Source organism: Thalassobellus citreus (genome assembly GCF_044385915.1).
GTDB classification, from domain to species: domain Bacteria; phylum Bacteroidota; class Bacteroidia; order Flavobacteriales; family Flavobacteriaceae; genus Thalassobellus; species Thalassobellus citreus.
On sequence record NZ_JBISCC010000125.1, the window covers coordinates 346,029 to 403,699 of the forward strand.

At 32.9% G+C, this 57,671-nt stretch carries 33 protein-coding genes (2 of these 33 cut by a window edge); 7 read left to right on the top strand and 26 right to left on the bottom strand.

Annotated elements, in window-relative coordinates:
• From ACH5TX_RS11900 to ACH5TX_RS12020, 25 genes are all read right to left on the bottom strand, one after another.
• Nucleotides 1-250: the 5' portion of an alpha/beta hydrolase family protein gene (locus ACH5TX_RS11900; RefSeq protein WP_439339721.1), read on the bottom strand. It extends 1,166 nt beyond the left edge of the window; only the first 250 of its 1,416 coding nucleotides appear in the window; its start codon is at nt 248-250; its stop codon lies beyond the left edge, outside the window.
• Between the two features lies 1 nt (nt 251).
• Complete coding sequence (locus tag ACH5TX_RS11905; RefSeq protein WP_439339722.1) at nt 252-2,114, bottom strand: exo-alpha-sialidase; 1,863 nt, start codon at nt 2,112-2,114, stop codon at nt 252-254.
• Nucleotides 2,114-3,034, bottom strand: a complete 921-nt coding sequence (locus tag ACH5TX_RS11910; protein ID WP_439339723.1) for a glycoside hydrolase family 43 protein — start codon at nt 3,032-3,034, stop codon at nt 2,114-2,116. Before ACH5TX_RS11910 ends, ACH5TX_RS11905 begins: the two co-directional genes overlap by 1 nt.
• A 15-nt stretch (nt 3,035-3,049) precedes the next feature.
• Nucleotides 3,050-4,624: a glycoside hydrolase family 28 protein gene (locus tag ACH5TX_RS11915; protein WP_439339724.1), complete on the bottom strand. Its 1,575-nt coding sequence runs from the start codon at nt 4,622-4,624 to the stop codon at nt 3,050-3,052.
• Between the two features lie 7 nt (nt 4,625-4,631).
• Nucleotides 4,632-6,047 carry a glycoside hydrolase family 140 protein gene (locus ACH5TX_RS11920; RefSeq protein ID WP_439339725.1) on the bottom strand — a complete coding sequence of 472 codons (1,416 nt, stop codon included), beginning with the start codon at nt 6,045-6,047 and terminating at the stop codon, nt 4,632-4,634.
• Between the two features lie 8 nt (nt 6,048-6,055).
• Nucleotides 6,056-9,220 carry a DUF6298 domain-containing protein gene (locus ACH5TX_RS11925; RefSeq protein WP_439339726.1) on the bottom strand — a complete coding sequence of 1,055 codons (3,165 nt, stop codon included), beginning with the start codon at nt 9,218-9,220 and terminating at the stop codon, nt 6,056-6,058.
• 30 nt (nt 9,221-9,250) lie between these two features.
• Nucleotides 9,251-10,936, bottom strand: coding sequence for a polysaccharide lyase (locus ACH5TX_RS11930; protein ID WP_439339727.1), 1,686 nt, complete (start codon nt 10,934-10,936; stop codon nt 9,251-9,253).
• A gap of 22 nt (nt 10,937-10,958) precedes the next feature.
• Complete coding sequence (locus ACH5TX_RS11935; protein ID WP_439339728.1) at nt 10,959-11,624, bottom strand: DUF3826 domain-containing protein; 666 nt, start codon at nt 11,622-11,624, stop codon at nt 10,959-10,961.
• A 23-nt stretch (nt 11,625-11,647) separates the two neighbouring features.
• Nucleotides 11,648-13,351, bottom strand: a complete 1,704-nt coding sequence (locus ACH5TX_RS11940) for a pectate lyase family protein (RefSeq protein ID WP_439339729.1) — start codon at nt 13,349-13,351, stop codon at nt 11,648-11,650.
• 191 nt (nt 13,352-13,542) lie between these two features.
• Nucleotides 13,543-15,534: a RagB/SusD family nutrient uptake outer membrane protein gene (locus tag ACH5TX_RS11945; RefSeq protein WP_439339730.1), complete on the bottom strand. Its 1,992-nt coding sequence runs from the start codon at nt 15,532-15,534 to the stop codon at nt 13,543-13,545.
• A 29-nt stretch (nt 15,535-15,563) separates the two neighbouring features.
• Nucleotides 15,564-18,932: a SusC/RagA family TonB-linked outer membrane protein gene (locus ACH5TX_RS11950; protein WP_439339731.1), complete on the bottom strand. Its 3,369-nt coding sequence runs from the start codon at nt 18,930-18,932 to the stop codon at nt 15,564-15,566.
• Nucleotides 18,933-19,127: 195 nt separating this feature from the next.
• Nucleotides 19,128-21,146, bottom strand: a complete 2,019-nt coding sequence (locus ACH5TX_RS11955; RefSeq protein ID WP_439339732.1) for an aceric acid hydrolase — start codon at nt 21,144-21,146, stop codon at nt 19,128-19,130.
• Nucleotides 21,147-21,150: 4 nt separating this feature from the next.
• A complete protein-coding gene (locus ACH5TX_RS11960) occupies nt 21,151-23,622 on the bottom strand; it encodes a pectate lyase family protein (protein ID WP_439339733.1) in 2,472 nt (823 codons plus the stop codon).
• Nucleotides 23,623-25,956: a DUF5703 domain-containing protein gene (locus tag ACH5TX_RS11965; protein ID WP_439339734.1), complete on the bottom strand. Its 2,334-nt coding sequence runs from the start codon at nt 25,954-25,956 to the stop codon at nt 23,623-23,625.
• Nucleotides 25,957-25,967: 11 nt separating this feature from the next.
• Complete coding sequence (locus ACH5TX_RS11970; protein WP_439339735.1) at nt 25,968-27,413, bottom strand: sialate O-acetylesterase; 1,446 nt, start codon at nt 27,411-27,413, stop codon at nt 25,968-25,970.
• Nucleotides 27,414-27,424: 11 nt separating this feature from the next.
• Complete coding sequence (locus ACH5TX_RS11975; RefSeq protein WP_439339736.1) at nt 27,425-30,718, bottom strand: glycoside hydrolase family 2 TIM barrel-domain containing protein; 3,294 nt, start codon at nt 30,716-30,718, stop codon at nt 27,425-27,427.
• 30 nt (nt 30,719-30,748) lie between these two features.
• A complete protein-coding gene (locus ACH5TX_RS11980; RefSeq protein WP_439339737.1) occupies nt 30,749-32,380 on the bottom strand; it encodes a hypothetical protein in 1,632 nt (543 codons plus the stop codon).
• Nucleotides 32,381-32,388: 8 nt separating this feature from the next.
• A complete protein-coding gene (locus ACH5TX_RS11985; RefSeq protein ID WP_439339738.1) occupies nt 32,389-34,518 on the bottom strand; it encodes an alpha-L-rhamnosidase-related protein in 2,130 nt (709 codons plus the stop codon).
• A 34-nt stretch (nt 34,519-34,552) separates the two neighbouring features.
• Entirely contained in the window at nt 34,553-35,926 is a 1,374-nt protein-coding gene (locus ACH5TX_RS11990) for an MFS transporter (protein WP_439339739.1), read from the bottom strand.
• A 168-nt stretch (nt 35,927-36,094) separates the two neighbouring features.
• Nucleotides 36,095-36,970, bottom strand: a complete 876-nt coding sequence (locus tag ACH5TX_RS11995) for a sugar phosphate isomerase/epimerase family protein (RefSeq protein ID WP_439339740.1) — start codon at nt 36,968-36,970, stop codon at nt 36,095-36,097.
• Nucleotides 36,971-36,983: 13 nt separating this feature from the next.
• The gene (locus tag ACH5TX_RS12000) at nt 36,984-38,576 is read right to left on the bottom strand and encodes a sodium:solute symporter (RefSeq protein ID WP_439339741.1); all 1,593 of its coding nucleotides are present in this window, start codon (nt 38,574-38,576) and stop codon (nt 36,984-36,986) included.
• 89 nt (nt 38,577-38,665) lie between these two features.
• Nucleotides 38,666-39,415 carry a phytanoyl-CoA dioxygenase family protein gene (locus ACH5TX_RS12005; protein ID WP_439339742.1) on the bottom strand — a complete coding sequence of 250 codons (750 nt, stop codon included), beginning with the start codon at nt 39,413-39,415 and terminating at the stop codon, nt 38,666-38,668.
• Nucleotides 39,416-39,454: 39 nt separating this feature from the next.
• Nucleotides 39,455-41,719 (bottom strand): glycoside hydrolase family 31 protein, encoded by a 2,265-nt coding sequence (locus ACH5TX_RS12010; RefSeq protein ID WP_439339743.1) that lies wholly within the window; start codon nt 41,717-41,719, stop codon nt 39,455-39,457.
• A 90-nt stretch (nt 41,720-41,809) separates the two neighbouring features.
• Entirely contained in the window at nt 41,810-44,314 is a 2,505-nt protein-coding gene (locus tag ACH5TX_RS12015) for an L-rhamnose mutarotase (protein ID WP_439339744.1), read from the bottom strand.
• Nucleotides 44,315-44,610: 296 nt separating this feature from the next.
• Nucleotides 44,611-45,675 carry a Gfo/Idh/MocA family protein gene (locus ACH5TX_RS12020; protein ID WP_439339745.1) on the bottom strand — a complete coding sequence of 355 codons (1,065 nt, stop codon included), beginning with the start codon at nt 45,673-45,675 and terminating at the stop codon, nt 44,611-44,613.
• 248 nt (nt 45,676-45,923) lie between these two features.
• On the opposite strand from ACH5TX_RS12020, the gene ACH5TX_RS12025 reads away from it, so the two are divergent.
• The 5 genes from ACH5TX_RS12025 to ACH5TX_RS12045 all read left to right on the top strand — a co-directional run bounded on the left by ACH5TX_RS12025 (nt 45,924) and on the right by ACH5TX_RS12045 (nt 54,086).
• Nucleotides 45,924-46,853 carry a helix-turn-helix domain-containing protein gene (locus ACH5TX_RS12025; protein ID WP_439339746.1) on the top strand — a complete coding sequence of 310 codons (930 nt, stop codon included), beginning with the start codon at nt 45,924-45,926 and terminating at the stop codon, nt 46,851-46,853.
• Between the two features lie 386 nt (nt 46,854-47,239).
• Nucleotides 47,240-50,053, top strand: coding sequence for a M16 family metallopeptidase (locus ACH5TX_RS12030; protein WP_439339747.1), 2,814 nt, complete (start codon nt 47,240-47,242; stop codon nt 50,051-50,053).
• A gap of 6 nt (nt 50,054-50,059) precedes the next feature.
• Nucleotides 50,060-50,506, top strand: coding sequence for a protein-disulfide reductase DsbD domain-containing protein (locus tag ACH5TX_RS12035; protein WP_439339748.1), 447 nt, complete (start codon nt 50,060-50,062; stop codon nt 50,504-50,506).
• 17 nt (nt 50,507-50,523) lie between these two features.
• Nucleotides 50,524-52,497 (top strand): protein-disulfide reductase DsbD family protein, encoded by a 1,974-nt coding sequence (locus tag ACH5TX_RS12040; RefSeq protein WP_439339749.1) that lies wholly within the window; start codon nt 50,524-50,526, stop codon nt 52,495-52,497.
• A 74-nt stretch (nt 52,498-52,571) separates the two neighbouring features.
• Nucleotides 52,572-54,086 (top strand): aminotransferase class V-fold PLP-dependent enzyme, encoded by a 1,515-nt coding sequence (locus tag ACH5TX_RS12045; protein ID WP_439339750.1) that lies wholly within the window; start codon nt 52,572-52,574, stop codon nt 54,084-54,086.
• Nucleotides 54,087-54,371: 285 nt separating this feature from the next.
• On the opposite strand, the gene ACH5TX_RS12050 is transcribed toward ACH5TX_RS12045, so the two are convergent.
• Complete coding sequence (locus tag ACH5TX_RS12050; protein WP_439339751.1) at nt 54,372-54,986, bottom strand: RNA polymerase sigma factor; 615 nt, start codon at nt 54,984-54,986, stop codon at nt 54,372-54,374.
• A gap of 35 nt (nt 54,987-55,021) precedes the next feature.
• Here ACH5TX_RS12050 and ACH5TX_RS12055 point away from each other — a divergent pair, with 35 nt between their 5' ends.
• Both ACH5TX_RS12055 and ACH5TX_RS12060 read left to right on the top strand, forming a co-directional pair.
• Complete coding sequence (locus ACH5TX_RS12055) at nt 55,022-56,173, top strand: FecR family protein (RefSeq protein WP_439339752.1); 1,152 nt, start codon at nt 55,022-55,024, stop codon at nt 56,171-56,173.
• A 170-nt stretch (nt 56,174-56,343) separates the two neighbouring features.
• Nucleotides 56,344-57,671 carry the beginning of a SusC/RagA family TonB-linked outer membrane protein gene (locus ACH5TX_RS12060; RefSeq protein WP_439339753.1) on the top strand. It continues 1,954 nt past the right edge of the window, so the window shows 1,328 of its 3,282 coding nt (coding positions 1-1,328); it begins with the start codon at nt 56,344-56,346; its stop codon lies beyond the right edge, outside the window.

Below are 57,671 nucleotides of genomic sequence, written 5' to 3' on the forward strand. Positions count from 1 at the left end.
AGTTAAAAGGCGCCAATACATTTGCTAACGATACTTCTAAATTCCCTTGTTCTATTCGCCAATCGGCATAATCTAAAACCTTATCATTTAATAGCCCTCTATCATCATTTATTCGAACATTAAAAATGGTTTCTATTTTTTTTATTGTTTCTGATATAGGTGATTTAAAATTAGTATCAGATGTTTGTGCACTAACCATTATGGCTAGACAAAAACTAATACTTAGTAATATGGATTTTAAAAATTTCAACTTACAACTTTTTTGTAATGAGTGATTTAATATTAAAAACAGCTTCAGGAACAGATGCTCCTGTAAAAGGCACATCGTCATAATCTGGTGTATCAACTGGCGTGTCTACAGTTGGGTAATGACGTTGTTCTCCTGTACGGAACATAACTCGAGATATGCCTTCAACAGGTTGAAAAAGTATGCCTCTTATGTCTTCACCTCCATTTACACTAAAGGTATAAGAACGCGATTTAGCATTTAATGACACCTTAATGGTATACGTTTTTCCAGCTTCATAACTCGTAATATTTCTTAATCTGTACCCTGCTTTATGTTTTAAATTGCCTTCCGAATCAAATATAAATCGGATAGTAGGCATGCCTTTTTCATTTTGAAATTCTACTTGTAGCATACCATGATTATTTTGTTCTGGAATCACTGTAAAACTAGCTTCCATCTTTTCTGCAAAAGGAATAACACGTTCTACACGAGGATAATCAAACGGATCCTGATCACGAAGTGTTAAATATTTATCGCCAGATTTTGTTTCAATTTTAGCTGAAGCCCATGATAAATCATAAGTATTCCACAGTTTTAATTCTTCGCCATTTGGAAGCGTATTAAAAACATCGTTAACATCGTCGTCAACCGTACTTGTTACAGGAACAGGAATTGAAGCCACCCACATGTCTTCTTTATTCATACTATAAGTCACCCATAGTTTTCCGTCTGGAGGCGTACCATTACCTTCTACAATACCACGTACATATTGTGGTCCGTGCGATTTATAAGCACCACCATAACGTATTCTAGATATTTCGCCATGTACTAAAAATAAGTTGTTATAATTTAAACCATCTTCACTTGTAGAAACCGCCAAAGGCCAACGGAATTCTGAAGGATTATAAACAGTTGCAAAACGACCATCAGACGTTTTTTGTCCCCAAATTTTAGCATTATTATTTACAAAACCTGGTGCGCGTAACGGCTTATAATCCCAGGTTAATCCATTATCTCTACTTATAGACGTTAAAGCATATTTCCATAAACCAACAACATTGCCATTTGGTAAATGGTAATAACTAAAGGCTTTGAATTGTTTTTTAAGCGGAATTAAAGGATCGTCTCTATCGGCTTCCTCAACCCATTGTTGCATCATTAAAGGTTTAGCTAGTAATTCTTTACATGCTTTTTTGAAACCTTTGTCTTTAGATTTAGTATAAAATGGATAGGCTGATTTTGAAGTATCCCATGTTTTATTATAACGAATAAAATAAATAGGTCCGAAACTACCATCTTTATAAATTTCTCTAATTACACGACCAACACCCATTCCATCATTTGGATGGTCTTTTAATTTCATAACAATACCGTAGTATGCCAAAGCAAAAAACCTATTATCCGAAGATGTGAAGAAACTCATACGTTGGTGCATAACAGCTGTTAAATTTTTGGCAACAGCATCAACACCTTCTTTTACATAACCATCTGGAATGTTATAAATAGGAAAAACAACCTCTGGAAACGTCCAGTTTTCTCCATTTGGTGATGTTTGCAAAAACGATTGACTTGGTGGAATATGTTCTCCCACAGGATCGCTTAAATATTGAACAAAAAAGGTATTATTCCAATATGCTATGTTTGGTGCATGGTTGTATGTCCAACCGAAACCATCCGATTTCTCAGGATGTTCTCTGCTTGCTCGCATAATTTGAGTGGCATGAACACCTACTGCTGGACTTAATTGTCCGTGATGATAATCTATATTAGAGAGTGTTTTTCCAACATACTTTAGAGTATCTTGTTGTGCGTTTATTGTAAAAAAAACAAAACACATTAAAACCCCTGATACTAAACACTTCTTTATACTTTGAAAATGATTCATTATTTCTCTTTACTTTTTTCTATTAATCCTTTTAAAATATCTTCTGAAATAGTTGATATTGTACCATGCTTATGTCCTTCTGGAAGTTTTATGTCGGCAGATATATCTTCAAATGTTTTAAAATCTGATGTACGTAACGCTTTATAATTCTTCTCACCATAATTATCATAATAAATGATGTATTTCCCATCCTGTTGTAACACGGTTGGACCTTCTGAAAGAAAACCAGAATAGGGTGCAGAAATATTTTCAAAGGGACCTAATGGTGTTTTACCAAAGGCAACTTTTAAATTTCTATTTGGTCTGGTATTATCTTTTATAATTAATGCGTAATCATTTTTAGCACGCTTAACAATAACACAATCAATAACACTAAACCCTGGATCTAAAAATAATTTGGTATCTGAAAAGGTTTTAAAATCTTTGGTTGTTACATAATACATGCGGTGATTATTCTTTTCGTCTTCTATTCCTTTTTCAAAACGGAATGGAATGGTTGAAGCCCAAATAATAATATATCTATCTGCTTCGTCATCATAAAAAATTTCGGGTGCCCAAATATTAACAACATCTGGTTCGTGAGCCATTACAGGAATATATTGTTGCTCAGACCAGTGTATTAAATCTTTAGAACTGGCATACCCAAAACCATTACCGCCTTTCCAGTCGGTTGTCCAAACCATATGATAGGTATCATCTTTCCCTCTAACAATAGAAGGATCTCTCATAATTTTACTAGCGCCAGCTTCAGGTTTTAAATAAGGGCCTTTAAGGTCTTTCCAATGGTAACCATCTTCACTATATGCTAAATACAACCCATCGGTTGCTGGCTCTCTAAAAGACGTAAAAATGTAAGCCTCTTTTTGGGACGCACAATTAAAAATGAAAGGGAATAGTATTAGTAACAGTAATTTCTTCATCTATACTGAGTAGTTTTAATCTATTTTAATTTCAGACTTCAAATCTTTTCCTTTTTTCAATACCGTTTTCACGTTTTCAAAAACGTTATTTTTTAAGAAAATGGATTCTGTTTCAGAACCATTCACTTCTAAGAAAACATCAGTTTCTTGCATTGGAAAATTATTATTAATCATCACATTAGACACATTACTTAGTTTTATAACAGGTGTTTTTTCTAAAGGTGATTTAGTAGCTGTATTATCTAAAACAATATTTTTAGAATTTTCAATTTTAAATGAAGCTCCTAAAGTTGTTGTAATATTAACATCATGAAACTCAATATCTTTTGCAGTACTTATTGAAAAGCCTTTTTTAGCTTCAATATTAATATCATTAAATGATATATTTTGAATAGGCATTTCTGGAATTCCTAAAATACGTCCCGCTACATTAACATTGCTTCCTGTAATATTACTCATATGAATGTTTCTAAAAATAGGCGTACGCTCTGAAACAGGTTCTACTGTTGTGTTTTTATCATAAAAAAGATTCATCATAAAAGCTTCTAATTTGATATTATTCATAACAATATTAGACACACGAATATCTTCTACAACTCCACCTCTACCACGTGCTGCTTTAATACGAATACCTCTATCGGTACCATCGAAAACACAGTTTGAAATAACTATTTTTTTAATACCTCCAGACATTTCGCTACCAATAACCACTCCGCCATGACCATCTAACATCGTACAGTTTGTAATGGTAACATTTTCAGTTGGTGTTGCCCATTTTCTACCATCGGCATCTCTACCAGATTTTATGGTAATACAATCATCACCAACACTAATATGGCAATTTGAAATATGCACATTTTTACATGATGTTGGATTAATACCGTCGGTATTTGGTGAATACGGGTTAAAAATAGTTACCCCATCAATTGTTACATTATCACAAAACGCTGGATTAATGGTCCAGAATGGAGAATTTTGAATAGTAACACCTTCAATTCTAACATTCTTACAATTATATGTTTGGAATAATGGAGGTCGATGAAATAAGTAACTTCTTGTTCTTTTATAGTAGTCTGATGTCACTAAACCAGCATTGGCTTCCTGAGCCATTTTTTGATACTTAGTAAGCTCCAACTTTTCTTTAGAAGATTCTATTCTCCAAATTTCTTTCCACCAAGCTTCTCCTTGTCCGTCAATTGTACCGCGACCTGTAATAGTCACATTCTCTAAATCTTTACCATAAATTAGAGGTGAAAAACTTTTCATGACTGTACCTTCCCAACGTAATTCTACAAATGGCAAATAATGATCGAAATTGGTAGAAAACTTTAAAACAGCTCCAGATTCTATATGAATTGTGATGTTGTTTTTTAATTTTATAGGTCCTGTTAAATAATTACCTGCCGGAAAATAAATAGTCCCACCACCATTATTTGAAGCTTTTTCAATAGCACCTTGAATCGCTTCGGTGCATAATTCGCCTTTATTATTTCCGCCTTCTTCTAAAATATTCAACCATCCATTAGTTGCATAAACAGATGAAAACGATACTATAAAAATTAATATTAAACTTGCTTTTTTTAAATTCAAAATACGCTTATTTAGATGTTAGTATTAATACCCAATCGTTGCCTTCTTCTTGTTCTCCAGAAGGGTCGAACTCTTGAATACCTTCATTTTTAAAAGTTCCTATCTTGCTAACCTCACCATTTTTAGGATTAAACCAAGAAGCAGCTACTTCTTTACCAGAAATTTTGCCCATATTAACCGATATGGTTCTACCATTATAAGTATAAATTAAAGCATAATTACCACCTTGTGTTGCTGCTAAATAATCGTATTTCTCTCCTTGATTGGCTATTAAACTTTCATCTGGAATACGCTCGAAATAAGGATACTCTAAAATTAAATTTTTAAGATGTTCCATTTGTCCTGCTCCAGGATCATTCAATGCTTCACCCCATAGTTTTTTATTTCCGTATGCCGGATTATCACCCGTTCTAAACATTTGCATGACTGCACTATGTCCATAAGTAAATCCTGCACCTCCAGCAAAAACAGACCAGTATGCATAACGACGTAAATCGTTATCATTCCATAAGGGTTGTAACGTATCGTGCAAACCTTGAGGAATACCTTCATAAGACGGTTCACCATCTAAAGTTGGTTTCGCTGGTTTCAATTTAAAATCAGGTTGTACGTACTTATAATTATCTTGTCCGTATGCACGTTCGGTATCATCCTGATCGTAACGTCTATGGCCTGATTGAAACATATTAAAATCTAACCAGCTTGCATTATGAAAATTATCAGAAGAATCTGTGCGACCAAAAGGATGAAAAGTTACTAAACACTCAGGGTTTTTAGCTTTTAAAATTTCGCCAATAGCATTCCATATTTCAACATTCTCATCACCTGGTGTATCACCTCCGTTTAGCCAAATAATATTTTTTCTACCTTTAAAACGATCTCCTAAAAACGTTGCATAGGCTTTTGCTTGCTCTAAATTTACTTTGCCTCCTTTAACAGATGTTCCCCAAATAGGCACCATTCCTACATACAAATCCTTTTCTTCTGCAACATCTAAAGCGTAATCTACATGATCCCAGAAGTCATATTCCTCAGGATTTTCAAAACTATGTCCTTCTGTTATTAAAGGTTTTGAGACATCTTTATTTACTACAGCCGAATCGCCATAAACATTAGACATTTCTTCAGAATGCATGGTCATGATTTGAATAACATTATACCCTTTTTCTTTTCTATCTTTAAAGTAGCTTACAATTTCTTCGCGTTTTAGCTTTTTAAACGCTAACCATCCTGTATCACCTAACCAAAAAAATGGTTTTCCATCCTCTGTTTGAAAATAATGTCCGTTTTTTGACACTTGAAGTTTTGACATTCCTAACGCTTCAGGTGTTGTATTTTCTTTTTTAGATTCTTTACAAGAAATCACTGCAGACATTATTAATAAGGCAGTGAAAACTTTAAAAAAATTAATATTCTTATTCATAACTAAATTTATTTTCTTTTGATATAAACTACTGTTTTGTTGTTTGTTGGCGATGTTAACATTTGCTTTTCTGAACATTTAAAAACGGTTTTAGACACTATATTTCCGTTTTCAGGATTTATCCAAAACACCTCATATTTCCCTTTATAATCAGATAAATCAATAGTGATTTCTCTTGTATTCTTCAGATAAAAAAGATAAGACTCCCCTTTGTTTTCTAACGACCAAGTATCGCTATTAAAAGTATCGTTAGCATGGACTGTCATTTGAGATAATGACTTATAAAAACCATCGATATTTACATGAGGGATATTAGCCATCGAGCCACCCGCCATTAAAACGGCCCAACCAAATTTTGAAGCTCTATTTGTTGAATACAACACAGATTTCTCTGGATATTTATCTCGATATTCTCTAACCGCTCTATAAACCTGTGCTTCGGCTTCTTTGCCTACTTTTATTTTACGAGCATGTTGTCGTGGCGCTAAGTTTTTACCACCTTCGGGCGCATAAACACTTCCATCTTCGCGGTAATGCCAATAGCGAATATCAATTAAATCAACTATTTTATTTCGTTTTGCATCATTTAAAATAGCATCTTGAACATCTTTTGTGGCACTCAAACCAATAATAGCAGACTTTCCTGTTTCTTTTTTCCACGCTTCAACTTCATCTATCCAAAATTGCATAAAATGAAGAGGTCCTGTATATTCGGCACTTGTAAGCTGAATAACATTCGAATTATTTTGAAAATTATTTAACGACTTCCGTATAAATTGTTGGTGTATTTTTTTTCTAGTAGGATTTAAAACATCATAAAATTGTTCCGCCATAAAAATACGCTTATCCCCAGCATATGGCACTGGCTCTGGAAACCCTGTATTGTTTATATTATTAGCAGAACGCCAAGGCGAACTAGACCAATGTGCACCAGCTTCTAAAATATTATGCTGAAAATATTGTTGATGTATTAATAACTGCCCTTCAGATTCTGCTAAACTAGCAAAACGCTGTAAACGGTTCCAATACCAATCGTTGTATTTTGTTAAATCGTATTTACTTAATTGATCCCATGCTATCCCTTGTCCGCTTCTAGCAAATGGCTGTTCGTAAAAAGGCGCCCAAACATCGGCATCAATTCTACGTGTGCGCTCATGGTCGTCCATTCTACGTTCGTACCATAAACCATAATTATGATCTACAGCTATTATATTTTCAGCTTTATTATAAGCAACAACTTCTTTTAAATTATCGGTAAACCCTGTCCCGTTTTTACCTGGAACAAATCGGGTAATATGTGGCGATGATTTTTTAACATCATAATCTCTAAGACTTCCTCGCCACCACATAACATTGGCTTTTTTACCAGTAAGAAGTGTTTCGTTAAAAGTAAGCTTCCCGTTTTTTGTTTCTACTTTAGAAATAGTATTCTTTTCGCTTTCGCGGAAAACTTTAAACTTTAAATCATCAATAGATTTAAGCTTTGATACATTTACAGGAATACTATTTAATGCTGAAACTTGCTTAATCCATTCTGGCAATGTTAGCAATTTGTTTTCAGCTTGTTTCGTCAACATTTCTGCTTGCTCTATAGTAGGACTTGATGTTTGTTCTGAACCTAAATCTTTAATATAAGGTTTTACAGGAAGCGTTGATAATCGATTGCCTAATTGTGCATAAAATAAACTTCTTGGTTTGATATGATTATTTACATCTTTCCAATGTCCATTTCCTGCCATAATTCCTCCCCAAACACCGAATGCCCAATTATGAGCTGTTGGCGGACTGTAACAATCTATTTTTGATGCAGATGATTCCCAAATTAAACTATTGGCAGCTGTCCATCCTGCACCTCTACCGTCTTGCTCTCTGTTATTAAAACTTAATGCATTACCATCAACATAAACGACATCAAATAAAACTCCTGTTGCCCAACTACCAATCGCGCCATTATTACTATATGGCATAAACGATTCGCATTGTACAAACGCATTTGGACCTGTGGTGCCATAACCACCTACTGCAAAATCATGATAACCATATTCGGAATAACAACGTTGAAAAAGTGTTTGCTGACCTTCAGTATAAAACGTATATCTTCTATATCCTGCTATTTCAGAAATTGGCTCGGTAGCCATACAATCTTCAACTGTTATTTGTTGTGCTGATTTTAATACTGAAACGGCTCCTCCTGCAAAATGTTTAAAATTGACTTGACGTACCCATGCATTTTTTACGTTTTCAAAACTAATGCCTAACCATCGGTGTAATTCATCTTTAGAATTAGACCCATCGAAGGTAGACTGCATAGTTAAATTCTCAATACCAACATGTTCTATTCTGCCTTTCCAAGTATATCGAATGGCTTTGGCTTTACCATACCCATCATCTAGAGTCATAGTTAAAGGCGCATTCAATGTAATCTCATCACCTTCAATATTAGTAACAACACGATTCCATGTAATATCCCAATCTCTAGTTTTCCATCCTATCCAACCTGTTTCGCCTCCAAAGTCAGACATATTCAACGCATCAATCCAATTATTGGTTAATGATTTTTGAATCACTACATCATCTGAAACCTTTAATTTAGAACTATTTTTAAGCTGTATTTTTCTAGCTCCAAGTGGTGAATAAGTGGTTTTAAAATCTAAAGTATCTAGATGTTTTCTATCATCAACGCCTAAAACACGAATTAAAGCTTCTCGTTTCAACCCAGTACCTAAAAGCTGTGTGTCGTTTTCATTATTTCCGCTTCCGCGCAACACAACACCTGATTTTTTAATATATAAAGTGCCGTTAATATTAAAAATACCTTTATCTAAAAGAATGACCCCTCTAATTCCATTTTTATCAGGTTTTAAATTACCAACGTAATCAATGGCTGTTTGTATTTTTTGAGTCGCATCTTCGGTTTGATTAGGCACAAAAATTTTAGCCTCAACATTAGGAATTGGCTTTTCGGAAGCCATATAACCTGCATATGAAAAATCAGGAATTTGATTTCCTAAAGTATCTGAAACCATTTCGATACTCCCGTTTTTATTTTTCTTTATATCAGGAAAAGTGGCTTGAGCGATACTGCTTAAAACAATGAAAAACAGAACGAAACATGACAAAATAAGTTTACCTTGTTTATATAAATTTCTCTTTTTTAAATTAATATCATTCATCTTTAAGCACGACTACAATTTAATTTATAATTATTGCAATAATCCCTTTGATAATTTGGCTAAAGTATCGGTGTTATTCTCTGGATTTGACCAATCCACTTTTTTAGTGGGATCAATTCCATTAATATATTTCTCGATATTGGTATAACCATCACCATTCATATCTTTATTAGCATCTGATGCATCATTTGGGTTTAACCCATATTTTTTCTCCCATTTATCAGATATTCCATCACCATCAGAATCTTTATAAGCTTTTCCTTTATAATCTGGATAACCACCTACTTGGCTAGGATGCGTTATAATACCTTGTTTATAAGAGTCAATAGGCAATCTTCTTTTTATAAACTCGCTTCCAATAGTATTTTCCTGTCCTTCTTCATATTCAATCTTGCCGGTTCTTACTTGTTTTATAATACGTTCATCAACAGCGTCTCTTTTAGGTAAGGTTGCACCAACATTGTTTAACACAAACTCATATGCTTCTTCTGCTTTCATAATAGGAAAAGCAGGCATGCTAAATGGTTTGTTTTGCTTTATATAAGCCAATTCTTTTTCGTCTACTTGTACACCACCATCCCAATTATTAGCAGTTACTTCAGGAGATCCAAACACATAATTCCCAGAAACATAAGCGCGTCCGTATGTTTTTGGTTTGTAATACCCTGTTTCTGGTTTTAATATTCTATAACGAATGGGTTTATCGGTAGGTGTGATTGGTCCTGGTTTAAAATAATTATTAATAATATTAAACATAGAACTTTGATCGCCTCCATCAATGGTACGATGCCACCAATTAAACACGACGTTATTGACAAAATTAAAATCGCCACTCATACCGTTTGAACAATTTCTCCCTGTATTATCTGCCCATAAATTTCTCATAAAAGTACTATTATGACCGCCTATGGTACTACCAAAAGAGTGGTTATACGTGTCTAAAGCTTCGGAAGAAATACTATTTTGAATGGTAACATTAGAAGCTGGTAATTTTTGACGTTTCGATTTTTCATTAGCTTTATACATGTGTCTGTACATCGACATGTTTTCATCTAATCCCCAACTTGTAGAACAATGATCTATAATAAGGTTTCCTATTAAATTACCCCCCAAAGCATCGTCTCTTCTCGTAACATCAGTTTCACCTCTACGAAAACGCATGTGTCTAATAATAACATCATGAGTATCTATACTTAAAGTTTCTCCAGCAATACAAACGCCATCACCTGGTGCTGTTTGTCCTGCAATAGTAACATACGGCGCTCGCATATTAAGCGGTTTTTTAAGTCGAATAACCCCTGAAACATTAAATACAATGGTTCTTGCTCCTACTGCTTCAATAGCTTCTCTGAAAGTTCCTTTTCCGCTATCCTCTAAACTTGTTACTACAAATATTTTTCCACCTCTACCGCCTTGGGTAAATGCACCGCCTCCTTCTGCTCCTGGAAACGCAGGAATATCAGCCTTAGAAAGTTCTTTAGGATAAGAAGCCCATGGTGTATATGGTCTTCCTAATAAAGCTTCTTCTTTTATAATATGATAATTTTTTGTCCAGATTTCTTGTAACCTAGCTTCTTCTAACATTAAAAGCGAATCTGTTTTAGCTTGAAGTTCGTGTGGAATTTCAGGATACTGAGCAAATATAGGTTGTACGAATCCAAAAAATAGCACAACTACCAATGCTTTTTTTATTAATTTGAATATTGAAATTTCCATATTTAAGACTTTTAAGAAAATTTTATTTGTTGTCTTTTGACTTTTTACGTTCCTCGATACGCTTATACCAACCCTCTCGCTCTTTTTCTAAATCATAGCCTTGTGCTGATAAATAGTTATTGATTCTACCTTTATATTTACCAAACCAAGCGTGCTTTTCTTTAGAAGAGCCACCATCAATAGCCTTTTCTCTAGCTTCTTTTAAATTACTATAAATATAATCTTTCTGCTCTTGATTTAAACTTGGAATCATATCTAAAAAAGCAGCATAGGTTTTAGGCAAAACACCATAAGTCATCCCATCTTTTACAGCATCAATTTTATCGTTAGTTAATTCTTTCGATAATTGTTTTAAATATGATTTATGAAGCCTCGATATACTCTTTTCAGCCTTCTTTTTTAACTTCTCAACTTTAACTTTATGCTTTTTTTTAGAAGAAGTTGTTTTTTTTAACGCTTCTATTTTAGCATCTCTTGCTTCTTGAATCTTACTTATATTTCTGTATTGCTGACCAATAATATTAGTAACTGCTTGTTCTTTTTTAGTATCTGACAATTCTAATTTTGAAACAATTTTAGCAGCTCTTTCATTGGTTACTTTTACATATTCTGAATCTAAATGCTGTTGTGCACTTAAAGTACAAAATGTGACTACTAAGAATATTATATTTATGCTATATTTTTTCATGGACATGACTAACTTTTAACAATTTATTTTAATAAGGGCTTAACTAAAGTCTCTTTATTATTTTTTAAATCTGACCAATCTTTACATTTCTTTTTAGGATTTACACCGTTGATATACTCTTCGATATTTGTATAACCATCCTTATTTAAATCGCCTTTTGCATCTGAAGCATCATTAGGGTTTAAACTATACTTTTCCTCCCAAAAATCCGGCATACCATCTTTGTCTGTATCAACATAAGGCGTTCCTTTATACTCAGGATACCCACCTACTTGAGCTATATCTGTTATAATACCTTTCTTATAAGAATCGACTGGTAAACGTCTGTGTTTAAATTGATAAAAAGAATCCATATCTAGTCCTTCAACATATTCTGGAATTCCTGTTTTAACCGTTCTTGCAATTCTAGTATCTACGGCATCTCTAATAGGTAATGTTGCCCCTGCGTTATTGATTACAAAATCGTAAGCATCATCTGCATCCATGATATTTCTAAACCAAGGCATAGGCATTGGCTTATCTGCTTTCATTTTTGGAAAATAGGTTTTAGCTTCTTCTAAACTCATTTCTATTCCTTTCTTGCTTTCCATTTGCACACCACCTTCCCAGTTGTTTTTAGAAACACGTTCATTGTTTTCAACAATATTTCCATCAATGTAAGCACGACCAAATTCTAAATAATCTAGTTTACTTCGTCCTGATTCTGGTTTTAAAATTCTATAACCTATTTGTTCATCTACCTTAGTTAAAGGCCCTGGTTTAAAATAATTATTAATGATGTTGTATTTAGCTGTATAATCGCCACCATCAATAGAACGGTGCACCCAATTAAACATAACATTATTAACAAAATTAAAAATACCATTCCATCCTATAGAAGGATTTCTACCAGCATTATTTGCCCACATATTTCTTATAAAAGCACAGTTTTCACCTCCTAGCGTACTTCCAAAAGCATGGTTATAAGTATCTAAAGCCTCACCAAACAAACTGTTTTGAATGGTAATATTTACCGTTGGAAATTTTTTATCTTTATAAGTGGCTCCAGGACTGTACATATGTCTGTAAATAGACATGTTTTCATCTAAGCCCCAAGTTGCTGAAATATGATCTAACATAATATTCCCAACAGGGTTTCCTCCGATAGCATCATCTCTACGACCAACAAAAGTTTCACCTCTACGAAAACGCATATGACGAATAATAACATCATGCGTATCTATCCAAACAGACTCTCCTGCAATACAAACCCCATCACCAGGTGCCGTTTGACCTGCAATAGTAATATATGGCGCTCTAATAATTAACGGTGTTTTAAGTTTAATAATTCCAGCTACATTAAAAACAATAATTCTTGCACCTCCTTTTTCACAGGCTTCTCTGAAACTTCCTGGACCATCATCCTCTAAACTTGTAACGGTATAAACATTACCGCCACGACCACCAAAAGTGTACATACCACCACCCTCTGCTCCAGGGAATGCTGGAATTCCTGCTTGTGGTAAATCGGTTGGTCTACCTGCCCAAGGAATATAGGGTTTACCTTCTCTGGCTTCTTTTTCTACTATTATTTTCGCTTTCTCCCAAGCTTCATCTGAATGCTTGTAAGCTTCTATTTTTATAGCTTCTTCTTGTGCTCTATCTTCACTTGTTAACTTTGGATATTGCGCATAAACATTTGTAATTCCTAGACATAGGATTACTAAAATAAAATTAAACTTAGTCATTTTTTGTATTAATTGTTTCGATGTCGTGGTTTACATCTATTATAAATTTTATAAATTTATTTTAGTTGGTAGAAATAGTTATTTTATTAGTGTAAATAAACAACCTGAATCTGAAAACAAGTTGGAATTATTTAAAAAAAATACCTGTATTTAAAACAAATACAGGTATTTTTTTTAAATATCTCTAGGTATTAATTTAAAGGATCAAATGAACCTCCCCAACCTTGAGTTTGTTCTAAATATGGCGCTGTATCTAATAAGTCTTGATGGATTCCAAAGAAATAATATTCGTTATACCATTTAAATGCTATCCAGTCATTATCTTCTACACCTTCATCTTTAACCATAACCTCAAAATGGTTATCGTATAAATAATCAACATATTCTTCATACGTAGTAACACCAGCAGGGTATGTTGTTGCATCCCTGTTAATTATAGGAGCACTACTACCTTTTAAAGGATCTGTCCCTCTACCATTTTCATATATAGTTGAGGCGTCAGATTTTACAAAAATATAATAACCTTGCCTTCTTGAACCATCTATTGGTGTCTGGTTTAATTTTGTACAATATCCAAAATCATCATTATACAACAACCAACGTCTTAAATCGTGGAAACGCTTATTTTCATAAGCAAATTCTACTTTTCTTTCATTAATTACGGCAGCAAAATGTTGATCTCTTGAACTTACACTAGACAATCCAAACTGTCCATCTAGATTCTTTATTCCAGCTCTTTCTCTAATATCTTCAATTAATCCTTTACCTTCTGCTAAGTTATTGATTCCAATAGCAGATTCAGCTAAGTTTAAAACAACCTCAGCAAAACGTATTTCCATATGATCATCACCATTATTTCTAAACGATTCTGTATTTGATGAATTATCGTTAGTGAATTTTTTCAAATATATGCTGGTATTACTTATTGCATTAGGTAAATTAGTTGGTAATTTAGGTTTACCAGGTTCTGAGGTTAATGGATACCAATAATAAGCCCAAACTTTATGTTGTGGATTTTCTTTATATGGCCAAATAGATCCATTATAAGCAAAAGTATTGTAAAAACGAGGATCTCTATTTCTATAAAAATGGTTTAAATTTCCAGTTGGATCATAGGCTGTACCATCTTCCATTGGGAAAGCATCCATAATGTTTTTTGTAGGAGATAAATCTCCAGCCCCATCCTGTTCAACAGGTCTTGATGCATATTCGGTATAATTATTCTTCGTACCGCCCGTCTCAACAGATTCATATTTATTAAATCCAAAAGCAAAAACAGACTCCATACCATTATCAGTAAACCACATATTTTTCCAATCAGGATCTAGTCCTTTACCTGCAGCTAAACAAACATTATAAGCATTTAAATTAGCATCATAAGCACGTTGCCATCTTGACTCTTCATCATTTCTATTAAACAACGGACTTGCCCAAGTTAGTAACACACGCCCTTTTAATGCAGCAGCTGCAGCAGCAGTAATTCTTCCCGCATCTACATCTCTATAAGGCCGAGCGTTCTCTAACAAAGTTTGAGCCATTTCTAAATCTGATACAATTTGATCTATCACTTCTCCTGAAGTACTTCTAGGAGTTTGATTACTTGGTGTATCTATAGTAGTGCCTTGAGCATCTAAAATAATAGGTACTCCACCGTATAGTCTTACTAATTCAAAATATTGCCATGCTCTCCAAAAATAAAGTTGTCCTTTAATTTGATTTTTAAAATCTTCTTCAAGTCCAGTATAATTATCAACATTATTTAGATACAAATTACTATACCTTATTCTATACCAAGCACTATTTGATGGGTTTGTAGATATTTTTCTACCTATTGATTTTAGACAATGGCTTTGTATAGGAGAAATTTGAGCCCATTCTTTATTAATATCTACTTCATCAGCAACTTCATCAGTAGCTTTTGCAAAAATAGTTGGATTACCCTTACCTTCAACATCAGCATTATCAACTCCTGCCATAGACCACATAGTCATATTTGATTCTCCTTTTGGTAATGATGCAGCATAGAGATAATCTACGTAGGCAGTTGCCAAAATTTCATCTTGATAAACAAGAATATTAACCTTTGAATAATCTGTTTTTTCTTCAAGAAAATCTGTGCTGCAACTATTAAAAAACACTATAATTAAAAGTGCTAACAGGTTATTTATTTTTATATGTTTCATATTAAACAATTTAAATATTTTAAATATAATTAAAACCCAATATTAAGTCCTAAAGAATAAGTTTTTAACCTAGGATAACTATCGTAAGACCCATAAGGAGACAAGCCATAATCTTTATAAGGATTAAACAAAACAAATGGATTAATTGCAACTAAATTAAGCTTAAAACGACTAATCCCCATTTTACTAGTTATTTTTTTAGGTAAAGAATAACTTAAATTTATATTTCGCATAACTAAGCTAAAACTACTAACCTGCCAAAATTTTGAACTTACGGTATTAATTCCCCCTTCTGTTCCTTCATCTCCTCCATTAACATCTTTAGATAGATTTGGTATAGTTCCGCTTGGGTTTAAAACAGGATCATACATATTTGCCCAAAAAGCAGGCCTGTTCTCTGAATTTGATATAATTTTATCTGAATCAAGACTAGACTTAGCACTACCAACTTCTCGATAACCTCCCCAACCAACATTTAAAACCGTGTTTAAACTAAATTGTTTATAGGCTAACCTAAAAGTAGAAGCAAAACCTTGAGGTCCTTTCGCTGGCTTTTTTAATTGTATTTGATCATATCTATCTACAATACCATCTTTAGGTGCAAAGGTTTTAGTTTCTGGATCCCAAGGCCCTCTTATATCTCTATAATACAACATACCTGGTCTTAATTCAGCAACCGTTTTACCAATAATTTGAGTAATACCAGTTTCGGCAATATAATTATCTATATCTGCTTGTGTTTTAAACATCCCAACATAATCATAGCCCCAAGTACCTATATCAGAAGACCCAGGTTGCTTGTCTTCCCATGGCAGCCAATTATCTGGATTAGTAAAATTCCCTTTAATCTTATTATTGTCATACCAACCCATATTAAAATTAACTCCATAGCTAAAATCCTTACCAACAGTATCAGTCCAACCAATAGAAATTTCTTTTCCCCAAGTATCTACCTCGGCAAAATTAGTAGATGTAGAAGCACCTCCAACCGTAAAAGGTACACCATCTCTAAAATTAACCAATAGCTTTGTCCCTATATTATAAAAGGATTCTATAGTTGTAGATAATCTGTTATTTAAAAATCTTGCCTCAATAGCAAAATTAGTCTTAAATTCTTTTCCCCATCTAATATCTGGGTTTGCTGGACCATTGGCTCGTAAACCAAGAAGCGGATCTCCATTACCACCAAAAACAGCACCCCCACTAGCTACAGCGTCAAAATTTTGTTGCCATTGCCAAGGTTTAGCATCATCTTTCCCTAACAGACCTATAGAACCTCTAAGTTTTAAAAAATCAATAGTATTTGAATTAAAGAAATCTTCCTTAGATATTATCCACCCACCAGAAAGGGTATAAAAATTACCCCAGTAATTTTTTGGAGCAAACTTTGTAGATGCATCCGATCTAAATAAAAATTCTGCAAAATATTTGCCATCATAATTATAGTTTAAACGACCAATATATCCTAAATCTCCTGCTGGTTTAAACCAATTATAAGTATTATCATCATAAACACCTTCAGGTAATTGCCATAACATACCTGTTGACCATTCTGGAACCTCTCCCAACTTAATAGTATTCACTTTGCTCCATTCAGTCTCTGATTTCTCAACAGCAAATAACGCTGATACAGTATGCAAACCAAAATCTCTATTATAAGCAGCCTGAAAGCGTGTTTGTTCTCGAGAGCTTTTAGTATTAGAAAGAAAAATCCTATTACCGTTAGATATCTCTCTTGATTCTCTAATTACATTTGTACCTAAAGGACCTGAACCATTTTCATACAAAATATATGTTTGTTCTGGAGTAGCCACAAATTGAGGCTCACCTAGAGCATTAAAGTTATCTGTAAGATCTGAATCAGCACCAAAAAATTCATAAAGATTGTAAGCTCCTCCTATTTGACTTCCACTACTATTCGATTCTTGTCGCGCATAATTAGCTTTCAATTTCAACCCTTTAATAAATGGTACATCATATTCTACATTAATATTAACAGACACATTATTATCTGAAGAATTATTTATGTTATTTAATCTTTGTATCTCCCCATAATGGTACCCAATGACATCATCATTACCACTTGATCCAATAAGCACTGTAGGCATACCATTAATATACATCGGCATAAATGGTGCTCTATTAATTAGCTGTCTGTAATCATTTTCCTCGTTTGAAGACCCAACACCACTAACGGTTTTACTTATATCGGTAAAATATCCAGACACTTGAAAATCGGCGTTAAATCCTTTAGCTAAACGAATATTAGACCCGGCTCTAAACGACCATTTATCATAATTCAAAGTACCTAAATTACCATCTTGAGTATAGTAAGATATCCCTCCAAAGTACGTAGCATCATCAGTTCCTCCTGTTAAATTAATATTATGCCTTTGGTTCCCTGAAGTTGTCCAATAATCATCTAAAACATTAAAATTCAAAGTTTTAAAATGTTCTAATTCTTTTTCCGAAAAGAAATATTGATTATTATCTGGATTTGATGTATCATATGTTCTTCCTAATCCATTAGGACCATTCATAATATTAAATGCTTTTCCATACTCGTAAGCATTTAGCATTTTAGTTCGATACGTTTCATCTGATATTGAAAAATTTCCTGAGTAAGAAAATTTAGCAGGCCCTTTTTTACCACGCTTGGTTGTAACTAAAACCACACCTTGCGCACCTCTTGAACCATAAATAGCTGCGGAAGCATCTTTTAAGAAAGAAATACTTTCAACTTCTGATGCATCTAAATTATTAAACATCGTAGGATCACTTCTACCATTATCAGGATTTATCTGAACAACTCCGTCAATTACGTATAATGGATCTGTTGATGAACCATCTTTTGCTGTTACATCAGTTCCAGTTATAGGATTACGAATTACAATTTGTGCTGAACCTCCTGGTCTAGACTCACCACCTGAAATACTAACTCCTAAAACACGACCAACTAATGCTGACGATAAATTCCCTACTGGTAAATCTTCAATCTCGTTCATTTTAACAGTAGCTACAGACCCTGTTACTTCTTCTCTTTTCTGTTTACCATAACCAACAACAACAACCTCATCAAGAGCCTCTGTATCTTCTTTTAAAGTGACATTTATTAAAGTTTGACCATCAACTGGTATTTCCTGAGTTTCCATACCTATAAAAGAAAACACAATTGTTCCGTTTGATTTTACAGAAAGGTTAAAGTTTCCGTCAAAGTCTGTGACTACTCCATTATTAGTACCTTTTTCTATAACATTTACACCCGGCACGGGTACTCCTGAAACATCTAGAACTGCACCTGAAACCTTTATTTTACTACTAGTATCTTGCCCAAAACTCGACAGAGTTACCAGACTGAAAAGCAATAAAATACATGCATTAGTAATTACGTTTTTCATACTTATTTGTTTAGTTTATTGTTTAGTATAATTTTATATTATGATTTATAGCCTGCAATATTGCGAAATTAATAATAATTCTATGTTATTTTCGAACGGCGACCAATTTTGTAAATATTGCTTTAAACTCAAAGATACCTCCTTTAAAAACAAAGCCTATCCTGAACTATACTGCCTTTCTTTTTTTTAATAAAATCAATACGACATCCAAACCGTCATATCACCTTTTGATCGATTTCCCCAAGAAAAATACGGCACTAAATTTATGTCGACTGTTTCTTTGTCTTTAGATATTGGCTTATATAATGCTTTACTCCAATCACCTTTTTCAACAAAAGCTTTCCCTTTTATTGCATGTACTTCTCTGTTAGCAATATTAATTTTATTAGTTGTGAATTGAGAATTAATATCTAATACAATATTATTAATATCTGTTTTTTTTGAAATATCTTCAGACTCTAAACAGTACACAATTGGTCCTCGCTTAACTGCTACTTGATTTTTTATTTCTTCAACCAACGGATTTCCTTGCATTAACTCTACAGGCATTGGGATATTAAGCTCTATAACATCTCCTTTTTTCCATTTTCTTGAAATACTTGAATAACTACCTGAAACAACATCTTCATTAATCATCTTATTATTAATAGCTATTGTTGATTCTTGACTCCATCCTGGAATTCTTAAAAACATTGTAAAATCCTTTTTAGGTGCTTTTATTACTCTTAATTGGATGTTTCCATCCCAAGGATAATTTGTTATTTGTTCTAATTCAATTTTATCACCTTCAATACTTTTAGTAATTAAATGATTACTCCCATAAAGATTAACATAAAGCCCTTCTTTTGAAACATTATAAGCATAATTACTAACCTGAGTCAACGTACGTGTTACATTAGGCGCACAGCAGTTTGACCATGCGATATAGCCTTCGCGTTCGCTTCCCCATCGTTGTTTGAAAGGCAAATTACTTGATACACTTAACGGGTTATTATAACAAAACTCAGTTCCCTTAAGGCTTATACCAGATAGCACGCTATTATAAAGTGCTAACTCCATAACATCTGTATATTTTGCATCGCCTGTTAATTGAAGCATTCTCCAATTCCATAATACATTTCCAATATTAGCACAGGTTTCTGTATGTGCCGTTGCATTTGGCAATTGATATGGACGACCATAAGCTTGATGAATTTTTTGTACCTCTGTAGGATCATAAGACGTTCCATCTGGCGACACTCCATCGTACAAAGAACCACAACCTCCCGTGATATACATTTTTCTATAAACCACATCATCCCAAATAGATTCTAAGTTTTCTAATAATTTAGCTTCGCCTGTTTCGGCATATAAATCTGCAATACCTGCATACAAATAATTTGCTCTTACGGCATGCCCCATAGCATTGGTTTGCTCTCTAAACGGAATTCTATCTTGATTATCGTCTGTACCATCATTCGTGGTTCCCCTAATATCTATTAAATTATTTGCTAACTCTAAATAGCGAGGATCTTTTACAGTACGATACATTTCGATAATACCCATATAATGTGACGGGCAAATAGCATTTCTAGCGAGTTCTGGTGATGCTTTTTTATAAAAATCATATAAAAATTCGGCAACACCTTTTGCTACTTCTAAAAAGTTAGTTTTTCCTGTTGCTCTGTAATGTACACATGCCGACGTCATTAAATGCCCCATGTTGTACTTTTCAAACCCTAATTGTTTTTTTAACTCTTCTGGACCTAAAGTGCCCCAACGTTCTTCAATTAAAACAGGTGTATTTATATAACCATCTGCTCTTTGAACTTTAGCAAACATGGTAATAGCTTCATCCATTTGCGCTTCTAACTCAGGATTTTTATTAATAGCATACGCCGATGCCATACCTTCCATAATTTTATAAAAATCGCCATCATGAAAAGAAGGACCTGCATGCTTCCCTTTTATTAATCCTGAAGCTATTTTAAAATTGGCATAAGCATGACTAACGGAATCATTATGATACAAATCCCACATGAAAGGAATTGTATTTTTAGTTTCTACATCAAATTGTTCTTTCCAAAAACCATCTGTCCACACCACATCTTGCAATGCGATACTTTGTAATTTTGTATGCGGACTATTTTCATTTGCTACTAAACCTTTTCCTTGCGAAAACACAAGTGTACTTAAACTAAGCAGACAGATTAATATAAATTTACTTTTCATCATGATTTTATTTAACAAATAAATTAATAATTCGACTCATAGAATCCCCATCGGCATCCTTCACTGTTATTTTAAAAGAAGCCAACCCTTTTTCAATTGCTTTAAATTGAATTGTTTTGTCTTCCAGCGAAATATTAGCATTCTTCACATTTGAAAAACTATAAACAGGATCTTTTTCATAGCCTTTAAAATAATTGTTTAAAGAAAACTCCTTGGTTTCATCTAAAGTCATAAAATAATGTGGTTGAGCCATCCAATGTAAATATTCTTCTAATTGTGTATACCCATTTTTATCGTCATCTGCATTTGAATCAGAAAAGTCATTTGATGTCGACTGCGTGTTTAAACCATGAATATCTTCCCACCAATTTGGTAATCCATCATGATCTGTATCCCAATCATCAGGTCGTGTTTCACTAACAAATTCTGGCCATCCGCCAGCATCATCTTGGGTGTCAATCATACCTGGGAATCCACTTTTACTTCCTTTAAAAGTATAACTTCCTTTAAGAGTTTCATCTACAATACGTGTATCATGATTATCGAAAAATGGTTGATTTGCGCCAACATCAGACAAAACATTTTTATACGCTGCACTGGCTGATTGTGTTTTTACAAAAGATTCGAAAAATGGCTTTTCTACAAAAGTTTCAAAATCTACAACCGCTCCTTTACTTAGGCGTATAGTTGCACCATCTTCTTGTGAGTTTTCATCAAAATGCCCAGGCATAACATTTCCTTTAAAAAAATACTGTTGCATACCCTTACCAAGTCCTTCATGTTGCACTTTTAAAGCATAAAAGAATTTAGTACTAGCTCCCGGTTTGTAATAATTATTTACAAAATTCACCTCACTAGCACCTCCATCAGTCGCTCTTTTTCCCCAATTATAAACTACATTATTTCTTATATCTAATTTTCCTGCATAATAGCCATCGCCATTTAAACCGCCACCTAAGCTCCAGTTTCTTCCATAATTATGCGCTAATAAATTATGATGAAAACTTCCAATATCACCACCAATAGTTGCTGCATAACCATGCATAGCGCCATTTCCATACTTATGATGGTCGGCTAAATTTAAAGCTTCAGAAATTAGGGTGCGCTGTAATGTAATATTATGTGCACTTCTTGAACTAAACGATTCATCAATTGTCCAACTTATAGAACAATGGTCGATAATACTGTTATTAGCACCTGTAAGCCCCATGCCATCAAAGGTTTTTCCTGATCCTATTCTCACTTTTAAAAATCGAACAATGCCATCATTTCCTGTAAGACCAATGGGCGCTCTAGTTATAGTAATACCTTCTCCTGGTGCAGTTTGACCTGCAATGGTTGTATAAGGTTGATTGACAACTAGTCTTGATTTTAATTCTATATTACCAGATACATTAAAAACAATGGTTCTAGGACCAATATCTTGATTTACAGCATCACGTAAACTTCCTGGTCCGTCATCATTTAAATTAGTAACTTCAACAACTTTTCCGCCTCGTCCACCAATTGCAAAACGCCCATACCCTTCGGCTTCTGGAAAGGCTAATTGTGCGGGTTTAAACGACCAAACGTTTCCTTGAGTTTCATTACCTTCTGCATCTACCTCATCAACACGCCAATAATAGGTATTCATGCTATATAAATCATTGACATTAAATTTATTTTCGGCTAATACACCTTTAAATTCTGAAGTGTTTTCATTAGCTTCTAATATTGCTTTTTCATCTTCACCAAAATATAATTTATGAGACACTGTGCCTTTTGGCGATTGCCATTGTAACTGTAAATCATCTTCAAAAACAACATGTTCATCTTTTGATTCTGGTAATGGCGTATGCGCTTGTTTTTTTAAATCTGGTGTATCAATTTCAAAGCCATTAATTATCATTTGCCATATATAAAATCTAGGACGCACCACTTCACCACCTAAATCCATTACAAATTTGATTAAAACGTCTTCATTTGTTTTAGCATTAAAAGTAACATAGCCTGTTCCGCATCCTATTTTCGAAAAAGCTCTATTTGATGGTTGTACTGTTTCAGTAAGTTTATCGTTTACATAAATTTTAATATCAGGAAATATTTTAGCTTCAATTTTATCGAATGTATTATGAAATGTAAGCAGTGAGTGTTTCCCTGCTTTTAATCCGCTAATCGACATTTCTAAAGTATCACCAGTAGCTAACCCATCACTTCCTAGTCTATTATAATGAGGCGCTTGAATACCAACCTTAAACCATTTAGAGCTAAAATCCCCTTTTAGTTTTACCGAAACATCTCCAAAGGTTTTTTTAGCTTCTTTTTGTTCTTCAATAACCCATGACTCATAATTAGGATCGGACACTTCTTTTAATTTTCTACCTGAAAAATCAAAATCTACTTTTACAATTTGTTTTTCTGTTTTTTCTTGGCATTGTACATTTAAAATTAGCACAATAACTAATACAAAATAACCTAACAGGCTTTTAAGTGTTTTCATTTAATTCAGATTCTTTTTTTCGTTTAAATTTAATTCTATCAGATTTATTATATCTTTTTCTCTTGATTCTGGTAAAACTTCTATAATATTTACCTCGCCATTTTTAAGCGCTACTTCTACTGTTGTATTGTTGGTAGCATGCAACTTAAAATGTACATTCCATTTTTTTGGCCATGCAGGAAATAAATAGATTTTACCATTTGCTTCTTGCATAAGCATGTCTTGCATACCAATCATTCCTGAACCTCCCCAGTTATGATCTGGAACCCAATCGAATCCTGGTCCCCAAAACGCAGGAAAGCGTCTTCCTGAATCGGCCATTTTTAAAAGGCTATATTTTGCTGCTTCATCAGTTAACCCTAAATGTGCTGCAAAAATATTATCCTGTTTCCAACCTACGTGACTTCTAAATTTTATAGCATCTTTATCGTATTTCCATGTGTTTTGCGCTACTTCTAAATCGGGTAATCCAATACCGTAAATCCCCCAAGGAAACACAGGGTATAATGCTGCAGGTTCGGTGTTATTTATACGTTCCCAAGATTTTGCTGGCGCTAATACTTTATAATGATTAATTTCTTCAAAATTTAAAGGCGGAATTCTGGTTTGAAATGCTTTTATATAATCAACATTTTCTTTACTTAAATCTTTAGCTGAAACTTTTAATAATTTTTCTGAAATAACTTTTAAAGCTGAAATAGTACTATTTGCATTGTATGCCATTTTATAAGTCTCGACTGCAGAACCTGGATATAACACTAAATACCCATTGGCATCCAACGCTTTTCGACCTCTTTTTTTAGCTAAATACTGATAGTGTTCATCAAAAAACCGCAGGCAACTTAAAATGAAATCATTGTATTTTTCAACATTAAGGTTAGCATATTCGTTTTGCTCTAACATCATTTTACAAAACTCGAAAACCGTGTCCCATTGATATTCTAACCAAGCATTGTATTGCATTCCTGGGTCGTAATCTACTGGTCGCTTCCAGCTGTATTCAGCAGGGTTTGGCAATCCGAAATTCTCTAATTGTTCGGTAAATGAAGCACCATCATGATTCCAATACACTTGCGTTCGTAACTCAGCATTCTTCTGCAAGGTTAAATAATAATCTAATTGCGATGTCATCATATCGAAATCACCACTTTTCAACATCGGAAAATATACTAAACGCTGATTTTGTTGTGTCATCGTGCCGCCTCCCCAATTTCTAAAATCTGGTGTAAAGTTTAAATCAGATTTTACATAAACAGGGTCATAAGTAAATAATCCGCCGTTAAACTTTGTTGGATATTTTCCATAGGCATTACACCCTAACATGTATCGGAATAACTGATAATTTTGACCTATTTGATAGACTGAATCTTTTTCTGTTGAATTACTTTTTTGTGTGTAAATAAAACTTCTATTCCAAAATTGATTCCACCATGCTATTGTGTTTTTTTCTGCTTTCTTTTCTTTTGATTTATATGATGATACTAAATCTTGCAATCCATCATTCCAAATAGCAATGTTTTTATCTTGATTGGTATGTAAATACAGTTTTAACTGATGCTTTTTACTTGGTTTTACACTTTCTAAACTAAAGCCTTTGAAATCGGTATCTTGATAAACATCTGTATACGTTCCAACTGGTTTCATGTTTTTACCAATCATAACACCACCAAATGTTCTGTTTTTTAAAGGATTCATCATTTGATCCTTAACTGATTCCATTTTTTGTTGCTTAACAGCTACATCAAAAACAGTCTGTTCTCGATTTTGGTGATAAAACTTAACCCCATTTTTTTCAAAACCAATAGAATCTTTATACGTTATAATCTCGCCTTGTGGTGCCCATTTATAAGAATTCGCATTATTCGCCTTCCCTTTTACTTGTCGGTTTTTATAACGCCATGATTCATAAGACGCTGTCATTTTTAAAGGGGTTTTACTCTCTAAATCTAAATAAATGACAGGATTAAAAACATCAACCCAAAGCTTTATTTTAGTATTTTTTTGACTGATTGAAATACAACCTTCTTTTAAATTTAATTCTTGCTTGAAACCTTCATTATCTTTAAACGGATTGGGGTCTAATTGAACTTTAACACGTCCTAACTTCAACAAGGTATTATGCTCATCGAATGTACCACTTCTTGACACATAAAAGTATACATCGCCTTTTTCAACCCACACATTTAAGCCAATATCGCCACCTCCTATGGGCATGGATTCTGACGAGTTCTCACTTTGGGTTGTCCAAATTTGGTTGTAACTATCAAGTACAGGAATTTGCGCTTCAACATAAAGCGTAAAAAACAAAAACAAACCTATTACTTGAAACTTCATGTCTCTAAAATTTATTCTTTATACCAGTTATCAGTTCTAAAAGAAGACATTGGCAATCCACCTGCACTATAAATTTCAGCTTTAGTAAAATCTTTAAACAAATAGCGAATCGCTACTGGTTTTTCTACTCTTGGAGAAGATAATAAAACTGATTTTCTTCTAACCACAGCTTGTGCTGGATAAAAGACTTTATTTTCGCCTGCTATCTCAAAACCTATAGATTCTTCACCAAACGTTGTAATACCATTAGGTATATTTTTAAAAGATACTGTTACCGTACTTCCTTTTACTTCCATAGCATCAAACTCTGGACTTTCAGACTCAAAACCTTCCATTCCATAAGTTTTAGCCAATGCTAAATAGGCTAATCGTTGTCCGCCCTTTTCTTTATCAACTGGGTGAATATTGTGTTTTTCGCCTACATCCATTAAAACAGCCATAGCTGAATTTGGAATTTCTTTGGATGCTTGTAATTGTGCTTCTCTTAAATAAGCTGAATTGTATTTTTCTAAATTGTCATTTGGATGATAAACACTATAATCAAATGGTGCAATTTGTGCAAAGTAAAACGGAAACTCGCCTTGACTCCATAAGTCTCTCCAACTGCTAACCATCTTTTTAAATAAGTCTTTATATTCAAACGGTCTATCGCGGTTCGATTCCCCTTGATACCAAATAGCACCTTTAATACCGTAACCAATTACTGGCGATAACATACCATTAAATAATGTTGTTGGTTTTCTGTTTGGCGCGCCTTTTAACTCTGTTTCATTTCTAGGAATTGGAAGTGTATTATCAAAATCTTTTAGCATTTCTTCATTCATCCAAGCTTCAACATTTGAACCTCCGTAAGACACTTCAACCATGCCAACAGGTACATTTAACACCTCCTGAAGTAATGAACCAAAATACCACGCCGTGGCACTAAAATTACCAGTAGTTTGTGGAGATGCTTCTTGCCAATGCCCATCAAAATCATTTTTAGGCTCTAGAACTGTAGATCTTGGAACCGTTATAAACCGAATTTGGTTATTTCTAGAATGTACAATGGCTTCATTGCCGCCTCTTACAGGTTGTCCTGTAAACCCTTTTAAAGGCATTTCCATGTTTGACTGCCCTGAACACAACCAAACTTCGCCAATTAACACATTTTTAATCGTTACAACTTCTGAAGCTTGTTTGATTTGAATGGTATAAGGTCCACCAAAAGCAGGTGTTTTTATTTTTGTTTTCCACGCTCCATGCTTATCAACTTTAACCTCATAGGTTTTAGAATCCCAAGATGTTGTAATAAAAAGCGTTTCTCCTTTAGTTGCCCATCCCCAAATTGGCGCTTCCATTTCCTGTTGAAGCATCATATTATCTGAAAACAAAGCAGGTAATTTTATCTGTGCATTCACATTTAAAACGCTTAACACACCTAACAATAGAAACAATAATGACTTATAATTTTTCATTGTATGAAATTTTAATATTTAAACTTTTCAAGACTTTTATTTAATCCATCTTTAGATAAATTAAATGGCATTAAATAAAAACTGTATTCATAATCCTTTGCAGGAATTTGATATTTATCTATAGGCGCAGAAACTGGTGACCAACTGTCATTCCCTCCAATACCCATTTGAAGTAAATCGATATTTACGGTTAAATACCCTGCATCAATTAAATCGAATGTATGCTTCGCTTCATTTAAATTTTCTTGGGTATACGGCCAAACGCTCATACTTAATGGTTGTTTTTCTTTAACCACCACAAGACCTTCATTCTTATTTTGTTCTGTAAATGCCATCCATCTTACATCTGTACGATTTCCGTTTTCTTGAGGCATTACGTAAGGTTCTGTAAATTTATCTAATGGCAATGAGTAATGTTCAATTGGGAATCCGAAACTACGATCAATGTAATTTTCCAATTCGCCTTTTCCATACCAAGACACTTGTTTAAACTCATTTTTAACGCCCATTTGCATGCCTATTTTCGGCATATTTGGTAAGTCTTTTGAAGCCTTTAATTTGTAATCTACTTTAATAGTGCCATCAGATTTAATACGACACGAAACAGAAACTTGAGCGCTATCTTTAATCACTTCATAATTAGAAATCACCAAAACATCATTTCCTGATTTTTTAGTTTTTACTGAAGTTAATTTTGGTGTCGCTTTATACCACTGTTTTAAAAGTTTATATGGTTTCCATCCTTTTTGATCGTTATCAGTTAACGGACGTTTGAAATTTGGTAATAAAGGCGCAAACACTTGTTCTTTTCCTTTAAAAACATACGAGCTTAAAGCACCTTTTTCTTTACTAAATTTAATATCGAAATTGAATCCTTTTATATTGAAATTCTGTTCTGTTTCAGATAATGAAATATCATTTTTATTATCTAAAACCTTATAATCAACTGTATCTTTCGCTTTTAAAAGGAATTGATCTTCTGCAACTACAAATCCTTTTTTAGCCCAAACTTCATCTTGAGTTAATTGAAACTGCAACTTCACAAAATATTCACGTTCTGTTTTCAATTTAGGCAGATACTTTTCTATATTGAAAACCTTTTTATCTCCTGCCTCTATATCAAAAACCTTTAAAGTTTCTTCCTTTATAAGCTTACCATTTTCAAAAAATTGTAAAACAGGACTGTACGCCGCTAAAGATTGTGTTGCTTGTCTGTTTTTAATAGTAAGCTGATTATTTTCTAAACTACAGGTAGCTGACTGATAAATCCATTTATTTTCAAACATAGCTGCTTTAGGTCGCCCATCGGAAGCTACAATGCCGTTTATATTAAAATTACCATGATGTCTTTCTTCTCCAAAATCGCCACCATAAGCATAAAATTCTTGTCCTGTGTTTTCGTCTATTTTTAATAAACCTTGGTCTTTAAAATCCCAGATACAACCACCTATCATTCTTGGTAATGTTCGAAATTCATCCCATAATTCTTTTAAATTCCCTGTTGAATTCCCCATAGAATGCGAATACTCCACAAATATAATTGGACGGATATCTGCTTTTAAATCGACTAAATATTTAGGTGTAAAAACCCCTGGATAAAAACGACTCACCATATCTACATAAGGCTCATCTTGCGGATTTTCAAAACGATGCGCATGATCTACCGTTTTTGGGTATTTAGGATCTCGCGGGTCGATATAACCATCTAAACGCGGGTTGCCTTGTGCTGGCTCGTAATGTAACGGTCTGGTAATATCAAAATCATGAACCCAACCTGCCATAGCTGCATGGTTTGGCCCTTTACCTGATTCATTTCCTAAACTCCAAAACACAACACTTGGATGGTTTTTATCACGCTCTACCATACGACTCATACGTTCTACATACGCATTAGTCCATTGCGGATTATTACTTAACAATCCACCTAAACCATGGGTTTCTAAATTGGCTTCATCCATAACCATAATACCATATTCATCACATAAATCGTAGAAATAAGGATCGTTAGGATAATGACTAGTTCTAATGGTATTAAAGTTGAATTGTTTTATGGTTTTTACGTCTTCTTCAAGGTCTTTGCGGGTTAATGCTTTGCCTCGAATATGATGATGATCGTGACGATTTACACCGTACACATAGGTTTCTTTTCCGTTAATTAAAAGTTTCCCGTTATCTTTAGAAAATTCAATAGACCGAAAACCAACTTTACACGATTTAACTTCTGAAATATTGCCGTTTTCATCTTTTAAAGTTAATAGTAATGTGTATAAATTCGGAACTTCAGAACTCCATTTCAAAGGGTTTTTTATGGTTTCTTCAAAAAAACCAAAACGCACATTATCTAATCTTGGATAGCTTTCATTTATAATATCGGCAGCTGATGTAGATATTGGTTTTTCGAACAAAGGCTCTTTCTTATTGTTATACAGTTGAAACTCGAAGGTTTGTTTTCGAATGGTATCACCTGTAAGATTCTCTAATTTGGGTCTTAATTGAAAAACGGCATCTTCATAAGATTTATCTAGTTTTGTTTGATAAAAGAAATCTTGAATACGCAACTTAGGCTCTGCCATAATAAACACTTCGCGCTGAATGCCACTCATGCGCCAATGGTCTTGATCTTCTAAATATGATGCATCACTATGACGTATTACTTGAACCGAAATAGTATTTTCTCCTGATTTTAAATAAGGTGTAATATTAAATTCTGAAGGCAAAAAACTATCTTCTCCATACCCTAAAAAATCGCCATTAAGCCACACTTGAAACGCAGAACTTACAGCTCCAAAATGAAGCGTAACTGTCATATCCTTTTGCCATTCTTTAGGCACTTTAAATTTTCGTTGATAAGACGCTATGCCATTAGTATCCTTAGGAACATATGGAGGATTTATAGGACGGAATGGATACATGGAACTCATATAAATAGGAATGCCATAGCCTTTTAATTCTATATTAGAAGGCACCTCTATTTTATCCCAACCTTGAACATCTTTTTTATAAAAATCTGTAGGAGCTTCTTTTAAATTTACACTGTATTTAAAATCCCACTCGCCATTCAACATTTTAAGACGACTCTTCGCTCTATTGCCTTCTAATGCATCTTCAATAGTTGCATACGAATATGATGTAGCTCGTGCAGGTTGTCTATTAATACTTGTAACCGTTGGATCTTCCCAAGGTGCATAACTATATTTTTGAGGTTGTTCTGGAATACCTGCAGGGTCACCAGAAACTGTTTGTGCTTGACCACCCCAAAAGCTACTTATGGCTAAAACAAATAATAAAATATTACTTTTTTTCATCTTCAAGTATTACAATTTAATGGCATTAAGCTACTTCATTCTTTCTTTTAAAGCCTCTCTGTTAAGCTTCACTTTAACCATACCCATTGGGTGGAATCTTTTCTTTAAATCGATAGCAGCGTACACAATAGTATACACATCATTTCCTTCTGGAATTAAGCATAATGGCGTGCGCATAATATCCCACCATTTATCAACTTTTGTTTCAATTGGTAAATACCTTGCTTCTTCCCAATTATAACCATCTTTAGACAATGAATACGCCATCATATTTGGTAAATGATGTCCCCAACCATCTGGTCCGCCATCAAAAACAGCGATATAAGTTCCATCTGGTAACTGACTAACAATAGGGTTTTCAACAAAAAAAGGATGCATAGAGGTTATAGGATTTACGCTTTTATCCATGCGTTTCCAAGGCCCTTCTAAACTATTCGATTCTGCTAAAGCTACAAACCAACCTTTTCCTGTTTTCTTTGGATAATCGTCCCATGATTTAAACGGATAAGCACCACTATAAAACCCTAACCATTTATCATCACCAACCTTATACGGAAAAAAGGAAGCCACACCTTGACGTCCTTCCCAAGGTTGAGAATTTAAACCTGGCTCAATAATAACGCCTATATCTTTGTATGGACCGCCAATGCCTTCAATACCATCAACAACCGATTGGCAACGCCAAATTCTACCAAAAGAATGATTAGGTTCTATTTCTTTATGAACGGTATAAGCTAAATAATAACCATACCATTTATTTGCTTCTTTATTAAATACGGGCATATAAGACCAAATAGCGCCACGCCTGTCGTTTAAAGGATTATCATCTTCGGTTACTGCATAATTACCACTTGCTTGATAAATAGTAGATTGACGCGTCCAATGAATAGCATCTTTACTAGTCCAATGCCCTATTTTAGTTTTAACGCGATCAAAATAAGCTTCTACCCCTATTTCGCCTGCTCTTTCTGTTGGAAACATATGATATGTATCGCCTACTTTCACACATCTACCGCCTTCAAAACCACCTTGTATGCCTTCGGTTCCAGACATACCTCCATCTATAGTTGGTGCATTTTCACCACCTAGTATTTCAAAAATAGGAGCTTCATCTGAAAAACCTTCAACAATAAAGGTTGGATTCCATAAATTTCCATCAGGAAACTCTGCATCACGAAATACTAATTCTTGATTACTTTTTACCACACCCAAAACAGTATACAAATCGGTGTAATTAGAATTGATTACATAAGTGCCTTTTTTATATGGTATCGCATAAACATCAACTGGTGGTAAACCTGTTATAGTCAGTGCATTTTTTAAAACAAGATTTGCATTTTCTATTGCGGTATTTCCTTGAAATACACCTACAAGTACTTTTACAGATTCTCTAAATTTTAACTTTAAAGGCTTCGCGTTCTGAAGTGGTAATTTAATCCCTGTTAAGCCTTCTAATTCTGGAGCTATTCGTACTATATTATGTTTACTTTCTGAAAACACATGTCCGTATTCCGTTGTTTCAAAGGTTTCATAAGTACAACCTACAAGTTTAAAAGATGCTGCTTCCCAAGCAACTTGTTTTACATCCTCTTGGTTTTGAGCAACAGAAACTAAACTTCCAAAAATTAAAAAGAAAACTACTATATATTTGAATTTATTCATCATCTAAATTATAATGCGTTGTATGCTATTTGATATGATATATTAGGCGCTATTATTAATTGATATTCATTTTCACCTAATGCTGTGATTTCTCCAGAATTGGTTTCTGGCTTACTTGTACTATTAATGATTAATCTACCTGTACCTTCTGAAGCTTTTACTTTAATTTCGTTTGTACTACAGTATAAATCTACAGAACCATTAGGTGTTGGCACTTTACCTTCTATCCATTTTAAACCACCTAAATTTGGCTTTACTTCATATGTTTTATATCCAGGTGAAGTTGGTTTTACACCAAAATAGTATTTTCCAAAAAGATAAATAGGACTTGCTCCCCAAGCATGACAAAGGCTTTTTCCATAAGGTCTGCCATACATTGCTAAATGCTCTTCACCTTTATCATTAGGGTTATATAATTCCCAAAAAGAGGTAGCTCCAAGTTTTAGCATGCCGCCCCAGTAATCACGGATTTCATTTAAAACAAATTCTTGTTCTCCCATGGCACAAAGCGCTTCCAACTCGTAAAAACGCATATAAGGTGTCGTGATTTTCTGAATATCATCATTTAATAACACCTTGTTTTTTACACTTTGCTTTTGTGCTTCATCAAAATAATCAAAAAAGATACCGAACATATTAGCATATTTGGTAACAGTGTCTTGCACCTCGCCATCTATATACTGATGTTTCATGACTTGCGCATCTTTATCCCAGAAGACATCAAACAATTTCTCTTTTAAATCATCGGCTAATTTTTGATATTGTTTTTGGTCTTCATTTTCTCCTGCTATTTCTGCACTAACTGCTATAGCTTCTAAACTTCTTACCAATAGCATTTGCTCAAAACTAACCTCGCCTGCTTTTGCTAATCCATCGGCCCAATCAATAAACACCCAATCGCCTTCTAAAGGCTCTAAGAAACCGTTTTTATTTCTTCTGCCTAAGCAAAATTCCATGAGTGTTTTTATGCGTGGATAAAATGTCTTTATAAAACTGGTATCACCCGTATATAAGTAATAATCATATAAGCCCATAAACCAATAGAGCGAATAATCCATAATGGTATTTACATGAGCAGTTACAGGCTCTTTTCCGCGAAGCGCTAAAAATGTGCGTTCTACAGAGGGCGAATCAAAAAACAAATAATAATTCATTAAATAACTTTGATAAGCGTCACCAGACCAAATCCAACGATCGCGCTTAATCCCATCTATAAAAAATTCGCGAGATGTTAAATGCATCGTATATGCTGATACATCCCAAATGTCATTCAATAAGCTATCAGATGATTTAAATTCGCCACGATATTCTAATGGTAAATATTCATAAAGCATCGAAATAGAATCATATTCTACTGTAGCGTCTGCTTGTACTTGAACATATCTGAATGCTTTAGATTTATCATGTGTGTATATTTCAGGATGATTACCATCAAAATGGATATAATCTAATGTTTCACATTTTTCAGAATCTAGCGCTTCCTCACGAGATTCTCCATAATACAGAGCTAATTTACCTTCTCCTTTTAAACCATGAATGCGGATATAACCAAAGGTTTCTTTTCCAAAATCAATCAACTCACCAGTTCCTACTTTTTCTGTTTTTTTTGCATTCCAAGGTTCTGTTGCTAAGCTAAATTTGGAAGGCTTATTTTTAGGTGAATTAAAATTCCAAGAACCAACAGGCACCCAAGGTGTTCCAGATTGTTGTGCTTTACCTGTCTCATCAATCCATAGTTTATCTTCGTTAGTTACTTTCCAACTGGCATTGGATTTAACGTACTTACCTTCAATATAAATAGCTGGTAATACTTCTTGATTATATACTTTAAAAGAAATTTTATGTTTTCCTGCTGGAATTATAATTGATTTGGGTACACCATAGATTTGAACATCGTCTACCAGTAATTGAAAAGAACCCTCTGAATATATTTTTACTTCATCCTGTTCTGGAATATCAACTTCTGTTTGAAAGGTAACCAAAGGGTCTGGGCTATAATATTTCCAAAGTGGAGGAAATACAGCTTCGCGTTCGGTACGTCTTACTTGCATTTTATTGCTCAACCAAACTTCAAAATCGCCTGGATACCATATCCAAGTTGCATTAGAATCACTATTTGGCAAAAAAGTTTTACCCATCTATTTTATTTTTTATGATAGTATAAATTCTGTGTTAGATATTGTCTCCGTATCTTTCTTTTGTTATTTCTTCCAATGTTTTACCACGCGTTTTTGGCGTCCAAATAGTTCCTATTATTAATGCGACAACAAGTAATCCCATCATAATTTTAGCCGCCATGTAAAAGCCTTCGCCGTTTTCGCCATATATGTAAACAAATCCAAAGCCCCATAATGCCGCTATACCTCTTACAACAAAAAACATAATACCCTGAGCTGCTGCACGGTATTGGGCTGGAAAGAGCTCTGAAGCCCAAAGCGCATAAAATGCTTGCACACTAATTCCTGCGTGAACTCCCCAAAGAATGGTGAACGTCCATAATGCAACATAGTTTTTAATTCCGATGAAAATAAGGATCCCCCAAGCAACAATGCCTATACCCGTTCCTATAAAATACAGCCAACGTTGATTTACTTTATCGACAAACATAGAGAACCCAAAATAAGTAACAGCAATAATTACGATCCATTGCACAGCTGAAATCATATTAGCATGTTCGTTAGAAAGTCCTCCTGCTGTTTCATAAATATGTTGCTGAAAAAAGCCCATTACAGAAGCCACCATATTCCATGTTACATAAATTCCTGCAAGAAAAAGCATGGTACGAATATTTACTTTTTTAGTAAAAAGTGATCCAAATGAAGCAAAAACACTTGGTTGCTTCTCCTTACTTTCCATTTGCTTTTGTTTAGCTTCTTCCCAGTCTTTTGACTCATTAAGTTTTCGTTGCAGATTCCATGCAAAAAATGCTACAATAAACAACGAACCAAAAATAATACGACTACTGAATACATTTACCGCTTCAACGCTCGCATCACTACCAATAAATAGTTCTGCTACTTTTTGTACATAACCAAACAAAACACCATCTGAAGCATTATCATTACCTGGAGCAAGCAACATTCCTAAAATTAAAATAATCATTGGACCTACTCCCCAAGCAACCTGAGAAATACCCATATTACGTCCTCGATTATTAACTTCAGAATTTTCAGAAATATAAGTCCAAGAAGCAGGAACACCAACGCCTACAGATATACCTGTAACCATAAAACCTGTTAATAACATTGGGAAATTTACCGTAAACATAATAATTGCAACCCCTAACATATACACAAGCATATTGTAGGTGTAAATTGTTTTTCTTCCGTATTTGTCGGCAAGAAAACCACCTATAATGGCTCCAATAGCAGCTCCAAAAGCATTTGCACTAAGTGCATTAAGCCAACCAAGATCTCCCTCAGCTAGTCCGAGATAATTTTGCCAAAGCGTTAATCCGCTTGCTCCAGCTACAATCGCGCCTGCATCAAGATAATTAGTAAGCGATACAGCTATCGTACTTTTTAAGCTTCCTTTTTTATGTTCCATGTTTTATTTATTTAAAATTTAGTTGTAGATGCTAATAATGAACTTATTTAAACTCTTCTATTTTTAGTAAATATGTGAATACTTTTTACTATTTCCATCCTGTTCTTTCCTGTAAAAACAAATAAAAGAAAAGAAAAGAAAATAAAAGAAAATTTTGTTTTAAATATTCTACTTAGAATAAAATTCTTTATTGGCATTATCCCAACATTCCTGAATGATTTTTTTGTACAATAATGCTTGTTGCCAACGATCGCCTTCTTCTTGCTCACCTTCATCAGTAGGAATTGTTCTTGCATAAAAAATATCAGCTTTCAACAATTCAACCGTAAAACAAATATAATCTCCAGGTTTAGCTGAATTTAAAAACCCAAGAAAAGAACGCTTCCACATCTCTTTGAAATGATTCACATACTCTAAATTTTTATCGTCTTTAACATCAACTTGAATACATCCAGGATTTCCTATACGACCATGTATAAAGCGAACACGATCCAAAACGGGTTGAATAAAATCCCATTTATTTTCGATACCTCCATAAACCATTTCTTGTCCTGTGTACCAATGTGAAAAATCACCATTAAAACGAACTTCAGGAAAACGTTTTGTTAATTCAACAGTTCTGAATAAATCTTGTGTTATAGTTGCCCGATGTGTTTCAATATAAATAGGAATATTGTAAGCCATAGAACTCTCATTAATGTAGCTTACTAAAGCATCCATCTCATCATCTGATTCCATTCCCCAACCTAAATGCACCGTAGCACAGTTATAATTTAAAGCTTTCCAAACAGGCAATAAATCTTTTAAATCTCCTACTTCATTAACTCTTGCGTGCGCTGTTAATTGCAAGCCCAATTCGTTACACAACTCAGGATTTCCATCTTGAATACCTCCAAAACCTGCATTTGCAATGGCTTCGTGTTTTCCTCTATCATTTCCTTTTGGTCCTTTAGAAAAAGCAGGTAAATCTTCGCAAGTACCATAATTTATATCAATACGTAATGATGGTTTATTATTACTCCCATCGTTCGTGTTTTTTATCATCTTAAACTAATTATTAATGTCCGTTAAAATAGATATACAAGCCTACCATTGTAATAATAAGAGCTGCCCAAAGTATTTTTACTTTCGGAGTTACTTTTCCTAGTTTACTATAATCTAAAGTGCTTTTGTATGGATTCTTTTCTTTATCTAAATAAGAAATAATGACAATCATAACCGATAAGAACACAAAAATATAAAATGATAGCAATAAGAAATGAGGCCATATTTTAACACCAGAAGCTGGGTCGTTTGGAATTACCCAAAGGTATAATACGCCTACTGTTAAACTAAGAAGTGTTCCGAAAATTAAAATACTATTCGCTGCTTTTGTGGTTGTTTTTTTCCATAAAACACCAAACAAAAACACAACCGACATAGGAGGTGCAATAAAGCCTAAAACCGATTGAAAAACATCGAATAAATTAAGACCTTTAATACTATCTATTGCCATCGTAACAAAGATGGATATGACAGCTCCAGAAATGGTAACTAAATGACCTACTTTAACTATTTTTTTCTGACTTGCATCTGGCTGAATCTTTTTAACATAGATATCCATAGTAAAAACGGTACTCAAAGCATTTAAAGCTGAATCGATTGTACTTACCAAAGCTGCTATAAGAACCGCCATAACTAAGCCTTTCATTCCTGTTGGAAACAACTCGGTTACCATAGTCATGTACGCTTCATCTGGATTACTTAAATCAGGAAACAAAATAAAACACATGATACCTGGCAATATAAAAAGCGGTACATCAATAATTTTTAACCAACCTGTAAAATTAGCTCCTAACTGACCATGCTTAACACTTTTAGCACCTAAGACTGACTGTACCATAGATTGATCGGTACACCAAAACCAAACACCCATAATAGGATACCCTAATAATATAGCTACCCATGGATAACTAGCATCATCGGCAGGTAAAAACAGATTCCAATAATTGGATGGTGTTTTTTCAACTAAAGCGCTAATACCTCCTACTTTTTCTAATCCCACCCACATTAAAGCAAAAGACACCACAATAAGTAATACCATTTGAATAACGTTAGTATATGCTATGGTTTTAAGTCCGCCTGCCATGGTAAAAAATCCAGCAATAAGGAGTAATAAAACAACCGATAACCACATAGGTAAATTAAGAATTTGCTGAATTAAAACGCCTCCAGCAAACAAGGTTAATGACAACCAGCTTAATAAAACAGTTACAATAGTATACCACGCTAAAATGTTTTGAGTAGAATTACCAAAACGTTTTCCCATAAATTCAGGCAAGGTTTGTACTCTAGCTCCTAAATACCTAGGAGCAAAAACCACTGCTAATAGAAAAATAAATATGAAAGCATACCAAGAAAAATTCCCTGCTACAATACCCGTTGAATACCCAATACTGGCAGAGGCTATTAACATTGAAGGTCCCACATTGGTTCCCCACATATTAAATCCAATACTTGTCCAATTAAGCGAATTACCTGCTAAAAAATAATTTTCATCTGCAGGACGTTTTTGTCTAAAACTAATCCAAGCGCCAATGCCTATTAATGCTAAAAGATAAATACCTACAACAGCAAAATCTAGCGTTGCTAATTGATCATATATATTCATGTGCTATGTCTCTTATTATTTTATCGATTAAAGTTAATCAATAAATTAGTTTAGTTGGTAATTGGTTTTAGGTTTAATATAATTACAAGCTAGTATTTACTAACGTTTTCACCTGCTTTAACAAATGGTTCTGCCCAATAAAGAGGTTCTTTTTCATTCTTCATGATAGGTTCTGCTGAATATTGAATTAACAAAACACGTCTAGATTTATTAGTTGTATTAGACCCACTTCTATGAAAACAGGTACTAGAAAATAAAGCCACATCTCCTGCATTTAAAACAGCAGGAACACCTGGATTATCACCAAAATACCCAATTTTATCATTTGTTCCTTCTTGCAATACGTGATCTATTCTATCTTTTACACCTGCATCTTTATATGGCAATAGGTAAACGGTTCCGTTTTCTTCGGTTACATCATCTAAAGGACACCAGATAGACAAATATGGTTTATGCTCAAAATCTAAATAACCAGAATCTTGATGCCATGAAAACGTCATCCCTTTATCGGCTGCCTTTACTACGTATTGTTCTAAAAACAAAAAGACATCTTCACCCAATACTTTTCTGGTAATTTCTTCCATTTCTTTACCAAAAATAAGGTCCTGCATCGTTTCACTGTCTTTATACCTTAAAGCAATAAAATAGCGTTTTCCTTTATGATTAATCTCATCGACCTCAACGCCTTTAGCATCCATCTCATCATCCTTTTCTTTTATAAATCTTTGGCATTCACCTTGTAAACGTGCTATAAGTTCTTGTGGAATCACATTTTTCACAATACAAAAACCATCTTCTTTAAACTGACTTAATTGGTCATCTGATAAAATCGCACTCATCACTTCTAATTTTTAAATTATTATTTGGTTTAATTGGTTTTATATAAAGTCTAAAGACTTCCAAATACCTTTAAAATTGGCATCTATCTTAATATTTTCTATGTTATTCATATCCATATCGTCTGTACAACTTACAGCTTCTGGATATATTGGAATTATAGTACCTTCTTTAACCCAAACTGGCATATCATCCATTGAAACTTCAAAATCTTTTAACCAACCATTCGCTTCAAACTTTTCTCCTGTAAAGAAATTGATCCAATTACCTTCAGGTAAATACACATCTCTTTTATTTTCTGAATTCATCATAGGAGCTACTAAAAAATCGTCTCCAAAATAATATTGATCGTCTATATGCCAACACATTTTATCTTCTTGATGATGCATTAATAAAGCTCTAATAACAGGAAATCCAGAAGCTGTTGTTTTTTCACTTTCTTGTAAAATATATGGCAGTAATGCATAACGTAATTTCCACCATTTTTTTACTATTGAAGCTATGTTTGGATAATAATAAGGCTCTCGTTTTGAGGTGCCATGATAACGCATATGTGAAGTAAAGACACCAAACTGTGTCCAACGCACATACAAATCGTCTGGAATTACAGAATTCATAAAATTAGGCACACCATGAAAGCCAGGAATATCGTGACTCCAAAAGCCAAAACCAGATAATCCTAAATGAAGACCACCTTTTAAAGACCCAGCCATACCATCCCAAGAAGCTGCAGCATCTCCTCCCCAATGGATAGGATAACGCTGACAACCACTCCAACCTGCTCTTGCCCAAACTACACCGTCTCCAGCTACTTCTTTTGTTACTTCAAATGCTGCTTTTTGATATAATAAGGCGTATAAATTATTTAATTTTTCGGGTGCCATATCATGATAATTGGCATCTAAATGAATCTCTTCTCCAAAATCAGTTTTTATACAAACTACTCCCATATTTAAAAGCTCTCGTAATAAATCTTTATACCACTCTACAGCTTTTGGATATGTAAAATCTATGGTACCTGCATAATCTAGATTACTAAAATTAGAACCACCTCTCATTACCCCCGCATCTAACTGCCCCATGTAATTATTAGCTTTTGCCTCTTCATACTGTTCTGCATCTTCAGATATATAGGGCATTTGCCAAAGGCTTACTCGGTATCCTTTACTCTTTAAATTTGAAACAAATTGTTTCGGATTCGGAAATCGTTCTGCATTAAATTTCCATTCACATAACCAATCGGTTTTAAACCAACCAGTATCTAAATGAATTACATCACACGGAAAATCTTCATCTCTTAGTCTATTGCATATTGTAGTGACTTCTTCTTCTGAAAAGTATGTCATTTTACTCATCCAAATACCATAACTCCATAACGGTGGCACTGTTGGAAAGCCTGTAATTTTTTTATATTGATAAATAATTTTATCTGGTGAATCTTCTCCTATTAAAAAGATGTCTAAAACAGGTTCTTCAACTAATAACTGAACAGATCTTGTAGAAAAATCTGCTATTGAAAATTTACAATACGTAGATGTATGTAGAAACATCCCATACATTTCACTAGATAAATAAAAAGGAATATTTTTATATGTTCTTTTATTATTTACGCCTTGCCCGTCTTGATTTTTTAGTTGAAACGTGTTTCCAGACAAATCCATTTTACTAAAACGCTCGCCTGTACCAACAAACTTTTCGTCTGGTTTTGCATGAAAAGAAATAGAAGCTTTACTTGGCTCTCCATATTTTTCTATAAAAGATAGACACATCGCGTCCATTCTATTTGGAAAAAACTGATCGTAAGCACTCACCGTTATTGCTTTTTTTCCGTCAGGATAAAAAACAGCTTGCAAAGATTCTTCTGGTTCTGGTAATAAATCACTCCAATAATCAATCTCTGGATTAGATAAATCAAAAACCGCTCTTATTACGCCCTTTACATCTTTAACGCTCCATGTTTCATTAGATTTTTCAATATTCAATTTCACTTCTTGAATATCATCAGTCATTTCTAACATAGGAGATGTTTGAGCAACCTCCTTTTCAAAACCAACACTAACTCTTAATATTTTTTCTCCAAAAGCTCTTAAAAAAACTTGATAGTTCTTTTTGGGAATAGATGTATCTGGCGCAATTTCATTAGATAATAATTGACACTGGAAAGGAACGGTAAGCACCACACCTAATCCTATATTTTGAATATCAATTGGTTTACAGGCTTTCCAAAGTCTAGAAACACCTTCTTCTAAAGATAAATCGGTATTAAAATCTAGAAAGTCAAAAAATTGATGGTTGGTTTGTTTCATCTACTTATATCTATTATTTTTTAATGATCAGATGTAACATCCAAATAATAATTCCTTTATTCATTTTCAATTTAATCAAGAATGTTTCATTTAGTCTAGTTTGTCAAAAAACACCCAGGTTTCGTTAGGTTTTGTTCCTTCTATTCCTGTTTGGTATTTACTCATTAAAGCATTCCACTCGTTTACACGCGGATTACCTTCGGTTGTTTTAGGATTTAATTCATCCAAGCTTTCACCTTTTGGAATACTTATTACTAGCATTAACTGTCTGTCATTTTTAAATACTTGCAATTGCTGAAAATCGGCATTACAAAATCCTTGTGCTACTTCTGGCCATTCTTCAAATTGCGTTTTATGGTAATCTAAATACTCTTGTTGAAGCTTTTCATCTTCAACTAAATTGGCTGTTAACACAATATGTTCCCATTCTGATTCTGGTTTTGAATCTTCACATCTTTCAATCTTTTTAAAATCGTAAACCGGATGTTCGTAAATTTTAATTTTAAGAGATGGAAATTTTAAAGACAACTTTCTTTTTACGCGTTCTGGTTGATTCATTTTTCCATAAATAACCAAATGATTTTTCCATTGATATAATTGTTGATCAACGATTCTAAATCCTTTTAATTTTGATTTAATTGTAGAAATATCAAAATCTGAACCTACTAATTCAATAGCTACAGGGTCTGGTAATTTTTGCATGCCCCACGTTTTATCAATAACAACTTCGCTCTCTAACAAACTTTTATAAGGCGCTCTTATTCCTGCATTTTCTTTAATACTTTCGCTTACATAAGCATTATTATCTTTCCAAATATTACCTGCAGGCCCATTGTTATTTCTTAAGTTTTTTTCTGTTGGAATCCAGTTATTCTTTATGGTAAAATAAGACGAGCCTTCATCTGTATATAAATACAGCCATAAAAATGGATCGTGCGCATACGGACTGAGATATACTTTATCAATATAATTCTCTTCTATTCTGCTATCTGGTTGAGAAGACAATGTATAAACACCTGCTACATCATGTAAATGTTTTGCATAATGATGAATTTTATTGGCTATAATTTTATTATTACGCATAACACTTAAAGTTGGTGTCCAGCCCCAACCTAGACTGATACCTGAATATGAGACATCGGATATTTCATTATGAGCAATGGTAATATTTTTTACGAATCCTGCAGCAATTCCTATGGTTCCCCAATCTTCGTTTGTCACATTAGTAATTAAATTATCGGTAATAACTTCATCTGAAGACACGACGCGTTCATCTTTAGGATTATAAGGTAAATGTGCTTCAAAACCTTCTTCAGAAAACACACCTACATTAATTGCACTTCCCCCAATATCTTTAAATAAATTGCCTTTTATAGTATTATGATTAGTGCCTTTAATTAAATCTAATCCAGTAGATGCTAAATGTTCAAAAGTACAGCCTTCAAATTGAATATTATTAGCATAATTAACTTCTACCCCTGCTCTTGGTCTACCAACCCAAGCTTGATTTTCTAAACTGGCTTTATCTGGAGTTCCTGGAGTTTTTAATTTATAAGCATCTAACAAATACATACCTGCTTGTAATGGTACATGTCCTTGTTTTGAAGGTCTTAACCAATTACTATACTGAAAAGAAACACCTTTAAAAGTTATATGATGAACAGGGAAATCAAGAGTTCCTTTAATCTCGACTAGATTTTCTAAAACTGGCACAGTAACCTTTACGTCATCAATAGTTTCTCCTGCTCTAGGATAATAATAAATTTTTGCATTGTTTTTATCTAAATACCATTCTCCAGGTTCATTTAACATGGATATGCCATTGTTTAAATAAAAGGCAGAATTACCATTATTTTTTGAAATCCAAGGTGCTGGCCAAGGATGCTCACTTTGAATTCTACTTTCTGGTTGTTCAAAAGACACTCTAGCACTATCTTGATGCACTTCTATATCTTTAACACGAAGATTTGCAATGGCCCACCATTGAATAATGAACATTTCAACACCAGGTTCAAACTTAATTGACTTGTCTTTATAAGGAATCCAACAGGTTTCAGTTGTTTTATCCCAAGATAAAATGCGTTCCATTTTATTTCCAGGTGTGCTTTTAGCTCTTACAGCCTTTTTATCATTTACCCATAACTGTCTGTAATTAATTAAATCGCCAGCTTTTTTTGGTGCATCGGCAACCCAAACAACTCCTGGTTTTAATCCGTTTATTGAAACCTCAGATTTTTGCCATCCAGTTACTTCTAATCCACCACTCAAAATAGGTTTAGCCCCATTTTGTGCTTCAATAATCGTTGGACTTGACTCGGTTCCTGAATCTTCAGACCTAATAAATACAGGCTCATCAAGAAAATAGGTAGCGTCCATTAAAATAATACGAATACCACCTTTTATTGAAGGATCATTTAAACGCCTCATATTTCTTGCTTTTCTTAAAGCCATATTTAAGGTTGCAAGTGGACTTTCTTTAGTTCCTTTATTAGTGTCTTTTCCTGAATTGCTCACCCATATTTCGGTAGCATGACATGAAAAGGCAATACATAAAACTAATAGTAACGTTATATATTTAGAATATTTTAATATCATAATTTCTTTAACTTTAAACTGATTTCTCTTTATTCATTTTGCTTCAAAAACTAAGTCACGTTTTCTAACAATATAAAAATAAGCCCTTTAATTATCTATTTCTAAAAATAAAGACAATATAAATCTGATTTAACAGCAAAGCGCTGCTAATATTGCCATTAAAACAATAAAACAATGTTATTTTTAAACGATGGTCAATTTCATAAACCCACTATTACTAAGAAACAAAATAGCTTATTTATCAAAAAATATGTCTGTGTATAGATTCTTAAAAAGCAAAAATTTATTTTAATTTTTTAAATACCAAATTCGGACTTTATATCTGCTATTTTCACAGGCTTTCCTGTTTTTAAAGTCCTATCCATTGCTTGCAACAAAGCTACAGTTCCTATACCTTCTTCCATATTTGGACAAGCCGTAAAACCTTGTTCAATACTATCAACAAAATATTCTAAGTAATTTTGATATTCGCCAGCATGATGTGTTTGACCTTCAAAACGATAATAATATTTAAGTTTATCATCACCCCAATTAATAATTTTTTCTTCGCCATCCTTAGATGTTACAGAATAACGCAATTCATGATAATCGGCTTGATTCGCTCCATGTGTACCTCTTAAAATACAACTTAAAGGACTATCTCTTTTTACAGGTTGCGTTGGAGAAGAATACACACCACTTACTCGTGCAACTCTTCCATCTATAGCTTTAAAAATAAAATGCATAACATCTTCATTTTTTAGCCCTGCTTCTTCTCCATTTTCACTTATCATACCATAACCCATAACCTCTTCAATATCTGGTAAATACCATCTTATAAAATCTACAGGGTGACTCAAACCACCATATAACCATTTAAAAGATTGCAACAAAGACCATTCTTTTTCTAAAAACCAACGATGGTCTGCATGATAATAAGATTCTACGGTAATTAAATCTCCTATAAGTCCTTCTTCAAAATCTTTACGCTGCCGTTTCATAGGCTCTGAAAACCTCGAACTCTGCCCAATAAACACCTTTTTACCAGATTTTTCACTTAACTCTAATAATTCTCTAGCTTGCGACAAATCATCTATAAATGGTTTGGTACAAACCACATGCTTACCATGAATTAAAGCTTGTTTAACATGTTCAGCATGCAAATGATCTGGTGTATATATGGCTATAATATCAATAGACTCATCTTTTAACAAATCGTCATAATTTGTTGTATAATATGGAAAATCAAATTCTTTTACTCGTTGCTTACAGAGTGCTTCATTTGTATCACAAATTTTCACCAACTCTAATTTAGAACTATGTAAAACAGCAGACATAGTACTTCGACCTTCCCCTAGTCCAAGGATAGAAATTTTCAACATTTAATATTTTATTTATTCAACATGAAAAATTAAAATTTTAGAAAATCTAAATAAAAAGGATGAGTTCCTTTTTCTGCTATTAAACAGATTATCTTACTTTAATTAATTTATAGCTAATATTGCTGTTTTAATAATAAAATAATGTTATTTTTAAACGATGGTCAATTTTATAAAAACCTATAAGTATTAAAAATTGCCTCTAAATAAATTATTAGCTAATTGCTTGCTTTGATTTTCAATAGTTTAACATGAAAAACATAACAGAAACAAACTCATCTAACAATAAAACAAAAACTAGCAACCATGGTGTTTGGTGGCATCAAGAGGATATGGGGCCTTTAAAAAACATTCCTTATATCGTACAATTTGGCAGCATGAAATTTTCTAAAGTAAGAATGGACGAAAACATGCGCCCTCATTTAAATGATGGTATTGAAATACATTTTGTTAATAGTGGTAAATATAAATGGGTAGTTGACGACAAAGAAATTGAACTTTTACCTGGAAATTTATCAATAACAGCGCCTTGGCAATTAAACGGAAGTCCTACCGGAAAAATGGATATTGGTCAAATAAATTGGATCATAATAAAACCAAAAAAATATACATTAAACACACCTCTTAATTTAGGAAACTGGACTAAATTACCATTTGACCTCCAAGAAAATATAGGCACAATGATTGCCAACAAAAACAATTTAGTTATTGAAAAGGCAAAAACCTTTAAAAAATACTTTACTGAATTAGAAAAAGAACTATCTAGTCAAGAAGAAGGTTTTGAAATAATGGTTGGTAACATTATTGAAAACTTATTTATTGACTTACATAGACATCTATCGCTTAGAGAACAAAAAAATTATGAAGAAGATAATTTTATAGAAAGACTCACTCAAATAGTCACAAATGATTTAAGCAAGAAATGGATTATTGACGATTTAGCATATATGTTTGGTATGGGAAAAACCAAGTTTACTTATGAAGTAAAAAAGCTTACAGGATACCCTCCTAATAGTTTCATCATTAATTTAAAAATTGAAAAAGCTATTGATTTAATTAAGAACAACAAATCAATGAATATGTCAGACATTGCGTTTACTTGTGGCTTCTCTTCCTTACAACATTTTACTGCTACTTTTTCGCAACGTATAGGTGTTAGCCCCAGCAAATATGAGAAATAAATATTAACAATGTTAACATTCTGTTCTTTTTCTTAACAGTATTTAATAAGCATTATTTATTTTTCACCGCATTGATTTTTGATATACAATATAAAAAGAATCTATTATTACTCATTTCAAAACGCTACTAAACACCCCTCATAATTATCTACATTCTTAGTAATTTTAAAATTTTAACATAATTTTAATAAGGGAGACAGCTCTTTTTTTCGTCTTACATACAAGAAGAGCATATTTTATGTGAATTTCACATTACTAAGAATATGTTTTACTAAACTTTTTTAAAATAGTTGAATTAGTCACTTAATTATTAAAAAAACCAGGGCTGTTAAAGCAGCCCTTTTTTATTATTTTTTAATACCCAATAACACATTTAAATATAATATATGAAACGCATTTTAATTTTTAGTCTAACTTTTTTTATTGCCTTTAGTGCAAAAACTTTTGCTCAATCCATTAATTTAAACGATCCGCTACCAGTAGATAACACTATTAAAAAAGGTGTACTTCCTAATGGTATGACGTATTATATAAAAAGTACAGATGTTGTTAAAGATGCAGCGACATATTATATTATTCAAAATGTAGGTAGTATTTTAGAAAACGAAGACCAAAGAGGTTTAGCTCATTTCTTAGAGCATATGGCATTTAATGGTACTAAAAACTTTCCTGGAAAGGGACTTTTAAATACACTACAAAAACATGGTGCAGTTTTTGGTAAAGATATTAATGCTTATACCTCTTTTGACGAAACTGTTTATAATTTAAATAACATTCCAACAAAAGATGGTTTAGTAGATACCTGTTTAACCATTTTAAATGATTGGTCTAACTATTTATTATTAACCGATGAAGAAATAGATTCAGAACGTGGTGTTATAAAAGAAGAATGGCGTACACGTCAAAATGGCCAAATGCGTTTATTAGAAACATCGTTACCTATTATGTTTAACAATGCCAAATATGCCGATAGAATGCCAATTGGTTTAATGTCTGTTGTAGAAGGCTTTGAATACAAAGCGCTTCGAGATTTTTATCATGACTGGTACAGAACAGATTTACAAGCTATAGCGGTTATAGGTGATGTTAATGTTGATGAAATTGAACAAAAAATAATAGAAAAATTCTCTAAAACACCAGCCGTAGAAAACCCTAAAGAGCGTTTTACAGTAAATATTCCAGAATACAAAGGCATGCTATACGTTTTAGGTAAAGATCCTGAAATTTCTACAGCTTCAATTAACTTTGGTATTCACCATAAAAAATCTTTAAAACCAGAAACCGTAGGAGATTTAAAACGTTCGCTATTAGAATCTATGGCAGTAGGTATGTTATCGTCTAGAATTTCAGAACTTTCACAAAAACCAGAAGCTCCATTTTTAAGAGCAGGTGTAGGTTATAATGGTGGTTGGGCTAGAACGTCTAATGATTTTAGCATTTCTATTTCTCCAAAAGAAAACCAACAACAAGCGGCATTTAAAGCTGTTTTAACAGAAGTTGAACGTGCTGTTAAGTTTGGTTACATCCCATCTGAAATAAATAGAATGATAGCTAATTTTAAAAGTTCTTATGAAAATCAAATCGCGCAAAAAGACGATATGAGTCATAGTGCTATTGAAAGAGTTATCCAAAGTAATTATTTACAAAACAAAACCATTGCAGATGTTGAAAAAGAATATGTTATTGTAAAAGAGTTATTAAAAACGATTACAGAAGATGATATTCATCAAACTATAAAAAGACTATTTACTGAAGATAACCGTTATTTAAATGTAACAGGAGTTGAAGGTCAAAATAATTTAACTGAGGCACAAGCGAAACAAATTATTGCAAGCGTAGAAAACGATGCTTCAATAAAACCTTATTCAGAAGATTTAGCTGGAAAAACATTAGTATCTGATTTAAATATAAAAGCAGGAACTATTACAAACACAGAAGTAAATAACGATTTAGAAGCAATAACTTATACTTTAAGCAACGGTATAAAAGTACACTATAAATTTGTTGATAAAGAAAAAGACAATGTAAGCTTAAATGCTATAAGTTATGGTGGTACATCACTTTTAAGTGATGACGATTTACCATCTGCTTCACTATTAGGAAACCTAGTTGGCATGTCTGGATTAGGAGATTTTTCAGCAGTAGATTTACAAAAAGTTTTAGCAGGTAAAACAGCAGGCGCAAATGTAAGTTTAGGCGATATTTCAGAAAATGTATCTGGAGGTTCTAATACTAAAGATGTGGAAACTATGTTACAAATGGTATACTTACGTTTTGTGAAACCACGTTTTGACAAAGACGCATTTAAAGTTTTAGAAAGTAATATTAAAAATTATATCGTTAGAAGAGGCGCAGATATAGGCGAGAAAATGCGAGATAGTTTAAGAACAACTATCTACGGAAAAAACAATCCTAAAAAACCAATTTTTAATGAAGCTTATGCTTCTAAAATCTCTTTTGAAAGAATAGAAGCTATCTATAAAGATCGTTTTGCTGATGCTTCAGATTTTGAATTCTTTATAGTTGGTGATGTAAAAGAAACACAATTAAAACCGCTTTTAGAAAAGTATATTGCTTCTTTACCAACTAAAAACGTAAAAGAGACTTATAAAGACAATGGGCCTAAGTGGATTTCAAATAAAATTGATAAAGATGTTTATTTAGCTATGGAAGATCCAAAAGCTTCTGTAAATGTTGTTTACAAAAAAGAAATGCCTTTTTCTTTAAAGAATTCTATTTACACTAGTACCCTTGGAGATATTTTACAGTTACGTGTTACAGAAACTGTAAGAGAATCTGAAGGAGGCGCTTATAGTCCAAATGCATCTGCTAGCCTAAGCAGAGAGCCAAAAGCGCAAGCTTATATATCATTTCGTTTTGATTGTAACCCTGATTTAGCCGATAAATTAGTTGATATTGTAAATGCTGAATTAGAAAAGATTGCAAACGGTGATATTAATGAAGACGATTTAAACAAAACAAGAACAAACTTTTTAAAAGATAGAGAACAATCTAAAGATAAAAATAGCTATGATATGTCATTGTTAACTAATTTCTTTAGATTTGATTACAATATGAACAATCCTAAAAACTTTGAAGATATTGTATCTAAAATGTGTAAAAAGGATATTAAAAACATGGCTAAACAAATACTTGATGGGGCAAAATCTTATGAAGTTATCTTTAAGCCAAAACAATAATTAAATATGAAAAAAATAATTTTAGTATTTGCTCTTATAGCAGTTACCATTTCACAGGCTCAAATTTTAGAGCCTGTAAAATGGTCTACTTCAACCAAAAAAATATCAGAAACCGAATATGAATTAATTGCAACTGCAACAATAGATCCGCATTGGCATTTATATTCTCAAACAGTACCTGAAGGTGGACCTATTCCAACTACTTTTTCTTTTATTGGTAACAGTAATTATTTAAAAAAGGGTAATACCTCTGAAGAAGAAGGACACACAATTGATGATCCTATTTTTGGAATGAAAATAAAGTTTTTTGAAACTAAAGCGTTATTTAAACAACGTATAAAACTTAAAACGAAAGAAGCTTTCAAGGTAGAAGCTACAGTAGAATTCATGGTTTGTGATGATTCTAGATGTTTACCACCTACAGAAGCCGATTTAGTTTTTAACATAAAGTAGAATAAATCATAATTAATATGAAAAGAATCCTTTTAATAGCACTATTTACAATATCATTTTTTGGTAATGCACAAATATTAGAACCTGTAAAATGGTCTACATCTGTTGAAAAACTATCTGATACAGAGTATCAATTAGAAGCCAAGGCTAACATTGAAAAAGGTTGGCATTTATACTCACAAACAGTACCTGATGGAGGTCCTATTCCAACAGCATTTATGTTTGATGATGCAAATGGTAGCATAAAATTAAAAGGAAATACTTCTGAAGAAGAAGGACATACAGTTGATGACCCTGTTTTTGAAATGAAAATTAAGTTTTTTGAAAAAACAGCAAGTTTTAAACAAAAAGTAGAAGTTCAAGAAGGCGTAAATACAATCAATGGTTTTGTAGAATTTATGTCATGTAATGATACACAATGCTCACCTCCTACTGAGGTTGAGTTAGTTTTTAAGTTATCAGATAAACCTGCAGATAGCGCAATAGAAGAGAATTCTAAAATAGCGACAGCAAAAATTGATGATACTAAAGGAAAAGATTCAGAATCTAAAAAGGGGCTTTGGGCTATATTTTTAGGAACATTATTTGCAGGATTATTTGTTCTCTTTACACCATGTGTTTTCCCTATGATTCCAATGACAATGAGCTTTTTTCTTAAGCAAAATAAAGACGGAACAAAAGGAAAATTTAATGCTATTTTTTATGGCTTATGTATTGTTTCAATATATGTTTTGATTAGTTTACCATTTCATCTTTTTGAATCATTATCTCCAAACATTTTTAATTCTATTTCGACTAATGTTTATTTAAATATTGCCTTTTTTATAATTTTTATTGTTTTTGCTTTTTCTTTTTTTGGAGCTTATGAGATTGTTCTTCCTACCAGGTTTGCTTCAAAAGCTGATTCAGCTTCCAATTCAGGAGGTTTGTTAGGAATATTCTTTATGGCATTAACGCTAATTATTGTTTCTTTCTCTTGTACAGGCCCTGCTTTAGGTTTAATATTAGGAAGCGTTTTATCTTCTGATGGAGGTGCAACAGCCTTATCTGTAGCAATGCTAGGTTTTGGATTAGGGTTAGCATTTCCTTTTATGTTATTTGCTTTATTCCCTAGTTGGTTATCATCTCTTCCTAAATCTGGAGGTTGGCTAAATACAGTAAAGGTCGTTTTTGGTTTTGTAGAATTAGCACTAGCTTTTAAGTTTTTATCAAATGCCGATTTAGTTTTACAATTGCACTGGTTAGAGCGAGAAGTATTTATAGCTATTTGGATTGCAATATTTGGTACACTTGCTTTATATTTATTTGGAAAAATACAATTACCTCATGATTCGCCATTAAATCATATTTCTGTAGGAAGAATGAGCTTAGCTATGATATCTTTGATTTTTACATTGTATATGTTACCGGGACTTTGGGGCGCACCACTTAATTTAATAAGTGCTTTTCCTCCTCCACAACATTACAGCGAATCACCTTATGGCGTAGGATTTACTAAAATTGGTTCTGGAACAGCTTCTACCCATGACGCATTACCAGATGGCGCACACTTGATGGCTCCACATGATATACTCGCTTTTAACGATTATGATAAAGGCTTGGCCTATGCTAAAAAAGTTGGAAAACCAGTGATGATAGATTTTACAGGACACGCTTGTGTAAACTGTAGAAAAATGGAAAATAATGTTTGGACTAAACCCAATATATTAAACATTTTAAAAAATGATGTGATTTTAATTTCTTTATATGTTGATGATAAAAGAAAATTAGAAGAAAAAGATCAGATAACATCAAAAATATCTGGAAAAAAACTAAAATATATAGGTCAAAAATGGAGTGAATTACAAACCATTAAATACAAGGCTAATACACAACCTATGTATGTTTTAATGGATCATAATGAAGAAAACCTGATTGATCCTGTTGCGTATACACCAGATGTTGAAGCATATCACACTTGGTTGAAAGCAGGTGTTTCAAATTTTAAATAATTTTTTTGAGTTAATTTTTTTCATGAATCACTTTGGTTTTTATAATCAAAGTGATTCTTTTTAAATAATATGATATGAGCAAACTAAGTAGCTTCTTTAGAGGAAATAATGCAGCAAAAGAAACACCTTCAAATCTTGAAACATATTTTGCCCCTTTTAGACAAAATATAGTAGGTATTAATACTGAATTTGATTCTCCTTACGGAAAGAAGAAAATTATTTATGCCGATTGGACAGCAAGCGGACGCCTATACAGGCCTATAGAAGAAAAGCTTTTAAACGAAATAGGTCCTTATGTTGCAAACACTCATACCGAAACATCTATAACAGGTAGTGTTATGACGCATGCTTATCATGATGCTAGAGCTATTATAAAAGCGCATGTAAACGCTTCAAAAGATGATGTTTTAATTACTGTAGGAACAGGAATGACGGGAGCTATAAATAAGTTTCAGCGTATTTTAGGTATTAAATTAAATGAAAATTTAAAAGATCACACCCAAGTTCCTGAAGAAAAGAGACCTATTATTTTTGTGTCTCATATGGAACATCACTCTAACCAAACTTCTTGGTTAGAAACCATAGCAAAAGTAGAAGTCATTCCTTCTAATAGTGAAGGTTTACCATGCACAGTAAGTTTAGCATATTTATTAAAAAAATATAGTGAAGTTCCTATTAAAATAGCAGCTATTACAGGATGCTCAAACGTAACTGGAATACGAACAAATTATTATGAAGTTGCAAAAATGATGCATCAAAATAATGGTTTATGTTTTGTTGATTTTGCTTGTTCTGCACCATATGTTAAAATTGATATGCATCCAGAAGATGAAGACGCGTATTTAGATGCTGTTACATTTTCTCCTCATAAATTTTTAGGAGGCCCAGGAACATCTGGCGTTTTAATTTTTAATAAAAAATTATATAAAAACTTAGTACCAGATAACCCAGGCGGTGGTACTGTAAGTTACACCAATCCATGGGGCGACCATGATTATATTGACGATATAGAAACACGTGAAGATGGTGGTACACCTGGTTTTTTACAAGCTATAAAAATAGCGTTGTCCATTAAGTTAAAAGATAAAATGGGTATTGAAAACATACTTAAACGCGAGCATGAACTCAATACTATTATTTTTGATAGCCTAACTAAAATTGAAAACTTAAAAATACTTGCTCCAAATAACACCGATAGATTAGGTGTAATTTCTTTTTATATAGAAGATGTACATTATAACTTAATTGTAAAACTGCTTAATGATAGATTTGGAGTACAAACTAGAGGTGGTTGTTCTTGCGCTGGAACTTATGGACACTATTTACTAAACGTTGATCAGCCAACATCTAAATCAATAGAAAAGAAAATTTTAGAAGGTTGTTTAATTGAGCGTCCAGGATGGATTCGTATGTCTATTCACCCAACTATGACAAATGCCGAGGTTCGATTTATTTGTAAATCTATTGAAGAAGTTGCAAAAAACTATCGCGAATGGCAAAAAGATTACACACACGATGCTGTAAAAAATGAATTTATTCATAAAAACCAGGTTGTTGTTGAAGAAGATATTATTAAAAACTGGTTTTAATATATTTAAATCTATAATAAAATAAAGCCAAAGAAGTTAAAGCATTCTTCTTTGGCTTTTCCAAAAAACTAAACTAATTATAATAATATTATATTACTAAATATGATTTTATTATATCTTTAAAACGCTAATTATTAAAGTGCTTTATTTACTGTAAAAGTATAGTAACAAGATGTTATTATTAAGTATTTAATTATCAAGAAGTAATACTATATTAGCTTATTATTAGTATTTTTAGCCAATTACTTAAAAATTTAAGATGTTTTTTTAGAATTTTAAATTCAATCAAGTTTTTTGCATACATTTTCTTAGTATGCCAAGAGCTCTAGATATATGACCTTCCACTGTTTTCATAGAAATATCTAATTTGTCTGCAACTTCATGATATTTTAAACCTTTAATTTTATTTTCATAAAACACAACCTTGCACCTAGCAGGAAGTTCATCTATGCATTTATCCAGTGCTTTCAATTTTTTGTTCTTAAACTTAGCATCTGGTTCTATAGCTTGCATCATCGCCGTATAATAATATGATGATAACATGCTGTTTTTTTTCTTTACGTTTCTATAATTATCCATGAGCTTATTATAAGATGCTCTAGTTAGATAACCACTAAGAGATGTGTTGATATTAAGGTCTTTTCTATTTGTCCATAGTTTTAAAAACACATCTTGTACTACATCTTCAACAATATTTTTATCATTACAGTAGCTAAGTAAAAATGCGCATAACTTACCGTAGTTTTCTGCATAGACTTTCTCGAAAACTTTTTGATTTCCAGCTTTTAAAGCCTCAATTGTAATGTTAAATTTTTTGTTTTTTTGCAAACTATTCGGTGGATTAATCGAATTATTTTCACAAAAATGAAAAAAATAATTAATAATTAGGGGGTATTTCATTCTTTTTACGTCAATACTTTAAATGATAGTAAAAAATGAACAAAACGGCAATAAATAGGCTAATATTAAAACTTATTGATAATACAATTTCAGAAACAGAATCTGAAGCATTAGCTATTTGGTTAGAATCTGATGATGAAAATTTAAAATATTTTAATGAATTAATTCAGGTAAATTATTTAATCGATTCAAAACAAGAATTTAACCATAACGAGTCTTTAAACCGAATTCTTAATACAACACAAAGAAAAAGAAGGTTCAGTAAAAAAACATGGCTTTATTCAGTAGCAGCGTCTATTACTATTTTATTAGCAGTTACGTTTACAACATATAAATACAACACTACTAATAGTAAGCCAATTATTGTTAATAATAATATTGATAATGGTACAAATAAAGCAACCTTAACTATTGAAGATGGTTCAAGTATTGTTTTAGAAAAAGGACAAGATTATGTTGCGAGTACAGGTAATATAATTAGTAATGGTGAAGAAATTATTTATGAAACTAAAAAAACAAACCTTACTAAAACAGCTTATAACACGCTAACCATACCAAGGGGTGGGCAATTCTTTTTAAAACTAGCAGATGGTACGCAAGTATGGTTTAATTCTGAAACACAATTAAAATATCCTGTCAATTTTATTGATGGAGAAACACGTCAAGTAGAATTGGTATATGGTGAAGCTTACTTTAAAGTTTCTCATAGCACAGAACATGGAGGCTCTAGTTTTAAAGTATTAAATGATGGACAAGAAATTGAGGTTTTGGGTACAGAATTTAATATTAAAGCTTATAAAGATGAAGCTAATCTTTACACTACGCTGGTTACGGGCAAAGTAGCAGTATCTACAGATAATACTAGTACCATTTTAAAACCTGGCGAACAATCTAATTTAAATAGCAGCACAAAAGATTTTACAGTAACAACAGTTGATGTTTATGATCAAATATCATGGAAAGAAGGCATTTTTAGTTTTAAAAGAAAATCTCTTAAAAACATCATGCAAGTTTTATCTAGATGGTATGATATGGATGTAACCTTTGAAAACAAAGCCTTAGAAAACATTGGCTTTAATGGTGCATTAGGTAAAGATCAAAATATTCAAGAAATATTAGAAACTATTAAAGGTTCAGGAGTTATTAAAAATTATGAGATAAACAACAAACAGGTTATTTTAAAGTAAATAAAAAGAAAAAAAGAGAGAGCGAAGTCCAATCATTTGGCGGTGAACTAAACTTCGTCCCTCTAGTATGTATTAATTAAATCAATGTCTAACTAACACAATGCGAATTTATGGAAATTAAATTAATTAAATTCCGCTCTCTCATTCGAAAGCGGGTATTACTAACAATTATGAGAACATTCATTTTTCTTCTATGCTCTACAATTTTTGGTCTAAACACAGAAAGTGGTTTAGCTCAAAAAAGAGTAAAAATAGATACTGATAAAGAGGTCTCAGTAGACGAGGTTTTCGATATTATTAAAACGCAAACCGATTATCATTTTATCTATCAGCAAGATCTTTTTAACAATATGCCTAAGGTGCAATTGAAAAAAGGGATAATTAGTGTTGGTAAGCTACTAAAAAACAGTTTGTCTACAGAAGATTTTAGTATCATATTATCTACCAATAATAATATTTTAATAAAAGAAAAATCTGATGTTCAACAAATTCAAATTTCTGGAACGGTAACAGATGCAAAAGGACAGCCTCTATATGGTGCTACCGTTTTAATAAAAGGAACAAGAACAGGTACTACAACCGATTTTGATGGAAAATATTCTATTATGGTAGCAAGTACTCAAAATATATTGGTATTTTCTTCTTTAGGCTATAAAACTCAAGAACTTCAAGCGGGAGCAAAAGGAGTTTTAAATGTTTCTTTAGAGGAAGATATTTCAGAATTAGATGAAGTTGTTATAAGTACAGGAATCTTTAAGCGTCCAGAAGCAAGTTTTACAGGTGCTGCAACTGTTATTACAAAACAACAAATTCAGTCTTTTGGAAATAGAAATTTACTAAGAACTTTAGCGAATATCGACCCTTCTTTAGATATTCAAGAGCAAAATAAATTTGGTTCAGATCCAAATAATACAACTTTAAATATACAAATAAGAGGTGCGTCTTCTATAGCCGATATTAATAACTTACAAAATCAAACTAGAGGCGAATTAAATACACCGCTTTTTATTCTAGATGGTTTTGAAGTAAGTGTAGAACGCGTTTTAGATATGAATCAAAACGAAGTAAATTCTGTTACTATTTTAAAAGATGCTAGTGCTACTGCTATTTATGGGTCTCGTGGAGCAAATGGCGTAATTGTTATAACGTCCTCTATTCCTCCAAAAGGAAAATTACGAGTAACATATTCGGCAGGTCTTAATCTTGAAGTACCAGATTTATCATCATATGATTTATTAAATTCTAAGCAAAAACTTGAAGTTGAAAAAATAGCAGGTTTATATACAGGTTCAGATACAAACCAGCAGATTTTACTTGACAACCTTTTTAATCAAAATAACAAAGCTGTTCAAGAAGGGGTTAATACAGATTGGCTTAGTATACCAACTCAAGTAGGTGTTGGTCAATACCACCGTATAGGAATTAGTGGAGGTGATAAAGAGTTTAGATATGGTTTAAACGTTTCATACAACAACATTACAGGAGCTATGAAAGGGTC

Bases quoted from the DNA above. Each gene is read 5' to 3' on its own strand.
- ACH5TX_RS12020 (WP_439339745.1), bottom strand. From the start codon at position 45,675: ATGTTGAAAATTTCTATCCTTGGACTAGGGGAAGGTCGAAGTACTATG.
- ACH5TX_RS11985 (WP_439339738.1), bottom strand. From the start codon at position 34,518: ATGGGTAAAACTTTTTTGCCAAATAGTGATTCTAATGCAACTTGGATA.
- ACH5TX_RS11925 (WP_439339726.1), bottom strand. From the start codon at position 9,220: ATGAATGATATTAATTTAAAAAAGAGAAATTTATATAAACAAGGTAAA.
- ACH5TX_RS12035 (WP_439339748.1), top strand. From the start codon at position 50,060: ATGAAAAAAATAATTTTAGTATTTGCTCTTATAGCAGTTACCATTTCA.
- ACH5TX_RS12040 (WP_439339749.1), top strand. From the start codon at position 50,524: ATGAAAAGAATCCTTTTAATAGCACTATTTACAATATCATTTTTTGGT.
- ACH5TX_RS11970 (WP_439339735.1), bottom strand. From the start codon at position 27,413: ATGAAAAATTATAAGTCATTATTGTTTCTATTGTTAGGTGTGTTAAGC.
- ACH5TX_RS11995 (WP_439339740.1), bottom strand. From the start codon at position 36,970: ATGATAAAAAACACGAACGATGGGAGTAATAATAAACCATCATTACGT.
- ACH5TX_RS11930 (WP_439339727.1), bottom strand. From the start codon at position 10,936: ATGGAAATTTCAATATTCAAATTAATAAAAAAAGCATTGGTAGTTGTG.
- ACH5TX_RS11945 (WP_439339730.1), bottom strand. From the start codon at position 15,534: ATGAAACATATAAAAATAAATAACCTGTTAGCACTTTTAATTATAGTG.
- ACH5TX_RS11920 (WP_439339725.1), bottom strand. From the start codon at position 6,047: ATGAATAAGAATATTAATTTTTTTAAAGTTTTCACTGCCTTATTAATA.
- ACH5TX_RS11965 (WP_439339734.1), bottom strand. From the start codon at position 25,956: ATGAAGTTTCAAGTAATAGGTTTGTTTTTGTTTTTTACGCTTTATGTT.
- ACH5TX_RS11980 (WP_439339737.1), bottom strand. From the start codon at position 32,380: ATGAATAAATTCAAATATATAGTAGTTTTCTTTTTAATTTTTGGAAGT.
- ACH5TX_RS12015 (WP_439339744.1), bottom strand. From the start codon at position 44,314: ATGATATTAAAATATTCTAAATATATAACGTTACTATTAGTTTTATGT.
- ACH5TX_RS12055 (WP_439339752.1), top strand. From the start codon at position 55,022: ATGAACAAAACGGCAATAAATAGGCTAATATTAAAACTTATTGATAAT.
- ACH5TX_RS11975 (WP_439339736.1), bottom strand. From the start codon at position 30,718: ATGAAAAAAAGTAATATTTTATTATTTGTTTTAGCCATAAGTAGCTTT.
- ACH5TX_RS11955 (WP_439339732.1), bottom strand. From the start codon at position 21,146: ATGATGAAAAGTAAATTTATATTAATCTGTCTGCTTAGTTTAAGTACA.
- ACH5TX_RS11960 (WP_439339733.1), bottom strand. From the start codon at position 23,622: ATGAAAACACTTAAAAGCCTGTTAGGTTATTTTGTATTAGTTATTGTG.
- ACH5TX_RS11940 (WP_439339729.1), bottom strand. From the start codon at position 13,351: ATGACTAAGTTTAATTTTATTTTAGTAATCCTATGTCTAGGAATTACA.
- ACH5TX_RS11950 (WP_439339731.1), bottom strand. From the start codon at position 18,932: ATGAAAAACGTAATTACTAATGCATGTATTTTATTGCTTTTCAGTCTG.
- ACH5TX_RS12045 (WP_439339750.1), top strand. From the start codon at position 52,572: ATGAGCAAACTAAGTAGCTTCTTTAGAGGAAATAATGCAGCAAAAGAA.
- ACH5TX_RS11990 (WP_439339739.1), bottom strand. From the start codon at position 35,926: ATGGAACATAAAAAAGGAAGCTTAAAAAGTACGATAGCTGTATCGCTT.
- ACH5TX_RS12030 (WP_439339747.1), top strand. From the start codon at position 47,240: ATGAAACGCATTTTAATTTTTAGTCTAACTTTTTTTATTGCCTTTAGT.
- ACH5TX_RS11910 (WP_439339723.1), bottom strand. From the start codon at position 3,034: ATGAAGAAATTACTGTTACTAATACTATTCCCTTTCATTTTTAATTGT.
- ACH5TX_RS12010 (WP_439339743.1), bottom strand. From the start codon at position 41,719: ATGAAACAAACCAACCATCAATTTTTTGACTTTCTAGATTTTAATACC.
- ACH5TX_RS12050 (WP_439339751.1), bottom strand. From the start codon at position 54,986: ATGAAATACCCCCTAATTATTAATTATTTTTTTCATTTTTGTGAAAAT.
- ACH5TX_RS11935 (WP_439339728.1), bottom strand. From the start codon at position 11,624: ATGAAAAAATATAGCATAAATATAATATTCTTAGTAGTCACATTTTGT.
- ACH5TX_RS11905 (WP_439339722.1), bottom strand. From the start codon at position 2,114: ATGAATCATTTTCAAAGTATAAAGAAGTGTTTAGTATCAGGGGTTTTA.
- ACH5TX_RS12005 (WP_439339742.1), bottom strand. From the start codon at position 39,415: ATGAGTGCGATTTTATCAGATGACCAATTAAGTCAGTTTAAAGAAGAT.
- ACH5TX_RS12000 (WP_439339741.1), bottom strand. From the start codon at position 38,576: ATGAATATATATGATCAATTAGCAACGCTAGATTTTGCTGTTGTAGGT.
- ACH5TX_RS12025 (WP_439339746.1), top strand. From the start codon at position 45,924: ATGAAAAACATAACAGAAACAAACTCATCTAACAATAAAACAAAAACT.